At 65.6% G+C, this 57259-nt stretch carries 50 protein-coding genes and 2 pseudogenes (1 of these 52 cut by a window edge); 19 read left to right on the top strand and 33 right to left on the bottom strand.

The features are described 5' to 3' along the window. Positions 1-353: 353 nt before the first annotated feature. A complete protein-coding gene (locus CXY83_RS09725; protein WP_104197172.1) occupies positions 354-2591 on the top strand; it encodes a S8 family serine peptidase in 2238 nt (745 codons plus the stop codon). A gap of 149 nt (positions 2592-2740) precedes the next feature. Next, positions 2741-3622, top strand: coding sequence for a 2-hydroxyacid dehydrogenase (locus tag CXY83_RS09730; protein WP_369831146.1), 882 nt, complete (start codon positions 2741-2743; stop codon positions 3620-3622). Between the two features lie 17 nt (positions 3623-3639). On the opposite strand, the gene CXY83_RS09735 is transcribed toward CXY83_RS09730, so the two are convergent. Next, complete coding sequence (locus tag CXY83_RS09735; RefSeq protein WP_233200764.1) at positions 3640-4944, bottom strand: sugar ABC transporter substrate-binding protein; 1305 nt, start codon at positions 4942-4944, stop codon at positions 3640-3642. A 384-nt stretch (positions 4945-5328) separates the two neighbouring features. Here CXY83_RS09735 and CXY83_RS09745 point away from each other — a divergent pair, with 384 nt between their 5' ends. Both CXY83_RS09745 and CXY83_RS09750 read left to right on the top strand, forming a co-directional pair. Further along, entirely contained in the window at positions 5329-6045 is a 717-nt protein-coding gene (locus CXY83_RS09745; RefSeq protein ID WP_104197174.1) for a FadR/GntR family transcriptional regulator, read from the top strand. A gap of 12 nt (positions 6046-6057) precedes the next feature. Continuing rightward, complete coding sequence (locus tag CXY83_RS09750; protein WP_104197175.1) at positions 6058-7437, top strand: alpha-hydroxy acid oxidase; 1380 nt, start codon at positions 6058-6060, stop codon at positions 7435-7437. 104 nt (positions 7438-7541) lie between these two features. Here CXY83_RS09750 and CXY83_RS09755 read toward each other — a convergent pair whose 3' ends face one another. From CXY83_RS09755 to ddaH, 3 genes are all read right to left on the bottom strand, one after another. Then, positions 7542-8504 (bottom strand): alpha/beta fold hydrolase, encoded by a 963-nt coding sequence (locus tag CXY83_RS09755; RefSeq protein ID WP_104197176.1) that lies wholly within the window; start codon positions 8502-8504, stop codon positions 7542-7544. 112 nt (positions 8505-8616) lie between these two features. Continuing rightward, positions 8617-9882: an ornithine--oxo-acid transaminase gene (gene rocD, locus CXY83_RS09760; RefSeq protein WP_104197177.1), complete on the bottom strand. Its 1266-nt coding sequence runs from the start codon at positions 9880-9882 to the stop codon at positions 8617-8619. Between the two features lie 46 nt (positions 9883-9928). Then, positions 9929-10783: a dimethylargininase gene (gene ddaH / locus CXY83_RS09765; RefSeq protein ID WP_104197178.1), complete on the bottom strand. Its 855-nt coding sequence runs from the start codon at positions 10781-10783 to the stop codon at positions 9929-9931. A 224-nt stretch (positions 10784-11007) separates the two neighbouring features. On the opposite strand from ddaH, the gene CXY83_RS09770 reads away from it, so the two are divergent. Then, entirely contained in the window at positions 11008-11445 is a 438-nt protein-coding gene (locus tag CXY83_RS09770; protein WP_092106650.1) for an Lrp/AsnC family transcriptional regulator, read from the top strand. Between the two features lie 7 nt (positions 11446-11452). Here the strand turns inward: CXY83_RS09770 and CXY83_RS09775 are convergent, their stop codons facing one another. Then, positions 11453-12220: an ABC transporter permease gene (locus CXY83_RS09775; RefSeq protein WP_104197179.1), complete on the bottom strand. Its 768-nt coding sequence runs from the start codon at positions 12218-12220 to the stop codon at positions 11453-11455. A gap of 171 nt (positions 12221-12391) precedes the next feature. On the opposite strand from CXY83_RS09775, the gene CXY83_RS09780 reads away from it, so the two are divergent. The 3 genes from CXY83_RS09780 to CXY83_RS09790 all read left to right on the top strand — a co-directional run bounded on the left by CXY83_RS09780 (position 12392) and on the right by CXY83_RS09790 (position 14243). Beyond that, complete coding sequence (locus CXY83_RS09780; protein ID WP_104197180.1) at positions 12392-12769, top strand: GntR family transcriptional regulator; 378 nt, start codon at positions 12392-12394, stop codon at positions 12767-12769. 68 nt (positions 12770-12837) lie between these two features. Beyond that, positions 12838-13884 carry a hypothetical protein gene (locus CXY83_RS09785; RefSeq protein WP_146069900.1) on the top strand — a complete coding sequence of 349 codons (1047 nt, stop codon included), beginning with the start codon at positions 12838-12840 and terminating at the stop codon, positions 13882-13884. Continuing rightward, the gene (locus tag CXY83_RS09790) at positions 13881-14243 is read left to right on the top strand and encodes a GntR family transcriptional regulator (RefSeq protein WP_369831147.1); all 363 of its coding nucleotides are present in this window, start codon (positions 13881-13883) and stop codon (positions 14241-14243) included. Before CXY83_RS09785 ends, CXY83_RS09790 begins: the two co-directional genes overlap by 4 nt. 125 nt (positions 14244-14368) lie before the next feature. Here CXY83_RS09790 and CXY83_RS09795 read toward each other — a convergent pair whose 3' ends face one another. From CXY83_RS09795 to CXY83_RS09810, 4 genes are all read right to left on the bottom strand, one after another. Continuing rightward, positions 14369-15358: an NAD(P)-dependent oxidoreductase gene (locus CXY83_RS09795; protein ID WP_104197182.1), complete on the bottom strand. Its 990-nt coding sequence runs from the start codon at positions 15356-15358 to the stop codon at positions 14369-14371. Further along, positions 15355-18180, bottom strand: coding sequence for an alpha/beta fold hydrolase (locus CXY83_RS09800; protein WP_104197183.1), 2826 nt, complete (start codon positions 18178-18180; stop codon positions 15355-15357). Before CXY83_RS09800 ends, CXY83_RS09795 begins: the two co-directional genes overlap by 4 nt. Positions 18181-18182: 2 nt before the next feature. Continuing rightward, positions 18183-19145, bottom strand: a complete 963-nt coding sequence (locus CXY83_RS09805; RefSeq protein WP_233193205.1) for a 3-oxoacyl-ACP synthase III — start codon at positions 19143-19145, stop codon at positions 18183-18185. A gap of 181 nt (positions 19146-19326) precedes the next feature. After that, a complete protein-coding gene (locus tag CXY83_RS09810) occupies positions 19327-22908 on the bottom strand; it encodes a bifunctional proline dehydrogenase/L-glutamate gamma-semialdehyde dehydrogenase (protein ID WP_104197447.1) in 3582 nt (1193 codons plus the stop codon). 157 nt (positions 22909-23065) lie between these two features. Here CXY83_RS09810 and CXY83_RS09815 point away from each other — a divergent pair, with 157 nt between their 5' ends. Continuing rightward, positions 23066-24025, top strand: coding sequence for a LysR family transcriptional regulator (locus tag CXY83_RS09815; RefSeq protein WP_104197184.1), 960 nt, complete (start codon positions 23066-23068; stop codon positions 24023-24025). Between the two features lie 432 nt (positions 24026-24457). Here the strand turns inward: CXY83_RS09815 and CXY83_RS18590 are convergent. Both CXY83_RS18590 and CXY83_RS18595 read right to left on the bottom strand, forming a co-directional pair. Then, a pseudogene (locus tag CXY83_RS18590) lies at positions 24458-24544 on the bottom strand (hypothetical protein); the annotation flags it as partial. Beyond that, positions 24524-25349, bottom strand: a pseudogene (locus tag CXY83_RS18595) (hypothetical protein); the annotation flags it as partial. The pseudogenes CXY83_RS18590 and CXY83_RS18595, both read right to left, overlap by 21 nt. Between CXY83_RS18595 and CXY83_RS18130 the strand changes: the two are divergent. Together CXY83_RS18130 and CXY83_RS09835 are read left to right on the top strand one after the other, a co-directional pair. Further along, on the top strand, positions 25278-25646 hold the full coding sequence (locus CXY83_RS18130) for a hypothetical protein (RefSeq protein ID WP_146069902.1): 369 nt from the start codon (positions 25278-25280) through the stop codon (positions 25644-25646). The pseudogene CXY83_RS18595 and the gene CXY83_RS18130 sit on opposite strands and share 72 nt — an antisense overlap. Before the next feature lie 334 nt (positions 25647-25980). After that, positions 25981-26487: an SRPBCC domain-containing protein gene (locus CXY83_RS09835; protein WP_104197187.1), complete on the top strand. Its 507-nt coding sequence runs from the start codon at positions 25981-25983 to the stop codon at positions 26485-26487. Between the two features lie 124 nt (positions 26488-26611). Here CXY83_RS09835 and CXY83_RS09840 read toward each other — a convergent pair whose 3' ends face one another. Next, positions 26612-27034 carry a YkvA family protein gene (locus CXY83_RS09840; RefSeq protein ID WP_104197188.1) on the bottom strand — a complete coding sequence of 141 codons (423 nt, stop codon included), beginning with the start codon at positions 27032-27034 and terminating at the stop codon, positions 26612-26614. After that, positions 27031-27342 (bottom strand): hypothetical protein, encoded by a 312-nt coding sequence (locus CXY83_RS09845; protein ID WP_104197189.1) that lies wholly within the window; start codon positions 27340-27342, stop codon positions 27031-27033. The genes CXY83_RS09840 and CXY83_RS09845 overlap by 4 nt, the downstream gene beginning before the upstream one ends. A 214-nt stretch (positions 27343-27556) precedes the next feature. Here CXY83_RS09845 and CXY83_RS17860 point away from each other — a divergent pair, with 214 nt between their 5' ends. Next, a complete protein-coding gene (locus tag CXY83_RS17860) occupies positions 27557-27820 on the top strand; it encodes an SDR family oxidoreductase (RefSeq protein WP_199184943.1) in 264 nt (87 codons plus the stop codon). A 66-nt stretch (positions 27821-27886) separates the two neighbouring features. On the opposite strand, the gene cynR is transcribed toward CXY83_RS17860, so the two are convergent. Beyond that, positions 27887-28759: a transcriptional regulator CynR gene (cynR, locus tag CXY83_RS09855; RefSeq protein ID WP_233200766.1), complete on the bottom strand. Its 873-nt coding sequence runs from the start codon at positions 28757-28759 to the stop codon at positions 27887-27889. A gap of 113 nt (positions 28760-28872) precedes the next feature. Here cynR and CXY83_RS09860 point away from each other — a divergent pair, with 113 nt between their 5' ends. Together CXY83_RS09860 and cynS are read left to right on the top strand one after the other, a co-directional pair. Beyond that, positions 28873-29532 (top strand): carbonic anhydrase, encoded by a 660-nt coding sequence (locus CXY83_RS09860; protein WP_104197191.1) that lies wholly within the window; start codon positions 28873-28875, stop codon positions 29530-29532. 34 nt (positions 29533-29566) lie between these two features. Next, positions 29567-30037, top strand: coding sequence for a cyanase (gene cynS, locus CXY83_RS09865; RefSeq protein WP_104197192.1), 471 nt, complete (start codon positions 29567-29569; stop codon positions 30035-30037). Between the two features lie 343 nt (positions 30038-30380). Here the strand turns inward: cynS and CXY83_RS09870 are convergent, their stop codons facing one another. The 3 genes from CXY83_RS09870 to CXY83_RS09880 all read right to left on the bottom strand — a co-directional run bounded on the left by CXY83_RS09870 (position 30381) and on the right by CXY83_RS09880 (position 32815). Next, positions 30381-30938 carry a thioesterase family protein gene (locus CXY83_RS09870; protein ID WP_104197193.1) on the bottom strand — a complete coding sequence of 186 codons (558 nt, stop codon included), beginning with the start codon at positions 30936-30938 and terminating at the stop codon, positions 30381-30383. A 116-nt stretch (positions 30939-31054) separates the two neighbouring features. Continuing rightward, positions 31055-32197: an alpha/beta hydrolase gene (locus CXY83_RS09875; protein ID WP_233200768.1), complete on the bottom strand. Its 1143-nt coding sequence runs from the start codon at positions 32195-32197 to the stop codon at positions 31055-31057. Between the two features lie 93 nt (positions 32198-32290). Next, the gene (locus CXY83_RS09880) at positions 32291-32815 is read right to left on the bottom strand and encodes a YbhB/YbcL family Raf kinase inhibitor-like protein (RefSeq protein WP_104197449.1); all 525 of its coding nucleotides are present in this window, start codon (positions 32813-32815) and stop codon (positions 32291-32293) included. 199 nt (positions 32816-33014) lie between these two features. On the opposite strand from CXY83_RS09880, the gene CXY83_RS09885 reads away from it, so the two are divergent. Continuing rightward, positions 33015-33926: a rhodanese-related sulfurtransferase gene (locus tag CXY83_RS09885; protein WP_104197194.1), complete on the top strand. Its 912-nt coding sequence runs from the start codon at positions 33015-33017 to the stop codon at positions 33924-33926. A gap of 293 nt (positions 33927-34219) precedes the next feature. Continuing rightward, positions 34220-38125, top strand: coding sequence for a LamG-like jellyroll fold domain-containing protein (locus CXY83_RS09890; protein ID WP_104197195.1), 3906 nt, complete (start codon positions 34220-34222; stop codon positions 38123-38125). Positions 38126-38145: 20 nt separating this feature from the next. On the opposite strand, the gene CXY83_RS09895 is transcribed toward CXY83_RS09890, so the two are convergent. From CXY83_RS09895 to hemE, 12 genes are all read right to left on the bottom strand, one after another. Beyond that, on the bottom strand, positions 38146-38496 hold the full coding sequence (locus CXY83_RS09895; protein ID WP_104197196.1) for a hypothetical protein: 351 nt from the start codon (positions 38494-38496) through the stop codon (positions 38146-38148). 129 nt (positions 38497-38625) lie between these two features. Continuing rightward, the gene (gene hemL / locus CXY83_RS09900; RefSeq protein ID WP_233200770.1) at positions 38626-39999 is read right to left on the bottom strand and encodes a glutamate-1-semialdehyde 2,1-aminomutase; all 1374 of its coding nucleotides are present in this window, start codon (positions 39997-39999) and stop codon (positions 38626-38628) included. After that, entirely contained in the window at positions 39996-40979 is a 984-nt protein-coding gene (gene hemB / locus CXY83_RS09905) for a porphobilinogen synthase (protein ID WP_104197197.1), read from the bottom strand. The genes hemL and hemB overlap by 4 nt, the downstream gene beginning before the upstream one ends. A gap of 57 nt (positions 40980-41036) precedes the next feature. Next, positions 41037-41825: a uroporphyrinogen-III synthase gene (locus CXY83_RS09910; protein WP_104197198.1), complete on the bottom strand. Its 789-nt coding sequence runs from the start codon at positions 41823-41825 to the stop codon at positions 41037-41039. 4 nt (positions 41826-41829) lie between these two features. Next, positions 41830-42783 carry a hydroxymethylbilane synthase gene (hemC, locus tag CXY83_RS09915; protein WP_104197199.1) on the bottom strand — a complete coding sequence of 318 codons (954 nt, stop codon included), beginning with the start codon at positions 42781-42783 and terminating at the stop codon, positions 41830-41832. Further along, positions 42780-43904: a ferrochelatase gene (locus tag CXY83_RS09920; protein WP_104197200.1), complete on the bottom strand. Its 1125-nt coding sequence runs from the start codon at positions 43902-43904 to the stop codon at positions 42780-42782. The genes hemC and CXY83_RS09920 overlap by 4 nt, the downstream gene beginning before the upstream one ends. Then, complete coding sequence (hemQ, locus tag CXY83_RS09925) at positions 43904-44656, bottom strand: hydrogen peroxide-dependent heme synthase (RefSeq protein ID WP_104197201.1); 753 nt, start codon at positions 44654-44656, stop codon at positions 43904-43906. Before hemQ ends, CXY83_RS09920 begins: the two co-directional genes overlap by 1 nt. 84 nt (positions 44657-44740) lie before the next feature. After that, positions 44741-45034, bottom strand: a complete 294-nt coding sequence (locus CXY83_RS09930) for a DUF3618 domain-containing protein (RefSeq protein WP_233200773.1) — start codon at positions 45032-45034, stop codon at positions 44741-44743. Beyond that, on the bottom strand, positions 45021-45440 hold the full coding sequence (locus CXY83_RS09935) for a phage holin family protein (RefSeq protein WP_104197202.1): 420 nt from the start codon (positions 45438-45440) through the stop codon (positions 45021-45023). The genes CXY83_RS09930 and CXY83_RS09935 overlap by 14 nt, the downstream gene beginning before the upstream one ends. A 66-nt stretch (positions 45441-45506) precedes the next feature. Beyond that, positions 45507-45881 carry a hypothetical protein gene (locus tag CXY83_RS09940; RefSeq protein WP_104197203.1) on the bottom strand — a complete coding sequence of 125 codons (375 nt, stop codon included), beginning with the start codon at positions 45879-45881 and terminating at the stop codon, positions 45507-45509. Positions 45882-45995: 114 nt separating this feature from the next. After that, positions 45996-47540 carry an NAD(P)/FAD-dependent oxidoreductase gene (locus CXY83_RS09945; protein WP_104197204.1) on the bottom strand — a complete coding sequence of 515 codons (1545 nt, stop codon included), beginning with the start codon at positions 47538-47540 and terminating at the stop codon, positions 45996-45998. Positions 47541-47550: 10 nt separating this feature from the next. Beyond that, the gene (gene hemE, locus CXY83_RS09950) at positions 47551-48672 is read right to left on the bottom strand and encodes a uroporphyrinogen decarboxylase (RefSeq protein ID WP_104197452.1); all 1122 of its coding nucleotides are present in this window, start codon (positions 48670-48672) and stop codon (positions 47551-47553) included. 72 nt (positions 48673-48744) lie between these two features. On the opposite strand from hemE, the gene CXY83_RS09955 reads away from it, so the two are divergent. Continuing rightward, on the top strand, positions 48745-50118 hold the full coding sequence (locus CXY83_RS09955) for a glutamyl-tRNA reductase (protein WP_104197205.1): 1374 nt from the start codon (positions 48745-48747) through the stop codon (positions 50116-50118). Here the strand turns inward: CXY83_RS09955 and CXY83_RS09960 are convergent. Next, positions 50115-51155 carry an alcohol dehydrogenase catalytic domain-containing protein gene (locus tag CXY83_RS09960; RefSeq protein ID WP_104197453.1) on the bottom strand — a complete coding sequence of 347 codons (1041 nt, stop codon included), beginning with the start codon at positions 51153-51155 and terminating at the stop codon, positions 50115-50117. The two genes, CXY83_RS09955 and CXY83_RS09960, sit on opposite strands and share 4 nt — an antisense overlap. A 46-nt stretch (positions 51156-51201) precedes the next feature. After that, positions 51202-52587, bottom strand: coding sequence for a glycine--tRNA ligase (locus CXY83_RS09965; protein WP_104197206.1), 1386 nt, complete (start codon positions 52585-52587; stop codon positions 51202-51204). A 163-nt stretch (positions 52588-52750) separates the two neighbouring features. Here CXY83_RS09965 and CXY83_RS09970 point away from each other — a divergent pair, with 163 nt between their 5' ends. Beyond that, positions 52751-55036 carry a carbon starvation CstA family protein gene (locus CXY83_RS09970; protein WP_233200775.1) on the top strand — a complete coding sequence of 762 codons (2286 nt, stop codon included), beginning with the start codon at positions 52751-52753 and terminating at the stop codon, positions 55034-55036. After that, on the top strand, positions 55036-55263 hold the full coding sequence (locus tag CXY83_RS09975; RefSeq protein ID WP_104197207.1) for a YbdD/YjiX family protein: 228 nt from the start codon (positions 55036-55038) through the stop codon (positions 55261-55263). The genes CXY83_RS09970 and CXY83_RS09975 overlap by 1 nt, the downstream gene beginning before the upstream one ends. A gap of 285 nt (positions 55264-55548) precedes the next feature. Here the strand turns inward: CXY83_RS09975 and xylB are convergent, their stop codons facing one another. Both xylB and CXY83_RS09985 read right to left on the bottom strand, forming a co-directional pair. Further along, positions 55549-56952: a xylulokinase gene (xylB, locus tag CXY83_RS09980; protein WP_104197455.1), complete on the bottom strand. Its 1404-nt coding sequence runs from the start codon at positions 56950-56952 to the stop codon at positions 55549-55551. A 199-nt stretch (positions 56953-57151) separates the two neighbouring features. Continuing rightward, positions 57152-57259, bottom strand: partial view of a PadR family transcriptional regulator gene (locus CXY83_RS09985; RefSeq protein WP_104197208.1) — the 3' portion only. The gene runs 237 nt beyond the window's last position; only the last 108 of its 345 coding nucleotides appear in the window; the start codon falls outside the window, past its right edge — the gene reads right to left on this strand; the stop codon is at positions 57152-57154.

Raw genomic sequence — 57259 nt, forward strand, 5'->3', positions numbered from 1 at the left:
ATCCATTGCTGGTCAGCCTGCCCGATTCCCTCCTGCGCAAGGCGGTCGGTGAACTGCCTGCCGGCGTCGAAGTCGTCGAATAGGTTCTACCCGCCGAGCACGTCTTCGCCAATGCTGCGAGCGTGCACGAAACCTCCACCGCCGAGCTCATCCTCGCCCTCATCCTGGCCTCCCAGCGCAGTATCCCCCCATTTTGTGCGCACCGCGGCGCCTGCACGGCGCCATTGGCGAGCACGTCAATGGAGGCATTCACGTTGGTCTCTGATGGTTTTGAAAGCCGGTCGGTAGACTGCTCAGGCGCTGTGTCGCGGCGTTGGCCTTCCTTTGAGTACCCCTGAGCAGTCGGAGTTCCCATGTTCCACCGAATTCAACCGATGCTCTTGGCGATTCTGTTGTGCACCGGCGTTATCGTGGCGGGCGTCGGCGCCCCCGCAGCTGCGACCTCGGAGCTCGAGCGCTATCTCGTAGACGCAACGTCGCTGGTTGTTCTCAAGGAGGCTCTTGCCACCGTGCCGGCCGCCGACGCCGAGGTGCTGAGCGAAGTGGTGAGTGCCATTGTGGAACTCACGCCTGATCAGGCGGCCCTGCTCGGCGCGGAACCAGGGGTGGTCGTCGCCAAAGATGTGACGTTGTCGATCAGCGATATACAAAGCGACGCTCCGTGGCAACTCGACCGCCTCGATCAATATTTGGCAACGACACACGCCGCGAGCACAAATCAGGAGTACTGGTATCCGGCCTCCGCAGGAGTGGGCGTTCGCATTTACGTCGTCGACACCGGGGTGCAACGGAATATAACTGACCTTTCCGGACGCGTGACGTCGGGATTCGACGCGATCGCGGGCATCAGCGGCACGGACTGCAACGGCCATGGCACCGCCGTCGCCACCACGGCCGCCGGCACCGTGTACGGAGCGGCCAAGCGAGCAACGGTCGTTCCCGTTCGGGTAATGGACTGCAACGGAGTCGGTGCCGGCTCTGACATCATCGCAGGCCTCAACTGGATCATGTCGACTCATCCAGCTGGCACCCCCGGCGTCATCAACCTCAGCCTCGGCGCCCTCGACACAGCGAAGGATCCCGACTTCCTGCCGCTGGACAGTGCCGTTGAGAATGCCGTCGCGGCGGGGTTCTTTGTGGCGATCGCAGCAGGCAACGATGCCGTCGTCCCAGACGATGCCTATAACGCAGACGCCTCCGATGGACCAAACGTTACCGATGGTGCAGACGTTCCCGACGCCTGCCAAGTTGTACCGGCCCGTGTACCGACGGCGTTCACGGTCGGCGCCCTTGACCCAGCGGTCGGTGGCATTGGCCTCGAAGGGCGGGCATACTTCTCCAACGCGGGTTCCTGCGTCGATCTGTTTGCGCCGGGCTTGGGCGTGCTAACGTCGGCCACTGATTCCCGCGAGACCGTAGTGAGCGGCACCTCGTTTGCAGCCCCGGTGGCCGCCGGTACGGCCGCGGTTTACCTGGCTGAGCACCCCACGGCCACTCCCGCGCAGACGACTTCGGCGCTGCTGTCATCCGCTCAGAGGGGCGCTCTCGTGTCGACCCGCGACCAGCCGCTGAATTCAACAATTCGCTTTGGGTCGGGATACGCGACCGCAGCCAGCTCAACGTCAGCCAACCTCGTATTGCGGACGCCGTTCCTGCCGAGCGCGCCGGGCGGGCTGGCGGCGTCCGCTGCCGGACTGGTGAAGTGGAACACCACAGACGGTACCGGCAACGCAGTTTTGGGCTATCGCCTGCAGGCGTCAACCGATGGGACGACATGGTCCACGGTGCTAGACGAAAGATCCGGCGTGCGACTGTCTCACCAGATGGCATCGGTGACGGCAAACACAACGTACTACTATCGGGTCGCCGCCGTGAATCGCATTGGCGCCGGCACGTGGGGCGGGCCCCTCGCTGTCGCGACGACTCCCGTCGCGACGCCCCCAACCGCGTCTGACAGCGCCACGGCGCTCATCTACGCGGTGTACGATGACGTGCTGGGGCGCACCCCCGATGCTGGCGGTTTGCAAGCTTGGCGGTACTCACTTCTGGAGCAGGGCTGGCCGGTAGTGCAGGTCGCCAATTCCGTGCTGAACAGCGATGAATATCTCGTCAGCCAGATCAAGCTGGCGTATCGAACCGTCTTGCACCGCGAGTACGATCAGGCTGGCCTCAACGATTGGCTCAATCGCATCCATATCGGAACCGCGACCGTCGACGAAGTGCAGATGACGTTCATGAAAAGCCTCGAATACTACGAACGCGCCGGTTCAACCCCTTCCGGCTTCACGAATGTGCTCTACCAGGATCTCCTGGTGCGGGCGGCTGGCCCCAGCGAGTTGACTTACTGGGCTGAACAGGTGCGGCTGTTCGGAACGGCCAGGGCCGTCAACGGTATCTGGAATTCCGAAGAGTCAGCGGCCGAACGCATCGCGATTGTCTACGAGCTGTTTCTCAACCGCGGCAGTGATCCCGCAGGTATCCGCAGTTGGACACCCCTGGTGATCGCCCACGGCAATCAGGCAGTTCGCTCGGCCGTGCTGAGCAGTGCGGAATACCTGACAAAGGCGCAGACGCGTTTTCCTCAAGCCTGATCCCGCACGACTTCGGTGGGGAGACCTACGGCACCGGTCCGGCTGGCGGTTCGCCCGGACCTTTAGCCGGCGCGCACGGGCGAAGTAGGCTCGGGGGATGAATCCATTGCTGGTCAGCCTGCCCGATTCCCTCCTGCGCAAGGCGGTCGGTGAACTGCCTGCCGGCGTCGAAGTCGTCGAATGGGCGCTCGACGNGGGCGCTCGACGGCCCCGCTCCCCGGCCGCGGTTCGACATCGTCGTCACGCCGTATATGGGCGGGACCGACCGACTCGCGCACCTCGCCGGTGTCGAGACCCGATTAGTACAGAGCCAGTCCATCGGCTACGACGGTGTCGATCAGGTCATCCCTGCCGGGCACGTCTTCGCCAATGCTGCAAGCGTGCACGAAGCCTCCACCGCCGAGCTCACCCTCGCCCTCATCCTGGCTTCCCAGCGCGGCATCCCCGATTTTGTGCGCGCCGCCGACGCCGGCGAATGGGCGCCGGCCCATCACCCGAGCCTCGCCGACCGCACGGTGTTACTACTCGGCTACGGCGGTGTCGGTCAGGCCATCGAGAGCCGGCTGCTCGCCTTCGAGACCACGGTCATCCGCGTTGCGCGCACGGCCCGCAACGATGAGCGCGGCGCGATCTACGGCTTCGATTCCCTCTCCGAGATGCTGCCACAGGCCGACATCGTCGTCGTCGGCGTTCCACTGACTGCAGAGACCACCCACCTGGTCGACGACGCGTTCCTGACCCAGATGCGTGACGATAGCCTGCTCGTGAACATTGCCCGCGGCCCGGTCGCCGATACCGCCGCGCTGCTCGCGCACGCGACGAGCGGCCGCCTCAGGCTCGCACTCGACGTGACCGAGCCGGAACCGTTGCCGGCGGGGCATCCGCTCTTCGCCCTGCCGAATGTGCTCATCTCACCACACGTCGGCGGCGCCTCGAGCGCCATGCTGCCTCGCATGGCTCGGCTGGTGCGCGAGCAGATAGACCGGATGCTGCGCGACGAGACCCCGCTCAACGTCGTGTTGAAGAGTTAGTCGCTGCATCAACCTGTTCAGCCGTCGATGGCCGCGTTCGCACTGGCTTGCGCGGTGCGCAGGGCCTGGTCGACTGGAATACGACCCAGGAACATTTCGGCGAAGATCGACTCGAACGCGTCGGAGGCCTCGGCCCATCTCGCGCCCTGCGGCGCCTGCACGGTGCCGTTCTCGAGCACATCGATGAACGCGGTCACGTCGATGCCCCGCTGCTGCCACGCCTCGACATAACTGGCCTGCGCACCGATGACGGCCGGCGATGCCGACCCGTCTTCGCCGATAGCCGCGCTGCCCGCGGTGCTGCCGAGCCACTCGAGTAGTTTGCGGGTCTGTCCCGGATGCTTCGAGTCGGCGTTGCCAGCGGCGATGACGCCGTTGGTGACGCTGATCGCGCCGGCCGGACCCGACGGAATCGCCGCGACACCCCACGTGAAGCCGGCGCCATCGCTCACGTTACTGAGGTTGTAGACGCCGCTCTGGAACATAGCCATCTTGCCCTGCAGAAACTGGTCGAGCGCGAAGTCGCCGTTGAGGTTGGTGTCGGCGGCCGACGGGGCCACGTGATATTTATTCATCAGGTCGATCACGTACTGGAACGACTCCTGCCCCTCAGCCGTGTCGAAGACGAACTCGTCGCCGTCTTGTAGGGCTGCACCGTTCGATCCGAGGTAGTTGAGGTAGATGGCATTGAGGTCGTTGGCGGCGTTGTAGCCGTACTGCACGATTTGCGAAGGGTCGAACGCTGGACTGTCGGCGGTGTTGCCGTTGGTGTCGACGGTGAGCTTTTGCAGCACGGGCAGCAGGGTGTCTTCGCCGGTGGCCGGATTCCAGTGCAGGTCACCAACGCTGCTCGGGTCGATACCGGCTGCCGCGAGGAGTTCCTCGTTGTAATACAGTCCGATCCCGGGGTCAGCCAGCTGGGGTACTCCCCAGAGCGCACCATCGAGGGTGTACTGGTCGATGACGCTGGTTTGCCAGTTGACCTGAGCGTCGGAGCCGAGGGCATCCGTTATGTTCATCAGGCTGCCGTTGACGGCATAGTCGGCGAAGTTGCCGGCGTTCACCCAGAACACATCGTCGGCGGTCTCGCCCGCCACGTCGACGCGTAGTTTGGTGAAGTAGTCGGCCCACGGTACAACGTTGACGGCGACATCGATGCCCGGATTGGCTTCCTCGAACGCCGTGAACGACTTTTCGTAGGATTGCGCGACCTGTTCGTCCCAGACCCGCACGGTCAGCGTCGTGTCGGAGCCGGTTTGCGGAGTCAGCGCCAGCGCAGTGGCCGCACCTCCGATGGCGACAACGGATGCGACGGTGACCATGGCGATAATGGTTGAGCGTTTGGCGATGGTGTCCCCTGTTCTTGTTGGAGGCTACCAGTTGCAACCCGCTTCCAACACTATTGAGACGCCGCAAGGTGCTCGCCGAAAAACGCTTCGATGCGCCTCCAAGCGTCGGCGGCGGCCACCGGGTCGGGGCCGGCGCCGAGGATGTGCGCGAGCCCCGGGCCACGGGCCGTCACCTGAGGGAATCGCCAGCACGGCTTTTAGGCGGCGCTGCCACCCGATCCGTCGGGCAGTCTCAGGTCGATGAGCTGGGACGCAGCGGTCATGGTCTCTCCCGGGTTGGCTGAAACTGTATCCCGCAAACCCCGCGAAGTCGTATAGTTTGTGGTCAGACCACAGCTCGTCGACCGAGAGGACCCCATGACCGCGATCAGCCTTCGCGCCTGGCAGGTCGTGCTCGATGCCGTCGAACTCGACCTGCTCGAGGGACGCCTCAGCCCAGGCGACCACCTGCCGCCCGAACGCACCCTCGCGGCCGACCTGGGTGTCGGTCGATCGAGCGTGCGGGAAGCACTGCGGGTGCTCGAGGTCTTGGGTCTCATTCGCACCGCCGTCGGCTCCGGACCCTCGGCCGGCGCGATCATCGTCGCTCGCCCCGGCGGCGGCATGTCGTCGCTCATGCGCCTGCAGGTCGCAGCCCAGGGGTTTCCGGTAGCCGACGTGGTGAAGACCCGTCTCGTGCTGGAAGGTTCCATCGTCGCCGAGCTGGCCGAGGCGTGCCGCACCAGCTCTCCTGATCTGACCAGCTCCGCGCAAATCCTCACCGCCATGGAAGACCATTCCCTTACCGAAGCCGAATTCCTCGCCCTCGACGCCCAGTTTCACCTCTCTCTCGCCGAAGCGAGCGGCAACCTGGTCATCACCGCGACCATGGCCGGCCTCCGCAGCGCCATCGAGGGGTACGCACGGGCGGGCGCGCTGGGTCTGGCGAGCTGGCCGAAAACATCCGCTCGTCTCATGCTCGAGCATCGCGGCATTCTCCGCGCCATCCTGACCGGTCAAGCCGATGCCGCCCGCCTCGCCGTCCAGTCCCACATTTCGGGGTACTACGCCGAGACCCAGCTCACCGCACACTAGATAAGGACGACCATGATTCAACGACGCATCCCCAAGATCACAGACCTCGCCCCGCTGATGAGGTTCAAGACCCCCGAGCTCAACGCGAAGAAGCGCCGCCTCGATGCGGCGCTCACGATCGCCGACCTGCGGGCCATCGCCAGGAAGCGCACGCCAAAGGCTGCGTTCGACTACACCGAGGGCGCAGCCGAAGCCGAGATCTCGCTGGGCCGGGCTCGCCAGGCCTTCGAAGACATCGAGTTTCACCCGTCGATTCTGCGCGACGTATCGAGCGTGTCGACCGGCTGGGACGTGCTCGGTGCCCCGGTTTCCCAGCCCTTTGGTATCGCACCCACCGGCTTCACCCGAATGATGCAGACCGAGGGAGAAATTGCCGGGGCGCATGCCGCGGCCCGGGCCGGCATCCCCTTCGCCCTGTCGACCATGGGCACGACCTCGATCGAAGACGTCAAAGCCGCCAACCCGAACGGGCGCAACTGGTTTCAGTTGTATATGTGGAAGGACCGCGACCGCTCGATGGCGCTCGTCGACCGGGCCGCCAAGGCCGGGTACGACACGCTTCTGGTGACCGTTGACGTGCCCGTCGCCGGCGCCCGCCTACGCGACAAGCGCAACGGCTTCTCGATTCCGCCAGCGCTCACCCTCGGTACCGTTGTCAACGCGTTACCGCGCCCGGAGTGGTGGATCAACTTTCTGACCACCGAGCCGCTCTCCTTTGCGAGCCTTGATCGCTGGAGCGGCACCGTCGCCGACCTGCTCGATTCGATGTTCGACCCGACCGTCGACTTTGAAGACCTCGCCTGGATCAAGGCGCAGTGGCCCGGTAAGGTCGTCGTCAAGGGTGTGCAGAACATCGACGACGCCAAGCGCCTCGTCGACCTCGGCGTTGATGGCATGATCCTTTCCAACCACGGCGGTCGCCAGCTCGACCGTGCGCCGATCCCGTTCCACTTGCTACCGCGGGTCGCGCGCGAGGTCGGCGCACACACCGAGGTGCACCTCGACACGGGCATCATGTCGGGGGCCGATATTGTCGCGTCGATCGCCCTCGGCGCCCGCTTCACGATGATCGGCCGCGCCTACCTCTACGGCCTCATGGCCGGCGGTGAGGCCGGAGTGGACCGCACGATTGCGATTCTGTCGGAGCAGGTGGCCCGCACCATGCGTCTGCTCGGCGTGAACGCGCTCGAAGAACTGAACCCCGGCCACGTGACCCAGCTCTCCCGGCTCCAGCCGGTGGCCGCGCCCCTGGTCGATGCCGCCCTGGCGGTTCCGGCGCGCAGAGCTCCCGTGCGCACGGGCGCTCTGCCCAAGCAGACGGTCAGCGCATCCGCTGTCGTCACGAGCGCTCCGGTGAAGCGTGCGCCGAAGAAGGCGGCTCCGACAGAGTAGGCGAGACGGAGTGCATACGCCAGCAGGCCGGCATCTCGTACATGGAACGCGCACCGCACGGTCACCTGACGTGCGTGGTCGTCCTCCAGGTACTGGCGCACGCGTCAGGCGAGGCGCTCACTGAAGGCCCGCAGGGCGAGAGCGTCGTCTTCCCAGGCGCCGCCCTCGTGCCCGTTGTACGGCCAGACCGTGATCTGCTTCGGTCCGGCGTAATTGTTGTAGGCAGCGAACACTGTTGACGGCGGGCAGATCGGGTCCATCAGCGCCGCCGTCATCGTCACCGGCGCGGTGGCGCGCTTGGCAAAGTTGACACCGTCGAAGTAGGCCAGTACGTCGTGTACCTGTGTCGCCCTCAGCCGATTGGTCGCGAGGTACTGGCCGAGCTCACGATACGGCAGCGCATCGGTGATGACGGATGCCCTCGGAAAGTCACAGAGAAACGGGACGCGCGCGACCACGGCGGCCAGGTCGGGCACGAGCCCAGCCACAGCGAGCGCAATACCGCCGCCCTGACTGCGGCCCACGACGCCCACTCGCGCGGAGTCGACCAGCTCGAGGCTGCGGGCCGCCGCGACGGCGCGCACCGCATCGGTGAACAACCGACGGTAATAGTAGGTTTCGCGGGACTCAATGCCGCGAGTCATAAAACCGGGTACCTGCGGTCCGCTGCCCGCATCGTCACCCGTGTCCCCGGTGCTGCCGCTGAATCCCTGACCGCGCAGGTCCATCTCGAAGTGCGCGTACCCGGCGGATGCCCACAGCAGGTTCTCGAACGCCTGCCCGCGCCCCCGGCCGTAGCCGTGAAACTGCACGACGGTCGGCAACGGAGCGCCAGTGCCAGCAGGAACGCGCAACCAGGCTTTGATCGGCTGCCCGGCAAACCCCGCGAACGTCACGTCGAACACGTCGAGCGTGCTCAGCCCGCAATCGACCCGCGTGGCGATGGCATTGAGCGGATGCCGGTCGGCCTCGGCGAGCGTGTCGGCCCAAAACGCGTCGAAATCAGCGGGGTCGACTTGACCGCTGCGATAGGCGCGGAGTTCGGTTTCGGGCAGGTCGGTGTACATGATTGCCAGCCTAGAGTGCCTGGCCGCCGCGCCCCGGCCAGTCGTCACATGCCGACACTCCCTGTCGGCCCCCCGCCGCGTGGCCGGGCAGCAGCTGGCGCGGGGTGGGGGCCTACTTCGCGGCGGCGAGGTCAGCGAGCACGAGGCGCAGCTGCTCGACGGCCCAGTCCACGTCCTCAGCAGACACCACGATCGGCGGCGCGAGTCGAATGGTCGACCCGTGCGTGTCCTTGGCGAGCACGCCGCGGGCAAGAAGGGCCTCGCACACCACCCGGCCCGCGGCCAGCGACGGGTCGATGTCGATGCCGGCCCAGAGCCCCACACCGCGCACGGCGATCACGCCGTGGCCGATCAGCACGCTGAGCCCTGCGTGCAGGCGCGCACCGAGTTCGGTCGCACGCTGTTGGTAGTCGCCGGTGGCCAGCAGGTTCACAACGGCCAGGCCGACGGCCGCGGCGAGTGGATTGCCGCCGAAGGTCGAACCATGCTCGCCCGGGTGCAGCACTCCGAGAACGTCGGTGTTGCCGACCACGGCCGAGACGGGAACGATGCCGCCGCCGAGGGCCTTGCCGAGCAGGTACAGGTCGGGCACGACGCCCACGAGGTCGCAGGCAAAGGTCGATCCGGTGCGACCGAGGCCCGACTGAATCTCATCGGCGATGAACAGCACACCCAGGCGTTTGGTGATCTCGCGCACGGCCGGCAGATACGACGCTGGCGGCACAACGATGCCGGCCTCACCCTGGATGGGTTCGAGCAGCACGGCCACCGTGTTCTCGTCGATCGCGGCCTCAAGGGCCACGGCATCGCCGTAGGGCACGGTGCGAAAACCGGGCGTGAACGGGCCAAAATCGGCGCGGGCAGACTCGTCATCGGAGAAACTGATGATGGTGGTGGTGCGGCCGTGAAAGTTGCCGGCGGCCACGATGATGTTGGCCAGGTCGGGCGCGACGCCCTTCACCCGGTAGCCCCAGGCGCGGGCCACCTTGATGCCGGATTCAACGGCTTCGGCGCCGGTGTTCATCGGCAGCACCATGTCCTTACCGGCGAGTTTGGCAAGCGCGGTCACGAACGGGCCGAGCTGATCGTTGTAGAAGGCCCGGCTGGTCAGGGTGATGCGGCCCAGCTGAGTGCGGGCGGCGTCGAGCAGTACCGGGTTGGAGTGCCCGAAGTTCACGGCGGAGTACGCGGCCAGGCAGTCCAGGTAGCGGCGACCAGCGACATCCGTTACCCAGGCGCCGTCCCCCGAGGCAACGACGACCTCGAGTGGGTGGTAATTATGCGCGGCGTGCGCGCTCTCCTCTCTGATCAGGGCAGCGGCAGCTGGCGAAACGGATGCGGCGGCTTCAGTCTTCGCGTCGGTCAGGTTCGGGGTCATAACGTGCTCCTTCAGATTGACGTTTGCAGTGTTGAGGGGCGCAGTGTCATCGGCGCAGCTCGAGCGTGCAGCACTTGACGCCGCCGCCACCGAGCAGCAGCTCGGACAGGTCGACGCCGATCGGGTTGTAACCGCGCGCGCGCAGCTGGCGTTCGAAGTCCTTGGCGCGGGCCGCGATGACGACGTTGTAGCCGTCGGAATACGAGTTGAGGCCCAAAATGGCGGCATCTTCTTCGGTGACGATGACCGCGTCGGGGTAACGCTCCTGCAGAATCGCGAGGCTCGGCGCGTCGAAGGCGCTCGGCAGGTAGGCGATGTTGGTGTCGTCGAGCACGGCGACGGCGGTGTCGAGGTGGTAGAAACTCGGATTGATCAGGCGCAGGGTGACGACCGGGCGCCCGGCGATGGCCGAGAGTTCGGCGTGGCTGTTGGAATCGCTGCGAAAGCCGGTGCCGGCCAGGATGACGTCGCCGACCAACAGAAAGTCGCCCTCGCCCTCATTGGTCTCGACCGGTACGCGCACGTCGAAGCCGTTGGCGGCGAACCAGCCCATGTAGGCGGGGCCCTCGGGCTGGCGCTCGACGTGCGTGAATTTGGCGCCGTAGGCCTGATTGTCGATGACGAAGCCACCGTTGGCCGCGTAGACCATGTCGGGCAGGCCGTCGATCGGATCGATCAGCTGCACGTCGAAGCCGAGACCGACATAGGTGTCGTACAGGGTCTGCCACTGGGCGACGGCGAGCGAGGTGTCGGTGGGCAGGGCCGGGTCCATCCAGGGGTTGATGCGATACACCACGGTGAAGAACTGCGGCTTGCACATCAGCACGGTGCGCTTGGTGGCGATACGCACGGGAACGGCCAGGTCTTCGGCAAGGACGGGGATGACTGAGTTGATCGACATGGGGCTCCTTCGGGGATCCGCGGGCCTGTCGACCCTCGGAACTCGGGTGAATGGCGGACCAGGTCGCTCACGTGAGCCCGGCACGAACAACAGCGATCGTTCCGGGACGCCGCTCTTAGTCTCACACAGCATGATTCGACGTTTCACGCTGATCTGCGCAAGAAATCTTCGAGATATACGGTATTGACGCAATTTTACGTATAACCGCCCCCTAGACTCGCCCCATGGACAACCTTGATCACAGTATTCTCGACCTGCTGCGCCAGAACGCGCGCGCGGGCTATGGTGACATCGGCTCGGTGGTGGGGCTGTCGGCATCCGCTGTGAAACGTCGCGTCGACCGCCTGGTGGCCGACAAGGTGATTCGCAGCTTTACCATCCAGGTCGACCCGGCGGTCGACGGCATGAGCACGGAAGCCTACGTCGAGCTGTTCTGCCGCGGCACGGTGGCTCCCGACGAATTGCTGCGTATTCTCTCGGGGGTGCCCGAGGTTGTCGATGCGGGAACCGTCACCGGCAGCGCCGACGCCATGGTGCACATTCGCGCCCGCGACATTCCCGGCCTGGAAGCGGCCCTTGAAAAGGTGCGCCTCGCCCCCAACGTCGACCACACCCGCAGCGCGATCGTGCTCTCCCGCCTGATCCATCGCTCAATCGAGTAGCCGGCTTTTATCCGGGCAGCGGCTTCTGCTGCACCGGAGAGATCAGGTGAAGCAGGGTGACCGCGGCGATCGATCCGGCACAGAGGATTCCGGCGAGCACGACGATCTGAAACCGACCAGCCTCGAGCGGTGAGGCTCCCCCGAAGATCGCTCCGACGAACGCTCCCGGCAGTGTCACCAGCCCCGTGGTCTTGGTCTGGTCGGTGGACGGAATGATCGCGAAGTAGACCGCCCGCCTGGCCAGGTCGCGGGTGGACTGCCGTGGTGTGGCCCCGAGCGCAAGCCAGCCCTCAACTTCGTCCCAGTGATCACCGACCGCCTCCGAGAAGCGGCGCCCGCTGAGCGTCGCGATCGACATGGCGTTGCCGATGATGATCCCGCCGATCGCGAGCACGTAGCGCGGCGAGAACTCGATCGCCCCGGTAGTGAACACGATGGTCAGCGTGATGCCCACGCCGAGCGCCATCGCCGCAGCCACGCGCACCAGATGCGGGCGGCTGAAGCCGATGCGGCGAGTGACGGTCACGACGGCCGCTGCGAACATAACGAGCAGTCCGACGCCAACCCAGAGCGGATCGTTGATGATGCCGCTGAGAATGAGGCTGATCGCGGCCAGTTGCAGGGTTCCGCGCAGCAGTGCGAGTGCCGGGGCAAACGGATGCTGCGTGCGATAAACACGCAGCACCGTCACGACCACCGCGAGAAGCAGCACGACACCGACCAGGGTCGGCAGTAGCCCGGCCAATTCTGCGGGGAGGTCGGCCGGAAAAGTCATGGTTCGAGCCTACGCGGCCACGCGAGAGCGCAGAGATGGTTGTTCCACTGATGCTGAAGCAACTCGTTACCCGATTCTGCGAAACATCTCGGGAGAACGTACCGTGGGTATGCTGTTGCAGCTTTCGTTGTAGCGAGGCAAAATTGCTCATGACGTCGAACGGAGGGTCCCATGCCCACATCCTTTATTGCCATCGATTCCCGATCGAGCACGCCGCCGTTTGAGCAGTTGCGCAGCCAGGTCGTTGCGGCCGTGCGCTCCGGCGAATTGGCCCACGATACCCGCCTGCCCACTGTGCGCGCCCTGGCCGCCGAGCTTGGCCTGGCCACGAACACCGTCGCGCGTGCCTATCGCGAGCTGGAGCGGGACAGTGTGATTGAAACGCGGGGCAGATTCGGATCTTTCGTCGCCCCCAATGTTGATTCGGCAGAACGACACGCGCAGGCTGCTGCCGACGCGTTCGCGGCACGGATCGAGCAGCTCGGCCTGAGCCCGGCCGCGGCGCTCGCCCTGGTCACCGATGCACTGAACCGCCGTTCCGACGCCTGACCAGCGGCCTTGTATCGCGCATTTTGTATTGCTACTCTGGTACAGAATTCACACAAAAGGGAGGTTTTGTGGACACGGTCGTACTGATCCTGGCGGCGCTGGTACTGGCGGGTCTTGGCATCCGCATAATTCATAGCGCACGAGCCGAACCACGCAGGCGGATGCTGCAGGCGTACTCACGGCAGGTCGGGCTCGCGTTGGTTCCTGAGATCGTTCCCGAGCTGTCGGGCCGAATCCATCGCCGCGAACGCGCAGGGGTGCTCGGGTCGATGGTCGGACTCGTTTTGAGCGTCGCGGCGCTCGTCGTGACGGACGGCAACCAGAACTTGGGGAACGGGTTCCTGATCGTTGTAGCAATGACGGTCGGATCGACGGTCGCCCTCATCGGTGACGATTCCCGCTCGGCGTTCGCCCCTGTCGCTGAGGCGCCACGACTGGCGCGCAGCGCCTTTCCCGGGCTGACCGACTACGTCACCCGGCTGCACCGCGCGTTCTCACTGGGCCTGCTGGGCCTCGCCACCCTGAGCTACATCGCCGTGCTTGGGGTCATTGCGATCAACCCGGATCGGGTGTTCGACGACGTCTCGGTGCGCACGATTCTCTGGCCGGCCGGGCTGCTGTTAGCTCTCGCAACCGCTGCGAGCCTGGTGACCTGGGCGGCGGCGAACGCTCTGCTCGGCCGCGGCCAACCGGCCGACACGTACATCCAACTTGCCTGGAGTGATGCTTTTCGCAGCACCACCCTGCGCAGCCTCATCGAGATTCCCGGGATCATCGCCGCCACGAGCTCCTGCGTGTTGTTTCTCTCCTTGAGCGAGGCGATCAGCCTGCCGGTGCCCGGCTCGATCGACGAGATTCTGGCCGGCTCGTTCACGATTATGGGCCCGGTACTCATCGTCGTGCTGGTCAGCTGGAGCCTGACGAGCATGCGCAACCGCAGCACAATGCACTTTCTGCGCAGGCTGTGGCCCCAGACGGCCATCGAACTCGACCGTCGCCGCACGCGCGCCGCTGCCGGTGGTGGTGATCGGCCCGATGATAGGGCCGACAATCAGGCCGATGATCAGGCCGACGATCAGGCCGATCCGGGCAACCGAACCCAGGCTTCCGCATGATGCTGCTGGTCGATCCGCGGTCTGCAACTCCGCCCTACGAACAGTTACGGGTGCAGGTGCTCGCCGCGGTGCGCTCGGGTGATCTGGCCCCCGGTGACAAGCTGCCAACGGTGCGCAGGCTTGCCGAAGATTTGGGGCTCGCCGCCAACACGGTAGCCCGCGCCTACCGTGAACTCGAGCGTGACGAGGTCATCGAGACGCGGGGCCGGAACGGATCCTTCATCGCCGCGAGCGGAAATGCCGCCCAGCAACAGGTCCAGGTTGCCGCCGCCACCTTCGCCGGCAAGGCGCGACAGCTCGGCGTGGAGCCCGAGGAAGCGCTCGGGTTTGCGCGCGCAGCCCTCGGCATCCGTTTGTAGCGTGAGCCCCCCCCCTTCGCGCGCACGAGACGCGCTAACCGGACGGGGCCTGGGCCCGAGCCCTGGGCCTAGTTTATAAACTGGGCCCAGGGACGGGGCCCGGGCCCCGTCCGCAGTGGTGGGGGCTAGGGAGCCGGGCGGTAGTGGGCGGCCAGGCGGGCGAAGCCCTCGTCGAGCGACACCTCGGGGGCCCAGGCCAGGTCGGCGCGGGTGCGACGCTGGTCGAACCAGTGTGCGGTCGAAAGCTGCTCGGCCAGAAACCGAGTCATCGGGGGCTCATCCGTTCCCGGGCGAGCGCGCCAGATGGCCTCGATGAACGAGCCGGCGGCGCGGGCAGCGGATGCCGGCACCCGCCAGGCTGGCGCGGGTACGTTGGCCGCGCCGCAGATTCCCGCGAGGAGTTCCGCAATCGGGCGTGGTTCACCATTGGTGATCACATAGGACTGCCCGTGCACCCGCTCGGCGGCATCGAGCGCTGCGTGGATCGCGGAGGCTGCATTGTCGACGTAGGTCGTGTCGATGAGCGCCGCACCGTGTCCGAGCAGCGGCAGCCGCCCGTGGCGGGCACGATCGACGATCCGGTCGATCAGCTGGGTATCCCCGGGGCCCCAGACCAGGTGCGGACGCACGGCGACCACGCTGAATTCGGGAGCGTCGGCGGCGAGCGCGAGCAGTTCGGCGCGTGCCTTGGTGCGGGCATAGTCGCCGCGAGCCTGCCCGGGCGCGGCCGGCAGGGCGTCAGAACCCATGATCGAACGGCCGGCATGGGCAACGGACGGTGAGGAGACGTAGACGAAACGGGAGACGCCGGCATCCGCTGCGGCCTGCACGACGGTGCGCGTTCCTCCAACGTTCACCGCCTCGAACGCGGCCGGGTCGCCGGTGAGCGATACCTTTGCCGCGAGGTGCACGACCGCGTGCATACCGCTCACGGCGTAGGCGAGGCCGGCATAGGGAGTGTCGGCGGGCGTCGTGATCGAACCGTGCACATCTTCGACGCCGGGCACGCCGGATGGCCGGCGTTGAAAGGTGCGTACCTCGTGCCCGGCCGCGCTGATACGGGCAGCGACGGCACGGCCGAGAAATCCGCTGGCACCCGTGACGAGCACTCTCATGGCTTGACCCAGCGACCGCCAGAGAGGATTCCGGTGGCCCAGCGCGACAATCGGCTGCGGTCGATCTTGGAGTTGTGCCGAATGTCGGTCGGCAGGCCCGGAACCACGAGCACTGCAGCGACCGGTGTGCCGACCATCGAGCGCACGGCAGCGGCGAGCGCCTCGGGTGCCCGGTGAGCGCGGCGGGCAGGCGGCACGGTTTCGAGCACGGCGACCTGCTGTTGGGTGCCGAGAGGGCCGACGCCGACGAACGCCGCACGAGAAACGTCGGGCAGGGTTTCGATCCGCTGCTCCGGACCGACCGGGGTGACCACGCCGTCGGCCGTCACGATGACGTGCGGCAGGCGGCCCTCGACCCAGAGGCGGCCTGCGCTGTCGAGGTGGCCGACGTCGCCGGTGCGGTGCCAACGTTCGCCCGGCACTCCGCCACGCCGCGAGCCGCGCTCGGTGAGCCAGAGGCGGTCGTAGTGGTCCTTCACGTGCGGCGCCGAGACCACGATCTCACCGGTCACGTCGGGTTCCTCCGAGAGGTCACCGACGGATGCCCCACTCGCGTCGAGCGCGCTGATACGGATGCGAGTGGTCGCGGTCGACCCGCCGACACAGACTCCCCCGGCCGGGTTCGCCGGGTCTGGCGGTGCCGGGACCGACTCGCCGTCGTGCGCTACGGCCTGCACCGACTTCGATTGTGCGACACTCGCAGCCGCGGCGCGGATGCCTTCGAGCGTGATGTCGGCCATGAGCAGGCCCTCGGTCATGCCGTATGGCGTGTGCGCGGTCGCTTCCGGCATGAGCGCCGCGGCCTGGGCGAGCAGGCTCTCAGAGATCGGCGCACCGGCCGAGAGAAAACGCTGCACCCCGGCGAGGGCAGCATGGTCGGCCGGCGTGAGCGCAGCGGCGGTCGCGACGACGTTCACGAGGGCCGCGGGCGAGAGAAAGACGACCGTCGCGTCGATCGCGGCGACGGCGGACGCGACGGCAGACGCGGTGAGGGTCTTCGGCGCGGTGACGTCCATGTCGGGGGTGACCGAGCGGGCACCGAGGGCCGGACCGAGCAGCGCGAACGGGGCGAATCCGGCGACGAGGCCGGTGCCGACACCGACGCCGTACTGCAGAAAGAGCGCGCGGCTCACGGCCGAGAGCTGGCCGTGCGTATAGACGACCCCCTTGGCCGGGCCGGTCGAACCCGACGTGAACAGCACGGCGGCCGCATCGCTCGGCGCGGGTTCGGGCGGAAGCCCGTCACCGGCACTGAGGCGGGCCTGGCCCAGGCTGATCAGTTCGGCGAGGGTGTGCTCGACGCCGATCAGCCGGGCCATCGGGGCCGGAAAGCCTGCGACCGAAATTTTACGTCCGGGCCAACCGAGCGCCCGGGCGGCCAGGAGGCCGGGAGCGGCCCCGATGACGAAGTCGGGGCGGGCGCCGCGCACGGCGCGAGTGAGGCCCGCCAGGCCGAGGCCGGCATCCGCTACGACGACGATGGCGCCGATGCGTACGCAGGCATAGAGCACCGCGGTGAGGTCGGCGCTTGGCGGCACGAGCAACGAGACTCGGTCGCCGGGTTTGACGCCGATGTGCACGAGTCCGGCGGCAATCTGCCGCACGCGCAGCGAGAGCAGTCGCCAGCTGACGGCGCGAGGGGCCGGCTGCATGTCAACGAGGGCGGTGTCGTCGGAGGCCTGTAATTCGTCGAGGTAATGCCAGAGCGGATGCGTGCCCGCTGCCGCCCACGCGGCAAGGCTCCCCGAGACGGCCGTCTCGCTCGGCTCGACCGAGCCCGAGCCCGATACCGCGCCCGATACCGAGCCCGCGCCCGCGCCCGAGACCTCGAGGGGAGCGCTCACGAGCGCATCGCCCAGCCAGAGCAGCGCGGCGGCGGCGTAGTCCGCATCTTCGGCGAGCAGGTGGCCAGCGCCCTCGAACCGGTGCACGCGGGCGTGCGGCATCCGTTCGACCAGGTCGTCGAGGTAGCGGTCGCTGAAGATCGGGTCGCGCGGACCCCACAGCAGCAGCGTGGGCACCGTGAGCGAGCGCACGCCCTCGGCGATGCGGTCGAGTTCAACCCGGCTCTCGTGCCCGAGGGCTACCGGGATATCGGCGACGAAACCGCCGATACCGCCCCGGCGAGCGCTCGTTCGGTACGGCGCGCGGTAGCCGCGCTTCACCGCGGCAGACAGCGGCGGATGCGCCAGGGCCAGCGTCGTAGCGAGGAAGGCGGGCGTGGTCACGGTTGCCGGGCCGAGGATGCCGCGCCCGAGCGCGAGCCGCAGCGGCGACGGAATCGGATCGCCGGCCGGCTGGTGCACCGCGGTGTTCAGTAGCATGACGCCGGCCAGCAGCTCGGGATGGTCGACGGCCCAGCCGAGGGACACCACTCCGCCCCAGTCGTGGCCGAGAGTGATCACCGGACCAGCCAGTTCGAGGGCGTCTGTCAGGTCGGCGAGGTCCTGCACCCGGCGAGCGAGCGGGCGAAACCTCCCGGTGCGTGCCGAGAAGCCCATATCGAGCTGGTCGACGGCGATCACGCGCCAGGCTGGCGCGCCCGACGCCGCGGCCTCCGTTGCCGAGGCCAGCAGACCGCGCCAGAGGTAGGACCAGGTCGGGTTGCCGTGCACACACAGAATTGTGCCGACCGGAATCACGCCGAGCGCGTCAAGCTCTGGGCCGTTGTCGAGCAGGTGCCAGCCGTGGGTCACACCGCCAGCACTGCCGCTCTCCGTGACCTCGATCAGTCGCGACCACACCGGGTTCAGCCCGGGCAGGCCTGCCGGTGGCAATGCGGCCGGGTCCGAGGTGGCGACGGGAAGGCGCCGGGGGCCCACCCTCACCAAACGAGTTCCATCATGGCGGTGTTCAGGCCAGAGCCGACGCCCATGAGCAGCACCCGGTTGCCCGATTTCAGCGTCGAGGCCTCCTGCGCGAGCGTGATCGGAATCGACGCCGGGCCGACGTTGCCGAGGGTGGGAAAGGTCAGCGGAATCTTGGTCTTGTCCATGCCGGTGGCCTTGATGATGGCGTTGGTGTGCACGCTTGAGACCTGATGCAGGATGTAGCGATCCATATTCGACCAGCTCCAGTCCCGTTTGGCTTCGGTCCACGCCGAAACGACGAGTTCCATACCGCCCCTGAGCAACGCTTTCGCGTCGGTGAACATGCCGTCGACACTGCCGACGCACAGGTCATTGAATTGGGTTGCCGCGCGGGTGACACCGCCGAGGATGCGGTGCCCGCCGGGGTGCGCGTCCGCCGGGCCGAGCACTGCGGCGGCTGCGCCGGAGCCGAGGGTGAGGCTCGCGAACTCGCTCATGAAGTCTTTGCGCTTGATGCCCGGGCGGCCGAGGCGTTCGATCGTGTTGGACTGGATCTCGTCGGCGTCTTCGCCGTCGATGATCACTGCGTACTTGATCTGGCCGGAGTCGATGAGCTGCGCTGCGAGGGTCATGCCGTTGACGAAACCGAGGCAGGCGTTTGCAATGTCAAAGTTGATCGCCGACGACGGCAGGCCGAGTCCGTGGTGGATCCGCACGGCGACCGAGGGCTCGAGGTGTTTGCGAGTGACCGAAGTGTTGATCAGCAGGCCAACGTCGCTGGGCTTGATGCCGGCCTCCCGCAACGCGATCTCGCCGGCCTTGACCGCGGCGTCGTCGAAGGTCTCGTTCGGGCCCCAGTTGCGTCGCTCGTAGACTCCGGCCACACGCTGCAGCAGCCCGGTGGGCAGCTTGAGGCGCGTCAGAACAGGCTTCAACCGTCGGTCGATTTCTTCGGACGTCGTGATGAGGGGCGCCATGAGACTGGCTACCGACAACAAAGCGACGTTTCGATGCGTCGTCGTCGCATTTCCGTTCAAGCGTCAACCCCTGTCGAATTGTGGACAGCGGTAATTATACGTCCCCTACCAGTTTGCCCCACTAATCACTATGCCAATAGCTCGTAGCCGGTGCGCCCACGCGAGCCGCACCGGCCGTTTTTCAGATCACGCCCTGCGAGAGCGTGCTCGGGTTGCCGAACCGATGCGCGGTGATCGAGATAGCCTGTTCGCGCAGGAACGGCAGCACTTCGATGCGACCGGCCTGGGTGACAGCGTTGGAATACACGGCAATGTCCGGGCTGCCGTTCGTGGCCTCAGCAAGAGCGGATGCCGCCTCCGCCGCGCCCAGCACCGGGTCGCTGCCGATGAGACGCACGCGGCTGGCCGTGATTTTGCCCGAGCGGGCCCGGTCGAGCCACTCCTCGTCACTCTCGATGACCACCAGGGTCTCGCGCTCAGCGAGGATATTGCGCACGGCGGGTGGTACCGGAATGGCGCTGGACACGTCGAAGCTCGATCGTGACAGGGTCGCGGCGGCGATCACGCGCAGCAGCTGGGCGAGCGTGCCGGTTTCCGTCAGGCGCACGGTGACCGGCAGCGCGCGGTAGCGGAACAGGTTACGCTCCACGCCGAGGTCGGTCGCGTCGCGCACGACGTTGAACTCTTCGCGCCAGGCCAGAGCGTCACTCACCGCCGAGCGGCGCAATACGTCGAAGTCGGTGTAGTCGAGAAAAGGCTGGCTGGCCTCGATGATGTCGGTGACGCGCTGCTCGAGGCCGCGCAAGTGCAGCGTCGAGCTGTTGCGGCCCGGTTCGCTGACCCAGCTGCCGAGGCCGAGCAGGTAGTTCGGTCCGCCGGCCTTGGTTCCGGCCCCCACCGCGGAGCGCTTCCACCCGCCGAACGGCTGGCGCTGCACGATGGCGCCGGTGATGCCGCGGTTGACGTAGAGGTTGCCGGCCTCAACAGAATCAAGCCAGAGGGCCAGTTCGTCGGCGTCGAGCGAGTGCAGCCCGGTGGTCAGCCCATAGTCGACGGCGTTTTGAAAGCGGATGGCTTCTTCCAGATTGCGCGCGTGCATCACGCCGAGAACCGGGCCAAAGAACTCGGTGAGGTGAAAGTACGATCCGGGCGCGACGCCGGTGCGGATGCCGGGTGACCAGAGTTTGCCGGTCTCATCGAGCTGCTTCGGCTCGACCAGCCATTTTTCTTCAGCGCCCAGGGTGGTCAGCGCGTGCAGCAGTTTGCCGTCGGCCGGCGACATGATCGGGCCCATCTGGGTGACCGGATCGCTGGCCGGTCCCACCTGGATCGAGGTCGCGGCGTCGACCAGCTGGCCGAGGAACCTCTCCGATTTCGCGACCGATCCGACCAGGATCACCAGGCTCGCGGCCGAGCACTTCTGGCCGGCGTGGCCGAAAGCACTCTTGACGACGTCAGCGGCGGCCAGGTCGAAGTCAGCCGAGGGGGTGACGATGATGGCGTTCTTGCCGCTGGTTTCGGCGAGCAGCGGGAGGTCGTGGCGGAACGAGCGAAACAGCTCGGCCGTCTCGTAGCCGCCGGTGAGAATGACCCGGTCGACCGCGGGGTGCGCGATGAGCTTGGCGCCGAGTTCCCGGTCAGGCAGGTTGACGAGCGCGAGAAGTTCGCGCGGAATGCCTGCCTCCCACAGCGCCTCGACGACGACGGCACCGGTGCGTTGGGCTATCGTGGCGGGCTTGACGACGACGCCAGCACCGGAGGCGAGGGCGGCGAGCATGCCACCGGCCGGGATAGCGGTCGGAAAGTTCCACGGCGGGGTGACCACGATGAGTTTGGAGGGCACGAAGATGGCGCCCTGTACGCGGTCGAGGTCCTTGGCACGTTCGGCATAATAGTTGGCGAAGTCGATGGCTTCGCTCACCTCGGCGTCACCCTCGGTGATCGTCTTGCCGCACTCGCTCGCCATGACCTCGATCAGGCGGTCGCGCCTGGAAGCGAGCGCCAGTCCGGCGCGATGCAGCACGGCGGCGCGCTCGGCGCCGGTCTTCTGGCCCCACGCTGCCCCGGCGGCCAGCACGCCGTCGATGATGGAATTGAGGGTGGCCTCATCGGGAACTGCAGCGGCCTCAATGGTGGCGGTGCCGAGAACGGATGCCTCGGCGCGGGCCAGGATGCCTCGGCCCCAGGCCCGGTTGGCCGGCAGTGACGGGTCGGTGTCGGGCTCATTGCGAAAGCTCGAGGGTGCTGGCACCGATCCGCGGGTGATGCCGAGCAGGGCTTCGGTCAGCTGCGGGTCGGAATCGGAGGCGGTCTCGCTGCTCTGGCGGCGAGCATCCGGGAGGGCGGCGGCGAGGCGATCGAGGTCATAGCTGCTCGAGCGGTCCTGTACGCGCCTGGGGGCAGGAACCTGGTCCTCGAGCGCGTCGAGGGAGGCCTGAAAACGGGCCTTCTCGCGGTTGAACAGCTCCGGGCTGCTGGTCAGCTCGAACACGGCCGACATGAAGTTCTCCTGGCTCGCGTTTTCTTCGAGGCGGCGAATGAGGTAGCTGATCGCCACGTCGAAGTGCGCGGGGTCGACGACGGGGGTATAGAGCAGCAGTTGCCCGACGTCCTGCCGCACGGCCTGGGCCTGGGCGGTGGCCATGCCCAGCAGCATCTCGAAATCGACCCGGTCATCGACGCCACGGGCGACGCTGAGCAGGTGCGCCCAGGCCACGTCGAACAGGTTGTGGCCAGCGATGCCGAGCTTGACGGCGTCGGTATTCTGCGGGGTGAGCGCCCAGTTGAGCACCCGCTTGTAGTTGGTGTCGCTGTCCTGCTTGGTCGAGAACGTGGCGAGCGGCCAATCGTGCACGGCGGCGTCGACATGCTCCATGGCGAGGTTGGCGCCCTTGACGAGGCGCACTTTGATCGCAGCTCCCCCGGCCGCGCGGCGGTTCTGGGCCCAGTGGGTCAGGCCCTGGATGGCACTGAAGGCGTCGGGCAGGTACGCCTGCAGCACGATACCGGCCTCAAGCTGGGCGAGTTGCGGCTGGTCGAGCAGCCCCTCGAACACCGCGATGGTGAGGTCGAGGTCGCGATATTCTTCCATGTCGAGGTTGATGAATTTCGGAGTAGCGGATGCCGCGGCGAACTCATACAGCGGCGTCAGCCGTTCGACCACCCGGGTGACGGTCTCATCAAAGGCCCACATCGACAGCTGGCTGGCGATCGACGACACCTTGATCGAGACGTAGTCGACGTCTGGGCGTTCGAGGATGCGCTTGGTGCCCTCGAGCCGTTCGCGCGCTTCCTTCTCGCCGAGCACCGATTCACCGAGCAGGTTGATGTTGAGGCGGTTGCCTCCTTCTTTCAGATGAGCCAGTGCGGGCCCCAGCTTGTCGGGGGTGGCGTCGACGACGAGGTGGCCGACCATCTGGCGAAGCACCGTGCGGGCTGCCGGAATGACTACCCAAGGCAGTACCGGACCGAGAATGCCGCCGAGTCCGATGGCGGCGCGCATGGGCACCGGCAGAAAGCCGGGTGCCTTCTTGGCGACCCGCGCGAGGCTGTAACCGGCAACCATCTTGTCTTCGGGGCGCATGACGCCGTCCACGAAGCCGACAGTGAAGTCCAGGCCGTTGGGGTCCTTCAGCACGCCGGCGAGCCGCTCGGCCGCGGCATCCGCTGGGATGGTGGCGCTTTCGTCGAGCCATTTCTTGACGAGCGCGATGACCTCCGCACTGAAATCCTCGTTGGCGGGGCGGGTGGAGGCGTTGGTCATGGTCACGAGACTAGTCTTTCGTTCGCGGATGGGGTGCTCTGGTGTGTCAAGTCTGGGACCAGCCTATATTTAGCAAAAGCAATTGTTTATGCAGGGTATTCGTTATAATTTCTAATGGTTTGGTTTTTGGTGGGGTGATGGGTGTTCGGAGTAGCACATGCTGGATGTCAGGCGGTTGCGGCTGCTGCGTGAACTGAAGATTCGCGGCACCCTGGCCGGGGTCGCCACGGCCCTCGCGTACAGCCCGTCCGCGGTGTCGCAACAGCTCGCGCTGCTCGAAAAAGAGGCCGGCGTCGTATTGCTCAAGAAAGTCGGTCGCCGGGTGCAGCTCACCCCGCAAGCCGAGATTCTGGTCGAGCACACCACGCACCTGCTGGAGCGGCTCGAGCTCGCTGAGGCCGACCTGCGTGCCAGCACGACGACCGTGTCTGGCACCGTGCGGGTGGCTGTGTTCCAGTCGGCAGCCCTGGCCGTGATTCCGCGGGCGCTCACCTTTCTCGCCGAGGAATTCCCAGCGCTGCGGGTCGAAGTGACCGAGCGTGAGCCCGAGCGTGGCCTGTTCGACGTCGCGGCACGGGACTTCGACCTCGTGCTGGCCGAACAATATCCCGGCCACACCCGAGCGCACTGGCCCGACCTCGACCGGGTGAACCTCGCGACGGACGCATTACGACTCGCGGTGCCGCCCGCGGAGAACTCGCGCGTTGGCGCCGACAGGCTCGAGGACACCGCCGGCCTGCCCTGGGTGATGGAACCGGTCGGCACCGCCTCGCGCCAGTGGGCCACGCAGCTATGCCGTTCGGCCGGATTCGAACCCGACGTTCGGTTCGAGACCGCCGACCTGATCGCGCACATCCGCTTGATTGAATCAGGCAATGCCGTGGGCATTCTGCCCGATTTGGTCTGGGCCGGTCGTATGCCGGCCGTGCAGCTGCACGATCTGCCGGGCACACCACATCGCACCCTGTTTTCGGCCGCGCGTCGTTCGAGTGCCGGGCGTCCCGGCGTCGTCGCGGTGCGCGGCGCCCTCGACCGGGCGGTAAGCAAGGTGGCCAAGCCCACCGAGTCCGACCCGCTCGAGCCGCCACGCCCGTTCGAGCCGCTCGCGCCGGTGTGACACGCCCCCGCGATCACAGACGGATGCCCCGGGCACGACAGCCGGGGCATCGTGCGCCCCGACCGGGGTGTTGATCGGGATCACCGCCGAGAACGTGGCAATTCCAGCGGCGTTGGCCGCGAAGGTGCCGAGGTTCACCGGTGTGGAGTAGAGCGTGCCGGTGATCTTTTGCCCGGGGTTCAGCCCGGAGACCGTGACGGTGACCCGCTCGCCCGGGGTGAACCCGGCGTCGCCGACCGTGACACTGGCCCAGTCGGTGCCGGCCAGCACGGCGCGGCCAAGCGGTGCCGGGTCGACGAGCGCGTGCTGCTCGAAGTACGAGACAGTGGCGGTGAGGTCGGCCTGGCCAGTATCCGTAGCGTTGATTCCGGCGGCGAAGGTCGTGAATTTATCACCGCCCGCGGCCAGGAACGAGTTCGTCGTGACGCGAAAGACTGCGGCCAGGGAGATCGCCACACCGTTCAGGGACAGGCCGACGATGTGCTCGCCCTGTGCGGCGTCGGGCTCGTGGTTTCCCACAACGGATGCGTCCAGCCCGGCCGCGAGGAGGGCGTCGATGGTCGGTTCGTCCTGCTGCGAGAACGACGTGAAGGTGGAGGCGCCGATGTTGTCTCCCGCGGAGACGAACAGGGTGTTCGGGTTTTCGGTCTTCGGCTGCGCGACGGCTCCAGCGAGCACGGCAGCGCCGGCCTCCTGGTCCTGGCGTTGACTTCGAGGCGACCGTGAAAGTCGTTGATGCCGGGCACCTGGATCTCGGTGGTGACCGGAGCGACGATGGTATTGATCGAGAAGATCGTCGTGGTTCCGGATACCTCGTTGCCGACGGCGAGCATTGGCTCACCGGTGGGAGACTTCTCTGCGGAGATGAACGTGACACCTTCCGGGCCGAGGTCACCAGCCGCCGACAGGTCGGTGATGGCATCGCTGTGGGTGGAGTTGAAGTACGCGGGGTTCGCCGCGGCGGGGATGCGTTCGAAGTCGTCTCCGGAGCCGAAGGCCTGCGTGCCGTTCGTGTTCCAGATGGAGAACGAGCGCGAGCCGAAGGAGTAGAGCTCGTCCTAACAGCTTTTGGTGTGGCAAGGTCGACGATGGCGACGGCGTTGGCTTCCTGCAGGGCAACGTAGGCGGTGATTTCGTCAATCGCTACATATTCGGGTTCGAGGTTGGCCGAGATCGGGAACGCCGTATTGACCGTCGGGCCGAAGACGCGCACGTCCTCGTGCAACGTCCTGCCGCCATTGGCTTCGTAGGCGTGAAAATCAGCCGTCGTAACGGCAGACTGCGCCGGTGCGGCCAGCGTGCCGGGCAGTGTGACGACGCCCACGGAACCCTCGGGGTCGATCGTGTAGGCGTCGTTCGGCTCACCCTCGTTGGCCACGACGGCGTAGCTGCCGTCGGCCGAGATGCTGACCATGTCGGGCAGGGCTCCAACCGTGACGGCACCGAGAATTGTGGGCGCCGCGGCGGTGGCGTCGAAGAAGACGAGCCAGCCGGTATCCGTTTTGCTGGGCGATTCGATGGCCATCGCGCCGAGGCCATCGGCACCGCCGACACGAGGGGCGCGGCCGCGAGCGCGGCGCAGGCGACGACGGCCGCCATGGTGACTATGGGAACTCGGTGACTATGGGAACTCGGCGTCGGGCTGGGCGTCTCAAGGCGCTCATGCGGTGATCCTCCTGGGAACAGACATTGGATGCCTCTGCGTAGCGGTCCCAGGTGTCTGGCAGGCGAATACAAGGTGACTTCTCGCCCTCGATAGGATCTGGGCATGACGGATGCCGACGGTCACCCTCGCATCGAAACCCAAACCGGTGGGGCCGCTGCGGCGGGGTCAGCGGAGCGGGCGGCCACAACGCCGCCGTGTCCGTTCTGGAGGGCCTCTGACATATAGCAGAGGGGCGCAAAGTGGCCTAGCCTGAGGTAAGACTCGCGTTTCACTCACAGTGGAGGTCACCATGTCAGCCAAGCCCACCGGACGCCTCGTTCAGCGCGAGGACGGCCTGTATCTCATGCTGAATCGGTTGTTCAACGCGCCGATCGAAAAAGTGTGGGCGAGCCTGACCCGCCCGGCCGAACTCGAGAAGTGGATCGGCACCTACACCGGTTCGCCGGCCACCGGGGCCGTCAAATTCAGGATGACGGCGGAGCCGGACGCCAAGTGGGAGTATGTGAGCATTCGGCAGTGCCAGGCTCCGCACCGCTTCAGCGGCGATTTCGGCGAGGGCGAGGATTCTTGGCGCGCGCTGTTCCACCTGGTCGAGGGCGACGGCATGACCAACCTCACGTTCGGGCAACGTTTGCGTTCCCCCTCGGAGGTCGCCACGATGGGGCCGGGCTGGGACTTTTACCTCGATCGACTGGTCGCCTCCCGAGCCGGCCTGCCATTGCCCGAGTGGGAGCATTACTATCCAGCGCACGCGCAGTTCTACAAGGACCTCATCGTTCCGGTGCGCACCGCCTAATCGGTCACTTCGTGCTGCGGTAGCTCTTGGCAGTGGCGAGAAGCGCTCCGCAGAAGTTCCATACGACGAACCCTCGCTGGGACGCCTGCTCGACGGGTTTCGGATCGTTTAGCGAACGCGAGCATTAGGCCGAGGGTTTCAAGCCAGCCAGTCGGAGCACGGCTGAGAGCCCTTCGGGTGTTCCCGGCCAATGCCGCTTGACCGCATCGCTGCCCGCCCGGCGAGTCGCGAATCGTAGAGCGATCGCGACAACGATGGCGTCGTCGGCGTAACCGAGAACGGGTATGAAATCCGGAATCAAATCGATCGGCGACAGCAGGTAGAGCAAAAGAACCGCGAGCCAGATTCGAACCCCGATCGACACGGTTCGATCGGCGGCGAGGCGTTTGAGTAGCCGGGCGACGTCGGGCGCGAGGCGCAGCAGATCACGAAGTGATGCTCCGCCAGGCTGCCGGCGTTGCTCGATCCAGAGAACGAGAACAAGAACCAGCCACAGCACCAGCAATCCGCCGAGCACGCTCAGGACAACGGTCCACCAGGTCGTCATGAGCTGCCCCCGTTCGAACAAAAGATTCTGAGACCCTCGCGAGCCACGTAATAGACGATGACGTAACCCGCGAGCGGGTCGGCCCACCACCATCCGAGTGCCAGATCGAGTACCAAGCCGAGGAGCACCGCGCTGGCAAGGAGACCGTCGATGAACGCCACCCGTCTTTCGATAACCAGGACTACCACAGCCGCCACTGTCGCGAGGAGAGCCAGCACGATGACACCAATGAAGTTCCACCCCAGCGTGATCCATTCGAGGGCTTTCCCCCGCCCAACGAGTATCGCCGCACGATCGGTGGAAGTCATGCATCGATTCTCGCAGTCCGCGATCGGATTCGCCTGCTGACAAGACAGCCGCGGTCGCGCTGCAGCGAGGCATCACGGCCGTCAGAAAAACGACCGCGAGTGGAACCTTCTATCGAACTCGTAGGAATTGGGAGATCACCTAGACATCGACACCCCGACTTGCGGACGAATGATTTTGTGGGTCGACAGAAACCAAGTCGGACTCAGCCTCGCAATGGTCGTGCTCTGGTTGGCAAACGCAGTGATCCGGATAATCGTGATCGCCAACGCAGACGCGGGAACCAACGAACGGCATGTTTTTAACCTCGTTCTCGCATTATCGAAAGAGACCATGAACTTTTACAGTCGCTCTCTCGCCGCCGAAGTCGGGCCGAAAGGCGTGCGGGTGGTCAACGTCTTGCCCGGCTTGATCGCCACTGTCGGCGCCATCGCGCACCACAGTGCGATGGCCGCCGAGCGCTGCATTGGTTTTCTGTAAAACGAATCGGTGGTGTTGGACAGGTCCTTTGACGGTGACTTCGTTGGTCGTGGCGGGGTCAGGCGGCTAGCTCCACATCGATATCAGCTCGGTGAAGGCCCTGCTGGCTGCGCTCATGTACGCACCCTGCCTTCTGAGCAGGGCTGCGGTGCGGTGTGGAATAGCAGGCAGCACGGCAACCGGGTTGAGCCCGTGCTGTTCGCGGGCAATGGCTTCGGGCAGCACGGTGGCGAGCTGGCCACGACGAATGATTTCCATGATCGCGCTGACGGAGTTGACTTCGATCGCGATGCGGGGGGCAACACCGTGGTCCCGAAAATGCAGGTCGATGTGGCGCCGGGTAGCAAAGTCATTACTGAGCAGCACAAGCTCCTCCTGTTCCAACTCCCGCAGGGTCATGGGTGCCTGCTGTCCGACGCGGGGATGGTTGTTGCCGACAACCAGGCTGAGAGTTTCGACGAACAAGGCCTGGGTCTCAATCTCGGACGAACGCACCTCGGCAAATGCGATGCCTAGGTCGAGGGTGTCCTCGGCCAGTGCCACCTCGATGCGGTCTTGGGTCATCTCCTGCAGGCTCAAGGTGATGCCGGGATAGCGGGTGCGGAAGCGTTCGACCAGTGGACCGATCAGGTACGCGGTGAACGTAGGCGTCATCGCCAACCGGAGCGATCCACGGCTCAGGTCCTGCACGTCGTGGATGGCCCGGGTTCCGGCGTCAAGTTCGCGCAGGGCGCGGCGGGTGTAGCGCAGGAAGGTCTCGCCAGCGTCTGTCAGCCGCACGGTCCGTCCGGACCGGTCCAAGAGCTGAACGTTTAACGAGTTCTCCAGTTGCTTGATCTGTTGCGACAGCGTCGGTTGGGAGACGTGGAGCGACTCGGCCGCGCGCGTGAAGTTCTGGTGTTCCGCCACTGCGGTCAGATAACGAATGTGGCGCAACATTACAATTCTCCAACTATAGAAATTACTTATTGATTCCATCATAAATAGGTCTTGGACACTATAGATAGTTTCCGTCATCATTGAATATCCCCCCAAACATCGAGAGGACAGCCATGCAAAACATCATTGAAGGCTTTCTGAAATTCCAACGGGAGGCCTTTCCGGCGCGTTCGGAACTCTTCAAGGAGCTGGCCACCGCCCAGAGCCCTGAGGCCCTGTTCATTGCCTGCTCGGACAGCCGGGTCGTGCCAGAGCTGCTGACCCAGCAGGAACCGGGTGACCTGTTCGTCATGCGCAACGCCGGCAACATCGTGCCCGCCTACGGCCCGGAGCCCGGCGGTGTCTCCGCGACAGTCGAGTACGCGGTCGCCGTCCTGGGCGTCACGGACATCATCATCTGTGGCCATTCCGACTGCGGAGCGATGACTGCCATCTCGACCGACATGAACCTGGACCACTTGCCGGCCGTGGCCAATTGGCTTGCCCACGCCGACGCGGCGAAGGCCGTCAATGCCGCCCGCACCCACGCATCGGCCCAGGAGTCGTTGAAGGCCATGGTCCGCGGGAACGTCATCGCCCAGCTGACCAACATCAGGACCCATCCCTCCGTCGCCTTGGCCCTGGATCAGAACCGGCTAAACCTCCACGGCTGGGTCTACGACATCGAAACCGGCTCCATTGACACCCTGGACGGTGTCACCGGCCATTTTGTCCCACTCGCGGGCAATGCGCCGGACCATGCCACGCCGGCCGTATCCGGCTTGGCCGCCTAACCACCTCGTATCACCAAAAGAAAAGGAAAACACCATGATTCATTCCCAGAACACCCCAGCTCCGCGCGAGGAACTGACCGCCGCCATCATCGACGCCAAGATGCGCAAGGACCTCTCCTGGCAGGAACTGACCGATGGCACCGGTTTGAGCCTAGTTTTCGTCACCGCCGCCCTGCTTGGTCAGCATCCGTTGCCCGAAGCCGCTGCGGAACTCGTCGCTGAGCGGCTGGGTCTAGGCAAGGACGCCGCAATGCTGCTGCAGACCATTCCGATGCGCGGCAGCATCCCCGGCGGTATCCCGACCGACCCCACCGTTTACCGGTTTTACGAAATGATGCAGGTCTACGGCTCCACTTTGAAGGCCCTGGTCCACGAACAGTTCGGCGACGGCATCATCAGCGCCATCAATTTCAAGCTAGACATCAAGAAAGTTGAAGACCCCGACGGCGGTTCACGTGCCGTGATCACCCTCGACGGAAAATACCTGCCCACCAAACCCTTCTGAACCCGGCCTCGCGGCGGCGCGATCGGGGCGCCTGCTGCCCCATGAAAAAACCCTCCAGGCACGGACAAATCATGGACTTCATCACTCGGTCAGAATGTCGCGTTTGTACTTGGCGGTATAGGTCCGCCGCCGAACACCCGCACACATCGGCTCGAAGGCTGTACACGTGCCCGCAAGCCGAACCCCTTAGAGCGGCACCTTCCTCCCGATAGCGCTCAAACTCAACTGACGTGCGGCTGAAGAACGACGCAGCAGTGGGGGCCCCCTCTGCCAACACCGCCAGCCTCGAACCACTTTGGCGCAGCTGACGCTGCGCGTGGCGCGGTTGGCGCAACCCGTTCAGCTAGTTCCAGATGCTCGGCGCGGGGGCTCGCGTGGCGGGAGCCGCGGCATTGCGGCTCCACTCAAGCAGCCACTCGGGCACCGTCACATCGTCGGGGGCGACACCGATCGCCTCGAGCAGCTCGTCGATCGTCACCACGCCGCCGGTGCGCTTGAGAAAGCGGCCGCGAATGTAGCCGTGGGAGTAGATTTCGGGTGAGCCATCGGCATCCGGTCGCACGAAACGCTGCTCGACGTATACGGCTTTCTCGTCGAAGCCGAGGATGCGCGACTCCACCGTGAACTTCTGGCCGACCGTGAGCGACTTGCGAAAGCTGATCGTCTCAGAAACCACAACCGGGTACCAGCCGCGCTCCTGGAAAATGGCCCAGACGCCGGTTCGGTGCAACATATCGAAGCGGGCCACGTCCATGATCGACAGGTAGACCCCGTTATTCATGTGCCGCAAAATATCCAGGTCGGTCGGCATTGTCACGAAGTTGGTGCGAGCGACGTCGAAGTGACCGAGCCGAGGGCCGAACTTCGACAGCAGGGCATGAAGGAGGGTTCTGAAGAACATATGCACGACTCGATGCTAACGACACCGGCGCTCAGGCACGGTGACTATTGTGGGTGAGCACCAGCATCCGATGCCCCAGCAGGGGGTGATCGCGGCGACCCATGCGTGGTCCTGACCTAGAGTGCAGCGACCGCGCGCGGCGCGACAGCACGCACGAATGCTCCGAGGCGACGGTAGACCTCCTGCGATTCCGGATGCGTGTCGTCTTGCTGCCAGGTGTGCTTGGTATTGACGCTCTGTCGGCCATAAATCAAGGTATCGACGCGAATCTTGCGCGCCCGCAGCGCCTCGATGAAGTTGAGGTTGGCGCGGTAAAAGTAATCGCGCTCCGATGTCGTGACAAAGACCGGCGGAAACCCGCGGTTGAGCCACTCGATCGGCGACATAAAACGTGCGGCCGTGCGCAGGTGCAGTCCCCGCCCCCGATCGGGCAACAGCATCCTGACGAAATTGAGGCTCAGTACAAACCCGCGGTCGAACAGCACCGAGAAATCGGCGATGCTGCAGTGCTGCACCAGGCCGCGCAGGTTTCGCGGGGCGACCGGCGGTGCGATGTCATAGTGTGTGGCGAGTTCTGGCTCGAACGCCGCAGCGGTGAGCAGCGCCGCAATGTGGCCGCCGGCGGAATCACCACCGAGCACGATGCGTGTCGGGTCTCCCCCGTAGGCGGCGATGTTGCGGGCCACCCAGTCGAGCACGGCGTTGCCATCCTGCAACATGTGCTTGAGCTGAAACCGCGTCGCCATTCGATAGTTGGCATTGACGACGATCATGCCTTCGGCGGCCTGGCTCGCGCAGTACTTGGTGAGCGGATCTTTGTCACCCGAGGTCCAGCCACCGCCGTGAAAGTACACGTAGACGGGCAGCGGTTCCGCACCATCCGCGCGTTTGGGAGCGAGTACGTCGAGCCGGTGAATCTTCTGGCCGTCGCCGATGTAATCCAGATCGAGGTCGTACTCAACGGAATCGATCGGGTGCAGGTTGAATTTATGCACCGGAGCCGCCCGTCGCAGCATGAGCGCGCGCCACGCCCAGACCGGCAGGCGGCGAATCCCGGTCTCTCGATGAGCCGACCGGTCGACAGTGACGCCATCAGTGTGTAGACGGATACCGTGCAGCCAGGCCGGTACCGGCGCGGCACTTTCTGGTGTGGTGCGGTTTGGCGTGCTGCGGTTCGGCGTGGTGCGTTCTAGCAATGATGGGGAACGGTGCGGGGGGATGCGACTATCCCTGTCGAACGTGGTGGTGACTTGACTCATTGATTGAGGATAAGTCGACTCCCCCGAATCCTCGCTGGGAACAATCCCATTTGGGGTTGATTTCCGGTTTCACGTGGGTCGAACGCCGGGCGTTCAGGCAGCGGATGCCCCACCCGCGACCCCGGTCGCCTCCAATACTGCACGCGCAAGCGTGTGAAAGTGCAGGTTGAAGCCCAGGACGCCCGGTGTGGACTGCGGGTCGAGGTCAAGCGTTGCCACGTCGAGCGCGTGAACGATGAACTGGTAGCGGTGGGTACCGGTTTCCGGCGGCGGTGCGGCGCCGGAAAATGAGGTGAGTCGCAGCTCATTAGGCAGTACGAGCGAGCCGGCCGGCAACGATTGAACTCCAGCGGAAAGCGCGGTGACGGAGACCGGCAGGTTGGCTACAGCCCAGTGCCAAAACCCGGAACCGGTCGGCGCGTCGGGGTCGAACACGGTGAGCGCGAAACTCTGGGTCTCGGCTGGAAAACCCCGCCAGGAGAGCTGGGGGGAAACATCCGCTCCCCCGGCATCGGCACCGTACTGCGCTGACCGCAACGGACTGCCATCGGTCATGTCGCTGCTGGTGAGTGAAAACTGGGGCACCTCGCCGAAGCGGGCGAGCGGGTCGTTGGTCACAATGGCCTCCTGAATGCGCGTCTGGTTGTGGCGCTCCGTCAGCCTACGCCGCCGGTTCCCGTGCACGCTCAAGAATGCCGCTAGCGAGGGGCATGAAACCGTGGTAGCTTCCGAGCAGTCACCGTTGGAAACGACTTCAGCGAGGGGTGGCGCTTTGCCGTGCGCTCGAACAATGCGCGCACTCTCGTAAAATGAGCCCATGGCCATTCCGAAGATTCTGCTCTTTTACATCTTCACCCCACTGGCCGACCCCGACGCGGTGCGTCTCTGGCAACGCGACCTGTGTGCCGGGCTCGGCCTGCGCGGGCGCATCCTCATTTCGAAGGATGGACTGAACGGTACGGTCGGCGGTGACCTGCCGGCGATCAAGAAGTACATCCGTAAGACGCGCGGCTACCCCGCGTTCAAGAACATCGATTTCAAGTGGAGCGAGGGCACCGGCCTCGACGAGGACGGCCAGAGTCTGGACTTTCCAAAACTCGTGGTCAAGGTGCGCGACGAGATCGTGAGCTTTGGCGCGCCCGGCGAATTGCGCGTCGACAAAACGGGAGTCGTCGGGGGCGGCACCAAGCTGCAGCCGGCCGAACTGAACGCCCTGGTTGCCGAGCGCGGCGACGAGGTGGTCTTCTTCGACGGGCGTAACCGGTTCGAGGCGGAAATCGGCCACTTTCGCGATGCGGTCGTACCCGACGTGGTGAACACGCGCGAGTTCGTGGCCGAACTCGACAGCGGCAAGTACGACCATCTCAAGGGCAAGCCGGTGGTGACCTACTGCACCGGTGGCATCCGGTGTGAGGTACTCAGCGGCCTGATGAAATCGCGCGGGTTCGACGAGGTCTACCAACTCGATGGCGGCATTGTGCGCTACGGGGAGGCCTTCGGCAACGAAGGCCTGTGGTCTGGTTCGCTCTACGTCTTCGATCAGCGGATGTCCATCGACTTCGCTCCCGGCGCTGCCGTGCTGGGCGTCTGCCAAATCTGTGCCGCGCCGACCACGAACATGCCTAATTGTGGGGATCCTTCCTGCCGGGAACAACTCGTAATCTGCTCCGAGTGTGTAGCCCAGGCGTTGCCGGCCTGCGACGCACACGCCGGGTTGCGCCGGGTATAGAGGGTCGCCGCGGTGAACGAGCTTTCCTTCACCGTTCTGCCGGGTCGGGTCTCTGGGTTTCTCTAGGCCTTGGTCCGACCCCGATCGGCTCTGCCGTGAGCTGCAAAAAAGACGTCACCCAGCCAGACTCCCCCATGAGGGGGGCGTTCCACCCCCCGCATGGGGGAGTTTGCCCCTGAGAATCTCTCACTAAGCTCCGATCTGTGCGGTGGTTATCCGGCGGCTGCGAAGAAAGTCAAAGTGAGGCCTCTCTGGTGCGCGCAATAACGAATACCCGCAATTGGCTCTTGGCCATGGTTGCTTCTACGGCGCTCGTTGTGGGCGCTCTCGCAGTGCCACTGGCCGCCGTCGCTGACAGTCGCCCCACGGATGCCACTACTCCCGTGACAGTATCGGCCGACTCGCTCCCCACCGCGCAGATCAATGGGGTCGTCTGGGCACAACTCATTGTGGGCGACACCGTTTACGTCGGGGGGGAATTCACCCGCTCGCGACCCGCCGGCTCAGCCGACGGCGTGAACGAGGTCGTGCGCAACAACCTGTTGGCCTACAACCTCACCACCGGCGTTCTTGTGGCCTCCTTCAATCCCGATGTCAACGGCGCTGTCCGCGCCCTGACCGTCTCTAATGACGGGTCGCGGCTGTTCGCCGGAGGCTATTTCACGAACATCGGCGGCGTCAACCGGTATCGCGTTGCCGCTTTCGACGTACAGAGTGGCGCTCTTATTCCCGACTGGGCGCCGGTTCTCAACGCGGGCGTCAAGGCACTCACCTTCGCGGGCGATAGCGTATACGTCGGCGGCACGTTCACGTCGGCTAGCGGTCAGTCTCGCGCCAGGATGGCAGCCTTCAACGGCTCCACCGGCGCTCTGCTGCCCTGGTCGGGCACGCCGGCCGGTGGCACCGTCAACGCCCTCGTCGCCTCACCCGACGGCAGCAAGGTCGTCATTGGCGGATCCTTCACGACCTATAACGATAGTTCCAACCCTGGATACGGCATGGCCGCAACGGATGCTACAACCGGCGCGTCACTGCCGTGGAAAGTCAACGGCCTGATTCGAAACGCCGGCAGCCAGGCGGCCATCCTCAGCCTGACCGGATCGGCCGAAGGGGTGTTCGGCACCGGCTACGTGTTCGGGGACGGCGGCAACCTCGAAGGAACATTCCGTGCCAGCTGGGAGGACGGCAGTCTGATTTGGGTCGAAGACTGCCATGGGGACACCTATTCTGCGGTGCCGGCTGGCGACAAAGTCTACACGACCGAGCATGCGCACTACTGCGGCAACATCGACGGCTTCGAACAAACTTCACCGTGGACCTACCATCGCACCCTTGCCTTCAGCATGGATGTCGGCGGCGTCATCACTGCCGACACACACGGCTACTACAACTTCGAGGGCACACCTCGACCCGATCTGCTGGCGTTTTATCCCGACATCAACACCGGTAGCTTCACCGGGCAAGGCCAGGGTCCGTGGCACGTGACGGCTGATACCCAGTATCTGCTCTACGGCGGAGAGTTCACGATGGTGAATAACAAACGTCAACAGGGCCTGGCCCGATTCGCCGTGCCGAGCATAGCCCCGAATAACGAAGGACCGCGTGTTGCCAACGCCTCGTTCGATCCATCGGCGTTCCTGCCGTCGGTCATGTCGTTCGCGAGCGGAACAGCGCGTCTGAGCTGGAAGTCGGCTTTCGATCGCGACAACGAGAGCCTCACCTATGAGGTGCTGCGCGACGGCGTCTCCGTCACCAGCGTTCAGGGGCTCTCCTCCGACTGGAACCGGCCGGCACTGTCCTTTACCGACACTGGACTCACCCCGGGTCAGAGCTACTCCTATCGAATTCGGGTCACCGACCCGTTCGGCAATACGCAAACGGGTGGTTCGGCCAGTGTCACCATCACATCCGACACCCTCAGCGACTATTCCGCGAGTGTTTTTGCAGACTCCCCCGAGTCGTATTGGCCACTGAATGAGGCATCCGGTGCCCCGGCTTTCGACTGGACCGGCGGCGCAGACCTGACCCGGAACGCCGGGGTCAGCCCCGGCGTTCCGGGAGCAATCGTGGACGCTGCCATCACGGCAAGCCGTTTCGACGGCACGGCGACCGGATTCGCCACGACCAACGACGCCCAGAGCTCCTCAAATTCGTTCAGTGTCGAGACCTGGGTGAAAACCGAGACCACACAGGGCGGCAAGATTATCGGGTTCGGCAACAGTGATAGCGGCCAAAGCACCGATTATGACCGGCATGTGTACATGGACACGGGCGGTCGTGTCTGGTTCGGTGTCCACCCCGGCGGAGTGCAGACGATAGCATCGTCCGCTTCGTACAACGATGGCCAGTGGCATCACATAGTGGCCAGTCTCGGCAGCTCCGGCATGTCGCTGTTGATCGACGGCAAGAAGGTCGCGCAGCGCGCCAGCATCACCTCGGGTCAGGACTACCAGGGCTTCTGGCGCGTAGGAGGAGACAACGTCACTGGCTGGCCCAGCCAGCCCACGAGCGCATTCATCGCCGCCGACATCGCCCAGGTCGCCGTCTACTCCGCCCCCCTCACGCAGAAGCAGATCGTGGCACACTTTGTCGCCTCCGGCCGGACGAGTCCCGTCCCTTCGGCTCCTACCGACGCCTACGGCGCGGCCGTCTACAGCGCTGAACCTGATCTGTATTGGCGTCTGGGTGAAGACACTGGAACGAAAGCGAACGACTCATCGGCCTCCGACCAGCCTGGAACCTATTCCGACCCGGTCACCCTGGGCGCTGCCGGACTGCTGAGCGGCACGAGCAACACGGCCGCGTCGTTTAGCGGCGGAATCGTCAGCAGTGACACCCTGATTGAGGCTCCCGGCATCTATGCGCTGGAGGCCTGGTTCAGCACGACGACAACGCAGGGTGGAAAGATCATCGGCTTCGGCAGCGCTTCGACTGGATTGTCGGACAGTTATGACCGGCACGTCTACCTGCAAGACGACGGTCGCCTGGTATTTGGCACCTGGACCGGGCAGGCCAACACCATCGTGACCGGGCTCTCCTATAACGATGGAGCCGCGCACCATGTGCTCGCGCAGCAGTCAGCTGATGGACTGGCGCTCTACGTTGATGGCGCTCTCATCGGCACGAATCCGCAAGCGGGCGCCCAGGCGTATTCCGGCTACTGGCGCATTGGCGGGGACAACACGTGGAACTCGTCGAGCCCGTGGTTCGTCGGCACGATCGACGATGTCGCCGTTTATCCGCGTCCACTCAGCGGCGACGTGATCTCGCAGCACTACTCACTGGGCTCCGCCACAAGCGTCCCGCAGAACGCAGCACCGACCGCTGCATTCACTGTCGCCACCGATCAGCTGGCGGTCTCAGCGGATGCTTCGCCATCGGCAGATTCCGATGGGACCGTCACCGGATTCGCCTGGTCGTGGGGTGACGATAGCGTCAGTGACGGCGTCACCGGGCAGCACACCTATGCCGAAGCCGGAACCTATTCGATCAGCTTGACCGTCACCGACAACGACGGCGCCACCGACACGACTACTCGATCCGTCACCGTCTCAGCGCCGATGCCGGTGCCAACGGGCATCGCGACGGATGCCTTCACTCGCGACGTCAGTTCAGGACTCGGCTCAGCCGATGTCGGAGGCGCGTGGACCACGACCGGCAGAGTCAGCAACTATGCGGTGACCGCTGGCGCCGCTCACATGAGCGTGGCCGCCGGAGGGACGGCGAACGGCTATCTGGTCGGCGTCTCGTCGGAGAGCACCGATGTCACGGTCACCACGTCACTGCAACAGGCGACGACGGGAGCCGGCACCTACGTTTCACTGATCGGCCGACGCGTTGGCACCGACGACTACCGGGCGCGGGTCAAAGTTCTCGCAACGGGCGCCGTGCAGCTGCAGCTCATGCGCGGCGGCACCACTCTGCAAGCGAGCACTATCGACGGGCTGAGCTACGCCACCAATGATCAGTTGCACGTGCGATTGCAGGTTTTCGGGACGGCACCGACGACGATTCGGGCCAAAGTGTGGGCAGCGGGCACCACGGAACCCACGACCTGGCCGCTGAGCCGCACAGACGCAACAGCCACCCTGCAGCAGGCCGGATCGATTGGGCTCGCCGCGTATACCAGCGGATCAGCCACGACACCCATGACGGTCTCCTTCGATGATCTCTCTGCGATCGCGGTGACGGAACCGTAACCGCAGCGTCGGCTGCCGAATCAGGCCGACAGCTTGAGCGAGTCGATGAGGTCGGTCGCGTGCTGGCTGGTGAGAATGACGCGGGCGAATTCTTCGTCGACGAGGTCAATCACCACGGCGGGGCGGTGACGTTTGATCGACACGAAATCCTTGCCGCCATGAAATTTCCAGGTTCCCGCGGCAAGGACGAGCGGAACGATCGAACCGAGGGCACGAATTCCGCGCAACCAGATCCAGGGATCTTCGGTGATGATCACCGAACGGATATTCTCCCGCTGCACCACGATCGACTCCCTTCGCAGTGCGAGGGTTCTTTCTGCGCGCGTCAGGTGGATCTCGAGCCGGTCAGAATGCACGCTCAGGGAAGCCATTGTTCCAGTCTGCCCGGTTAGGGCCGCAAATCTGTTGTTTGAATCTCACAAAGCAATAACGTCCCAGCGCAGGATCTCTCCAACGGCAGCGGATGTGCCCAGTCGGCCACGCTCATCCGCTCGCCCGGGTCAGCCCCGCGGTGTCGCGGCAGCGGCGGCCTTCGCCGCCGCGGGCAGTGCCTCGAAGATGCGTCCGATGGCGCTCTGGTCGTGCGCGTCGGAAACGAACCAGGCCTCGAACACACTCGGCGGCAGCGACACGCCACCATCGAGCATGGCGTGGAAGAACGGTGCGTAGCGAAAAGCCTCCTGGCGTTGCACGTCGGCGTAGGTGCGCGGGGCCGACCCCTGTGCCTCGTCGCCGAAGACGAAGCTGAACAGGTTGCCGGCTCGTTGCACCCGGTGGGCGACGCCCTCAGCGGTGAGCGAGGCGGAAACGGCCTCCGAGAGGATTATGGCGGTGGCGTTGAGACGGTCATACACGCCCGCGTCGAGCAGGTTGAGGGTTGCGATGCCCGCCGCGACGGCGACCGGGTTTCCCGACAGAGTGCCGGCCTGGTACACCGGGCCGGTCGGTGCGAGAAAGTCCATCACGTCGGCGCGGCCGCCGAGCGCGGCGACGGGCAGTCCGCCACCGATGATCTTGCCGAAGGTGAGCAGGTCGGGCGTGTAGAACTCTTCACCGGCCGACTCCAGGCTTCTGGTTTCCAGCCCCCAGAAACCCGCGCGGCTCACCCGAAAACCGGTAAGCACCTCGTCGAGGATGAGCAGGGCGCCGTTCGCGTGCGCGATCGAGGCTAAGGCCGCGTTGAAGCCGGCATCCGGGGCGACAACTCCCATGTTGGCGGCCGCGGCCTCGGTGATAATGGCGGCGATACGGCCAGGATGAGCCTCGAAGGCGGCCCGCACGGCCTCCAGATCGTTATAGGGCAGCACGAGGGTTTGCGCGGCGGTAGCCGCGGTAACGCCGGCCGAACCGGGCAAGGCGAGCGTGGCGAGCCCGGAGCCAGCCTGGGCGAGCAGGCCGTCGGAGTGGCCGTGGTAGTGCCCGGCGAACTTGATCAGCAGGTCACGATTGGTGAAGCCGCGGGCCAGGCGAATGGCAGTCATGGTCGCCTCTGTACCGGTCGACACGAGGCGCAGCTTTTCAACCGCGCCGACCCGTTCGGCGACGAGTTCGGCCAGTTCGGTCTCGGCGGGAGTCGAGGCGCCAAAGGACAGGCCGAGCGCGGCAGCATCCTGCACGGCCTTCACGACCTCGGGATGAGCGTGGCCCAGAATTGCCGGGCCCCAGGAATTGACGAGGTCGACATACTCTCGGCCGTCGGAGTCCGTGACATAGGCGCCAGCAGCCTTGACGAGAAACAGCGGAGTGCCGCCGACTGAGCCGAAGGCACGCACCGGCGAGTTGACGCCCCCGGGAATCACCCGGCGGGCACGGTCGAAGAGTTCGTCATTGTGGGTGGCGACGTTCTCCACCGAAGTTGACATCGTGCCGGTCATGCGCGCTCCTCCTTGAGCCAGGTGGCCAGTTCAACGGCCCAGTAGGTAAGTACGGCATCGGCGCCGGCCCGGCGGATGCTCAACACCGACTCTTCGACGGCACGGCGACGGTCAATCCAGCCCTGAGCGGCGGCGGCTTCGATCATGGCATATTCGCCGGATACTTGATATGCCCAAACGGGAATATCACTCATGGCGGCAACTTCGGCGAGCACGTCGAGGTAGCCGCCAGCCGGCTTGACCATGACGATGTCAGCGCCCTCGTCGATATCGAGCTGCGCTTCACGCACGCCCTCACGCCGGTTGGCCGGGTCGAGCTGGTAGGTGCGGCGGTCGCCGACCAGGGTTGAGGCGACGGCCTCACGGAACGGACCGTAGAACGCGGACGCGTACTTGGCCGAGTAGGCGAGCACGGCGGTGTCTTCGAAACCGTTGACGTCGAGGGTTTCGCGCACGGCAGCGACCTGGCCGTCCATCATGCCTGAAAGACCAAGCAGCGCAGAACCGGCCGTGGCTTGGGCGAGGGCCATATCGCGGTAGCGTTCGAGGGTGGCGTCATTGTCGACATGGCCATCGGCCGCGAGCACGCCGCAGTGGCCATGGTCGGTGAATTCGTCGAGGCACAGGTCGGTCTGCACGACGAGCGCGTCGCCGATCTCGTCGACGAGAGCGCGAGTGGCGACGTTGAGAATGCCCGCGGGATCGGTCGCTCCGGTTCCGATCGCATCACGCACCTCGGGTACCCCGAACAGCATGATGCCTCCGATGCCGGCCTCCGCCGCCTCCACGACGGCCCGGCGTGCACTGTCGATGCTGTGCTGCACAACGCCGGGCATCGACGTAATCGGGCGGGCATCATCGCCTTCGCGCACGAACATGGGGAGCACGAGCTCGGCCGGGTGGACACGAATTTCACTGGCCAGACGACGGAGCGCGCCGCTGGTGCGCAAGCGTCGTGGGCGAATAACGGGGTTGGTCACTCCTGTACCCTACGCCGCTCGGCTGTGCGTTTCGTTATCCGGTCGTGACCTGCATGATCAGAGCGCCGGTGCCGCTCCGGCCAGTGCTGTATCGACGAGCGCCTCGATGAGGGACTCGGCGCTGCGCTCGGAGGCGACCACGTCAACGCGCAGTCCGAGAGCCCGGGAGTCCTTGGCGGTCTGCGGGCCGATGCACGCCACCAGGGTGCGTTCGGGAATGTCTCCAAACTGTTCGCGCACCTGACGTGCAACGCTGCCGCTGGTCACGAGTACGGCGTGCACGAGACCGGCTTTGACGTCGGCGACAACCTGGTCGCTGACCGGAACCCCGATGGTGCGGTAGGCGACGACCGACTCCACATCGTGGCCAATGCGGCGCAGTCCCTCACTCAGCAATGGCTTGGCGATCTCACTGCGTAGTGTGAGTACGCGCAGCGGGATGACGCCAGCGGTCGCCGTCTCCCATTCCTCCAGCAGGCCGCGGGCTGAATTGTCTTCGGAGGGAATGATGTCTACGTGGTAGCCGGCCGCGACCAGCGCGGCAGCGGTGGTTTCACCGACCGCTGCGATGCGGGTTCCCGGCGCCACCACAGCGCGGTGCGACGACAAAACGTCGACGGTCGTCGCGCTCGTGATGGTCATCCAGTCGAAATCGCCGGCGGCGAGACGGGCCAGCGCCGCGTCGAGGGCCGGGGCGTCGTCGGTTGCGGCGAAGTTGATCATGGGGGCGACGATTGGATGCGCGCCCTTGGCGCGCAGGTTGGCTGCCACCTGGTCACCCCAGGGTCCGCCGCGCGGAACGAGAACTCGCCAGCCCGCGAGGGGCTTGGTCAGTCGATTGATCACGTGGTCACTCAGTCACTTTCAGGGGAGCGAACTCGGCCGCGCCACCGGCCAGAAGATCTATGGATACTCGTTCGGCCACGTCGAGCGCAGCTTGGGTGAGGTGGAGGGCAGAGTGGGAATCGGGCGTTGCCGCGTGCGAGCTGGTGATCCTGCGCGAGCCGTCCGGGCTGTACACGGTAGCGGTGAGAAACAGCAAGCCATCGTCGACGACCGCGGTCGCACCGATCGGTGCGGCGCAGCCGGCCTCGAGGCGGGCCAATACCGTGCGTTCGGCGGTGGTCGTCGCCTCGGTCGAGGAATGGTTCATGGTCGCCAGCGCCACGCCGAGCAGACGATCGGGTTTGCCATCGCGCACTTCGATCGCGAGCGCGCCCTGGGCGGGTGCGGTCGGCCAGCCGGACAGATCGAGAAATTCGGGCGCCAGGGAATCGAGCCGGCCGAGGCGTCCGAGGCCGGCAGCAGCCAGAACGACGGCGTCGAGGTCCCCTTCGGCGACGCGCCCGACTCGGGTGTCGATGTTGCCCCGAATGTCAACGATCGTGAGGTCGGGCCGACGCTCACGCAGCTGCGCGACCCGACGAGGCGAACCGGTGCCGACTCGGGCGCCCTCGGGCAGGGTGTCCAGAGTGAAGCCGGCTCGTGCCACCAGCACGTCCCGGGCATCCGCTCTCTTGGGCGTTGCACCGATGCGCAAGCCAGGGTGAGGCGCGGTAGGGAGGTCCTTGAAGGAGTGCACGATGACGTCGCACTCGTCGTTCAGCAGGGCTTCGCGCAGGGCGCTCGCGAAGACACCGGTACCGCCGAGGCTCGAGAGCGGCTCGGTCGAGGTGTCGCCGTGCGTGGTGACGCGCACAATTTCCACCTCGACGCCAGCCGAGGCCGCGATGCGGTTGACGATCGTCTGGGTCTGCGCGAGCGCAAGGGCGCTCGCGCGGGTACCCACGCGGATCACGGTCATGGCGCCATTCCCGCGACGGCCGGCTTGAAGCCCAGGCGCACGTTTTCGCAGCAGCCGGGGCGGCACACGTCGTACCAGGGGCCGAGCGTGGTCTTCGCCGGGCGATCTTCAACCGGGGTATCGTTCAGGCGTTCCTCGATCAGGTCGACGAGGCCGTTCACGAAATCGGGCGAGACCCCGGGGGTCGGCACCCGCACGGCGTGGATCCCGAACTTCTCGCTGGTCTCCATCGCCTCGTTGTCGAGGTCCCACATGACCTCCATGTGATCGCTCACGAAACCGAGCGGCACGATGATGACGGCACGGATGCCGCGGGCTGGCAGCAGGGCGATCGCATCGTTGATGTCAGGCTCGAGCCACGGCATGGTGGGTGGGCCGCTGCGGGACTGGTAGACGAGCTGCCACTGGGTCTTCAGCGGCGCCTCGGTAGCGTCCGGTTCCACGAGGGAATCCATGATGACCTGGGCGACGGCGCGGTGCTGCGCCTCATAGGCGCCACCCTCGCCGAAACCACGCTCTGCCGGGCCACTCTTGTTGGCATCCGTCATGGGGATCGAGTGGGTTGAGAACAGAATCTCGACCTCGGTGTCTATATCGATGCCGGGAATGGCTCGTTGAACGTCTTGCAGGCCCTTGGTCACACCGGTGATGAAGGGGGTGACGAAGCCGGGGTGGTCGAAGAACTGGCGAATCTTGTCGATGTGCACCGTGTCGTTCAGGCCGGTGGCGGTCAGCGCCGCAGCGAAGTCCTCACGGTACTGGCGGCATCCGCTATAGGAACTGTAGGCGCTTGTCGCGATCGCGAGCAGACGATTCTGGCCGGCGTCATGAGCGTCCGAAATTGTATCTTTCAGGTACGGTGCCCAGTTGCGGTTGCCCCAGATCACGGGCAGGTCGATGCCGCGACGGGTGAGTTCGACCTGAAGCGCAGCTTTCAGTACGCGGTTCTGGTCGTTGATCGGGCTGACGCCGCCGAAGTGGCGATAGTGGGTCGCGACCTCTTCGAGGCGTTCCTCGGGGATTCCGCGGCCTCCGGTCACGTTGCGCAGAAACGGAATCACGTCGTCCTGGCCCTCTGGTCCGCCGAAACCGGCCAACAGAACGGCGTCGTACTGTGCCATTACTGCAGCACCTCGACGACCTCGGCGGTCGAGATACGGCGTCCGGTGTAGAACGGGATCTCCTCGCGCACGTGGCGGCGCGCTTCGGTTTCACGCAGGCCCCGCATCAGGTCGACCAACTCGGTGAGTTCGTCACTCTCGATCGGCAGCAGCCACTCGTAGTCGCCGAGGGCGAAGGCCGAGACGGTGTTGGCGAGGGCTCCGCGGAAGGCGGCACCCTTGCGGCCGTGGTCGGCAAGCATCTTGCTGCGCTCGTCGTCGGGCAGCAAGTACCACTCAAAGCTGCGCACGAAGGGGTAAATCGTGAGCCAGGCCTTGGGGTCGACGCCGCGGAGGAATCCGGGCACGTGGCTCTTGTTGAACTCGGCGTCGCGGTGCACGCCCATGGCATTCCAAGTGGGCAGCAGGCTTTTGAGCAGGCGACTGCGGCGCAATTCACGGTTGGCCCATTGCAGGGTCTCGGCCTCGTCGGCGTGGGTCCAGATCATGACATCGGCGTCAGCCTTCAGGCCGGAGACATCGTAGAAACCGCGCACGGTGACGCCCTCGGCTTCGATCAAGACCACTACGTCGTCGAGCTCATTGACCGCGTGCGGAACATCGCGGCCATCGAGGTCATCTGGGTTGTGCGGATCTTTTCGCAGAACGGTAAAGAGAGTGAAACCTTGCGGCGAGGCAGCGGGTACCTCGGGATCGGTGGGAGTGGTGGGCTGAACGCTGGGTACTGCCTCTCCGGCAGCCGGGTGAGTCATGGCTCTAGTGTGCTCTTTATTGCGCCCGGCACCAAAATGAACCCTGTGGTTCCTGTGAACCGACCCGGCTCGGTTTGATCGGAACTAGCGGTTCTTAACCACCGCGGAAGCACCGAACCAGACGATAACGCCGACAACCGTCGCCGCACCCAGCGCAATTCCCACGAGGGCGGACGGGCTATCCTCGCCGAGCTGGCGCAGGGCATGGGTCAGGCGACGGCGATTGATGCGCAACTGCTTGGGCACATTGAACTTGTACTCGATAGCATCGAGGGTCGAAGCGAGCTCGGCGCGCGCGTGCCGCGCTTCGGCCCGCAGATCACCGATGCCGCGCTTGTCGCCGCCAGCCCCGGTGAGCTCGAGGTTATTTGTGGTCATATTCGCCAACTCCCTTGAACGCATCAACGTCGTGACGGATGCTCGCGTGCACACCCTCCGGATCGGGTTTCGTAGCCGCCTTCACCCGGTTGACTCCGATGAGCAGAAGGATGACGGCGATGAGCACCAGCGCGACCGCCACGATGAGTGTGGCGAGCCACAGCGGCAGCACCAGGGCCAGGGCGATCACGGCCAGGGCGACGAATACCCCGAGGGCAAAAAAGAGGATAGCAGCGGCCACGATGAAGAGGGCCGCACCGACCCCGAAGTTCTTGGCCTTGGCGGCGAACTCGGCCTTGAAGGCGTCCAGTTCGGCTTTGACGAGGGCGCTGATCTGACCGGGCAGCTCCCCGATCAGTGCGAGCAATGGGCGCTTGCTCTTCGGGTTGAATCCACTGCTAGTCACGGATTGCCTTCCCTGTGCTCGGGTATCGGTGTTTCAGATGTCTGAATTCTACGAGCTGTTGTGTGCTTACTGCGCCGTGAAATCATCGCCCGCCGCGGGGGTCGGCTTGGGCTTGGGCTGCGCTGCACTAGTGCGGCTCGTGGTGGTGCTGGCCTTCGCGGCCGGCGTCGCGGCGGCGGTATCCGTTTTGGTGGCGGCCTGCCTCTTCTTCGCCGCAGCCTGCGAGACAGCTTTTTTACCGACCTTGTACAGGTTGGCGGGAATGTCGCCGACCAGTTCGAGGGCGGCATCGCGCACCTGCGTCACCCGGCGCTGCACGGGCTTGGCGTTCCAGAGATCATTGGCAGCGGCGGCGATCTGGTCATAGCGTTTACGGCCAGCGCGTGCACCGAGCACATAGCCGACGAGTCCGCCCGTGATGAACAGAAGCTTTCCGCGCATTGAGTCTCCACTTTCGTAAGGTTCCCCCAGAGTAACCCGGTTCGCCGTTTCGGTATCAGGCGCTCCGGCATGTCCCCGTGCGATCGTACCAATACAGGAAGTGCACAGTTTGGGTTAGAGGTCGGGAGCGGTGATGGTGAGGCCGAGGGCGGCGTGCCGAATACGGTCGCCGGCCTGGAGTGCATGCGGGATGACGGAGGCAAGGCCGGTTCCGGCCAACCAGGCTCCGGTGATCTCCAGCCCGGGGGTTGCGGCGACGGCCTCGCGCACCCGCCGCGTGCGTTCGGGCGCACCGAGAGTGGCAGGCGACAGCGCGTCGCGCCACTCGGTGCGGGCAAAGGCTCGCACGCAGCCGGCCGGCAGAGGAACGCCGAGCAGCGCAGATGCGTCGTGCAGCGCAAGGGCCTGAAGTTCATCGTCGGTCAGGTCGTCGGTCGGGTTAGGCGCTCCTGCCCGCCCGTAAGAGAGGCGCACGACATGGCGGCCGGGGCCGGCGGCTTCGGCGACCCAGGCCCATTTCGCTGTGACGTGGGTGAGTGCCTTCGCGGTGACGTCGGGAGCATCAATCGACACGAGCACCCCGGTGCCGCGCGGGTTCACATCGAGTGCGGGTGCGTCGAGCACGAGCGAGGTGAGGGTGACGGCGGTCGGGGCCGGCCAGTCGAGTTCGGCGAGCGCGTCGAACTGGGTGCCGAGCGAATTGACCAGTCGTAGGGCCTGCGCCCCCTGGGTCGCGACGATGACATACCGGGCGGTGAAGGTGTCGGTCGCGGACTCAGCCTGTGCAGCGTCTCGGCGGGCGGGGTCGGCATCCGCTCGCCGGGTGACGGTGACGGCCCAGGTGGGCTCGTTGTCGGTGCCGGAACGAGCCAGGCTCCGGGCCGTGGTGCCGGTGACAATGGTCACGTTGTGGTGTTCGAGGGCGGCAACGATGGCGGCGGGCAGGCTGGCCATGCCGCCGAGCAGTCCGCCCACGTTGGAACCGGCGGGTGCGCCGGATCGCAGGGCCGAGACCGCACCGGAGAGCGAGCCGGCCGTGGTGAGGGCTCGGTTGAGTCCGGGGGCGACAACGTCGATTTCGAGGTCGACGGCGCTCGTCGTGTAGACGCCGGAGGCGACGGGTTCGACGAGGCGGTCCAGCACACGCTGACCCATGCGCTTCTTCACGAGGTCGCCGAGGCTGTGCTCTCGGCCGATCGTGAGGACGGGCATGAGCCGGTCGAGGTAGGCGCGCAGCGCCCCCTTCCAGCCGATGACGCGGCGCACGTCGTCGGCGAGCGGGGAGCCGGGAATTCCGAGCACGCCGGCCTTGGGCAGCGGAACGCTGACCGAGGCATCCGCTTTGCTGTGGGACTGCACTGGGGAACCCGGTTTGAGAGCGGGAAGGTGCAACCAGGCGCCGGCGACGTTCGGAGCGACGACCTGGTCGGTGAGGCCGAGGTCCTCGATGAATGAGGCCACGGTGCCGCCGCGCACGGCGAAGCTTTCGGCTCCGCTGTCGAGGCTGAGTCCGTCGAGAACGTGGCCGGCTACCGGGCCGCCGACAGCGTCGGTGGCCTCAATGATGGTGACACTCAGCCCCACCTGCGCGCATTCGCGGGCGGCGACCAGGCCGGCCACTCCGGCGCCAATCACGAGTACGTCGATCGGTGTGGTCATGTTGCTGCTCCTACTCGGCCGCGCTCACGTCGTGCACGAGGCTGACCAGCCGGGTCAACACATCGGGGTTGGTGTCGGGCGGAACGCCGTGGCCAAGGTTGAGTACGTGCGACGGCGCGGTGCGTCCACGTTCGAGCACGTCGCGCACGTGCGCTTCGAGCACCGGCCACGGCGCCGCGAGCAGCGCGGGGTCGACGTTGCCTTGCAGCGGGACTGCACCGCCCAGCCGGCGGTTGGCCTCGTCGAGCGGCACCCGGTAGTCCACGCCCACGACGTCGGCGCCGATGTTGTGCATTTCTTTGAGCAGTTCGCCGGTTCCCACGCCGAAGTGCACGATGGGCACGTTACGGTCGGTCAGTTCTTCTCCTTGGCCCGGCACGGTGTAGGTCAGGTCGCGCACGTGGGCGATCGCCGCGATCGACGCCGGGGCAACGGATGCCGCATAGTCGACTAATGAGAGAGCTCCGGCCCACGAGTCGAACAGTTGGGCAGCACTCGCCCCGGCGAGCACCTGGGCGCGCAGGAATCGGCCGGTGACGTCGGCGGTCCAGGCCATGAGCTTGGCCCAAGCTTCCGGTTCGGCATGCATGAGGGTACGGGCGTGGATGTGATCCTTCGACGGACCGCCCTCGACCAGGTATGCGGCGAGCGTAAAAGGAGCACCGGCGAAGCCGATCAGCGGGGTCGATCCCAGCTGGGAAACCGCCAGCCCCACGGCCGCGCTGATCGGTGCGAGGGCCGTATCGAGCAGGGCGGGATCGAGGGCGGTGAGTTCATCGACATCCGCTGGCGTGCGCACGGCCTTGCCGAGAACGGGGCCCTTACCGGCCACGATCGACACGTCGACCCCGACGAGCTTTAACGGCACGACGATGTCGCTGAAGAAGATTCCGGCATCGACCTGGTGCCGACGCACCGGCTGCAGCGAGATTTCGCTCGCTAATTCGGGGTCGAGACACACGTCGAGCATGCGCGTTCCGACGCGTAACTCGCGGTATTCGGGTAGCGATCGGCCGGCCTGACGCATGAACCACACCGGCGTCACGGCGGGCCGGGTGCCCTGATAGGCCTGGATCAGGCGGGAGTCGGCGGTGAGGCCGGAGGAGAGTGGATGCTGCGCGTCGAGGATCATCTCGATCATTCTCTCAAACATCTCTGGCGTCGCGCGCCGGAAGCGTACAGCATTGAGTCGTAGAATTGCGTAGTGCTAATTCTTTTGTCCGCAAGTCATAAAAACTCCACCTTCGATGTGTTGGAGAAGTTGTCTGTGGGCGGGGGCTCTTCGGCTACCCGCATGGTGGCACAGCACGGACCGCTCAGCGGTGCCGTCGTCGTTGCGACCTGCAACCGATTCGAGGCCTACCTTGACCTCAATGAGCCCTACGGCGTGTCGCCTCTTCCCGCCGTCTACGCCGCCATTGAGGCCGTGAGCGCCAGCAGCGGTCTCGACGCAGACCTCCTGCGCGACAATCTCACCCTCGTGCACGGCAACGGCGTCGCCGAACACCTGTTCGCCGTGACGAGCGGCCTCGAATCCGTCGTCGTCGGTGAGGTCGAAATTGCCGGCCAGGTGCGCCGCGCACTCGAGCAGGCTCGCTCCAACGGCACCACGAGCCCCGAGCTCGAGCGCCTCTTTCAGCGGGCTTCCCAGACATCGCGCGGTGTGAAGAACCGCACCGGAATCGGCTCGGCCGGTCGCTCGATCGTGCGCCTTGCCCTCGAACTGGCCGAAAGCCGGGTCAGTGACTGGTCGACCGCCCGCGTGCTTTTGGTCGGCACTGGCCGTTATGCCGGGGCCTCCCTCGCCGCCCTGCGTGACCGCGGAGCCGAGAACGTGCGGGTCTACTCGCCCTCCGGTCGCGCCGTCGGATTCGCAACGTCACACGGTATCGAAGCTGTTCCCACCGAGGATTTCGCCGCCGAGGTCGCCCGCGCCGACGTGGTCGTCACCTGCACCCTGCGCGATGACCACGTCATCGATGCAGCCCTGATCACCCGCGGGCGCACCGAAATTGGTATAAACCCGTTCGAGATTTCCGGCGCTACCGCCGATGCCCCGGCCCGCCTGTGCCCGGCCGATGCCGGCCCCGCAGCGCCACCACAGCTCATCATCGACCTGGGCCTGCCCCGCAACGTGGCACCCGATGTCACCCTGGTACCCGGTGTCGAACTGCTCGACCTCGAGACGATCAGCATCCATGCGCCGCTCGAAGAGCTCAATGCCACATCCGATGCCCGCGAGATCGTGGGCAAGGCCGCCCGCAAGTTCTCCGACGTCGCCGAAGAGCAAAGCCTCACCCCGGCCGTCGTCGCTCTGCGCAGCTATGTGTTTGAGCTGCGCGACGCCGAGATCGCCCGGGCTCGCAGCCGCGGCGACTCGAGCGAAGCCACCGAGGCAGCCCTGCGTCACCTGGCCGGTGTACTGCTGCACGCCCCCATGGTCCGTGCCCGCGAACTGGCCCGCGCCGGCGAGCAGGATGCCTACCTCACCGGGCTGGACGCCCTGTTCGGTATCGATGTGACGCTGCCCGCTGCTGGCGCGGCGGATGCCGCCGGCACCGGTGCGATCGCCTCTTAGCCCAGCTCGATCAGGGTGACGCCGGCGGGTGCACCGGAAGTCGACATAGCGGCAAGGGCGGCGGGCGCTTCGGCCAGGGTGATGCGGCGGCTGATCAGGTCTTGCGGGCGCAGTCGACCGCTCAGCACCAGGTCGAGCAGGGCCGGATAGTCGTGAGCGGGCATGCCGTGGCTGCCGAGTACGGTCAGTTCCCGCGCGATCACCGTGCCCAGCGGCACCCGCGGGTCGTCGGCCAGCAAGCCGATCTGCACGTGTCGCCCACGGGTAGCCAGCGAGCGAATGCCGATGGCCACCGTGTTCTCCCGGCCGAGCGCCTCGAGACTCACCTGGGCGCCGTCGGTTGTCAGGGCCCGAATGTGTCCGACCACCTCGTCGTCGCCGAGCCCGGCTGAGTTGACCACGTGCGCCGCCCCGACGCGGGTCGCCGCATCGAGCGCGTCCGCGCTGATATCGACGGCGATGACCGTGGCGCCGAGCGCCCGCCCGATCATCACCGCGCTGAGGCCTACTCCACCGCAGCCGACGACCACGAGCGTTTCGCCTGCCTGAAGGCCGGCCTGGTGTACGAGCCCGCGATACGAGGTCGCGAAACGACAGCCGAGTAGCGCCGCGGCGCCCGCGTCGAGGGCGTCGCCGATGGCGATGAGGTTCACGTCGGCGTTGTGCAACGCCACCCGTTCGGCGTAGGAGCCCCAGTGGGTGAAGCCGGGCTGGGTCTGGTTGCGGCAGACCTGTCCGTTGCCGGCGTCACATTCCGCACAGTCGCCACAGGCGCAGACAAACGGCACGGTCACCCGCTGGCCCACCCGAAACCGGCGAACCAGCGGCCCGACCGCATCAATCACGCCGACCAATTCGTGACCGGGAACGTGTGGCAGGGCGATGTCGGTGTCATGGCCCTGCCAACCGTGCCAGTCGCTGCGGCAGAGACCGGTGGCCTCCACCCGCACGATCACACCGGCCGCGCTGAGCTGCGGCTCGGGCACCTCGCGCAGCACCGGAAGAACACCGAACTCTTCGAAATAGACCGCTTTCATGGTCACAGTCTGCACGACGAGCGCCCGGGCAGGCGTTTTTCTGCCGTTAGGCCCCGCGCAAGCGCACCGCGAGGTAGGCCTCGAGGTCGACGAGCGGCACACGCTCCTGCGCCATCGTGTCGCGGTCGCGCACGGTGACAGCCTGATCGTCGAGGGAGTCGAAGTCGACTGTGATGCAGAACGGGGTACCGATTTCGTCCTGGCGGCGGTAACGACGGCCGATGGCTCCGGCGTCGTCGAAGTCGACGTTCCACAGCTGGCGCAGGGTCGCAGCAAGCTCGCGCGCCATCGGGGACAACTTCTCGTTGCGCGAGAGGGGCAGGATCGCGGCCTTCACCGGTGACAGGCGCGGGTCGAGCTTGAGCACGGTGCGCTTGTCGACACCGCCCTTGGCGTTCGGAACTTCTTCTTCGACGTAGGCGTCGACCAAGAAGGCCATGAGTGAACGGGTCAGGCCGGCGGCGGGCTCGATCACCCAGGGCGTCCAGCGCTCGTTCTTGGTCTGGTCGAAGTACGTCAGGTCTTTACCGGATGCCTTGGCGTGCGTTGACAGGTCGAAGTCACCACGGTTCGCCACACCCTCGAGCTCACCGAACTCGGTGCCGGTGAAGCCGAAGCGGTATTCGATGTCGACGGTGCGCTTGGAATAGTGCGAGAGCTTTTCGGCCGGGTGCTCGAACAGGCGCAGGTTCTCGGGGTTGATGCCGAGGTCGGTGTACCACTTCATGCGGGTGTCGATCCAGTACTGGTGCCAGGTCTCATCGGTGCCGGGTTCGACGAAGAATTCCATCTCCATCTGCTCGAACTCGCGCGTGCGAAAGATGAAATTGCCCGGTGTGATCTCGTTGCGAAAACTCTTGCCGATCTGGCCGATACCGAACGGCGGCTTCGAGCGCGACGCCTGCAGCACGTTGGCGAAGTTGACGAAGATGCCCTGGGCGGTTTCAGGGCGCAGGTAATGCATGCCGGCCTCGTCATCGACCGGGCCGAGGTAGGTCTTGAGCAGGCCGGAGAAGGCGCGCGGCTCGGTCCAGATGTGGCGGTTACCACAGTTGGGGCACGCGATGTCATCGAGCCCGTTCTCGGGCGGGCGGCCCTTCTTCTCCTCATACTGCTCTTCGAGGTGGTCGGCGCGAAAACGCTTGTGGCAGCTCGTGCACTCGATCAGCGGGTCGCTGAAGACCTCGACGTGACCAGATGCCTCCCAGACCTGGCGCGGCAGAATCACGGACGAGTCAAGGCCCACGACGTCGTCGCGGCTCGTGACCATGGAACGCCACCACTGCTTCTTGATGTTCTCTTTGAGCTCGACGCCGAGGGGGCCGTAGTCCCAGGCGGAGCGGGAGCCGCCGTAGATCTCACCGGCCTGAAAGACGAAGCCGCGATGACGGGCGAGGGCGATGACGGAATCAAGATGAGTGGGCGTCGCCACGGTGGCTCCAATGGTCGAGGGCGCAAAATTTGGGCGAGTGCCCAATTGTCTATTTTACGTGCTCGATCCATGCCCAGTTCCCGCTCGGGGTTTGAGCCATTCTCGCGTCGCGGTAACGTACAGAAGCAGGTTCATAGCATCTGCCTTGGCTCAAGGAGGAGAAATGGGCGCAGCGTCCACCATGTCAGAAGGCACGACCCAAGAACCGACCGCTCTGAAACGGATTCCGCACGACCTCGCGGTCGCCCTGGATCCCCAGGAGCTCGACGCCCACGATCGCCAGTGGACACCCCTCAAAATTATCATCTGGTCTGCTATTTCGCTGCTCGGTGGCCTCAGCTGGGTCATGCTCGCCGTGGTGCGCGGCGAGACCGTCAACGCCATCTGGTTCGTCTTCGCTGCGATTTGCACCTACCTCATCGGCTACCGCTTCTACTCAAAGTTCATCGAGAAGCACATCGTTCGCCCCGACGACCGCCGGGCCACGCCGGCCGAGTACAAGGCAGACGGCAAGGACTTTGCCGCCACCGATCGCCGCGTCTTGTTCGGCCACCACTTCGCCGCCATTGCCGGCGCCGGGCCACTGGTCGGCCCCGTACTGGCCGCCCAGCTGGGCTACCTGCCCGGCACCATTTGGATCATCGTCGGTGTCGTACTCGCCGGCGCCGTGCAGGACTACCTCATTCTGCACTTCTCCATGCGACGTGGGGGCCGCTCGCTCGGCCAGATGGCCCGCGACGAACTCGGCGTGATCGGTGGCACCGCCGCCCTCATCGCGACCCTCGTGATCATGGTCATCATCGTGGCCATCCTGGCCCTTGTCGTCACGAACGCCCTCGCCGAAAGCCCGTGGGGCGTCTTCTCGGTCGGAATGACCATCCCGATCGCGCTGTTCATGGGCTGCTACCTGCGCTTCTTCCGCCCGGGCAAGATCACCGAGATCTCCATCATCGGCTTCGTGCTGCTCATCGCCGCCATCGTCGGCGGCGGCATGGTCAACGGCACCGAATGGGGCCAGACCTACCTGCTGCTCGACAAGGTCACCATCGCCTGGGGCATCATCATCTACGGCTTCATCGCCGCAATCCTGCCCGTGTGGCTACTGCTGGCACCGCGCGACTACCTGTCGACCTTCATGAAGATCGGCACGATCGGCATGCTCGCCGTGGCGATCGTCATCATCCGTCCCGAGATCAACGTGCCGGCGGTCAGCGGCTTCGCCACCACCGGCACCGGCCCCGTCGTCGCCGGAACGCTGTTTCCGTTCCTGTTCGTCACGATCGCCTGCGGCGCCCTCAGCGGCTTCCACGCCCTCATCGCCTCGGGCACCACGCCCAAGCTCATTCAGAAGGAACGCCAGACCCGGTTCATCGGCTACGGCGGCATGCTCATGGAGTCGCTCGTGGCCATCATGGCCCTCGTCGCCGCGCTGTCGATCGATCGTGGCATCTACTTCGCCATGAACGCCTCCCCCGCCCTCACCGGCGGCACCGTGCAGGGCGCTGTCGCGTTCGTGAACGGCCTCGGCCTCACCGGCGTCAACCTCACCCCGAGCATGTTGACCGACATGGCCACCAACGTCGGCGAAGAGTCGATCGTTTCCCGCACCGGCGGCGCACCCACGCTGGCCGTCGGGCTCTCGCACATCATGCAGCAGCTCATTGGCGGTACATCGATGATGAGTTTCTGGTATCACTTCGCCATCATGTTCGAGGCGCTGTTCATCCTCACCGCAGTGGATGCCGGTACCCGCGTCGCCCGCTTCATGCTGCAGGACAGCCTCGGCAACTTCTTCCCGAAGTTCAAGAACACCTCCTGGCGCCCCGGCGCCTGGGCTGCCACGGCTATCATGGTCGCGGCCTGGGGAGCCGTGCTGCTGATGGGAGTGACCGATCCGCTCGGGGGCATCAACACGCTGTTTCCGCTGTTCGGCATCGCCAACCAGCTGCTCGCGGCCATCGCCCTGGCCGTGTGTATGGCCATTGTCGCCAAACGTGGTTTGTTCAAATACCTCTGGGTGGTGGCGCTGCCGCTGGGTTTCGCATCCGTGGTCACCATTTCGGCTTCGTTCCTGAAGATCTTCTCGACCACGCCCGGCATCGGCTACTTCGCCCAGAACCGTGCGTTCGCCAACGCACTGGCCGCCGGCGAAACGAGCTTCGGCACCGCGCCGAACGTGCTGGCGATGGAGGCGGTCGTGCGCAACACGATGGTGCAGGGTGTGTTGTCGATCATTTTCGTCGTGCTCTCGATCATCGTTATCCTGACCGCGATCCAGGCCACCGTGCGCGCGTACCGCCAGCGCTCGAACGCCACGAGCGAGGATGACGCCGTGCAGTCGCAGACCTATGCCCCGGCCGGGTTCATCATGACCCCGCCCGAAAAGGTGCTGCAGGCGCAGTGGGATGCCCTGCCGGCCGAGAAAAAAATTAAGGTCACGGGCCACTAATGACCCTGTGGGCGGGCGTCCGCGCGGGCGCCCGCGGCGTGACCTGGTACCTCAAAGGCCTTCTCGGCGAGGATGCCTACGAGAAGTACGTGGCGCACCACGCCGCCTCCTGCGAAACGGATGCTGCCGGCCTCGACCGCGCGCCGCATCCGCTACTCACCGAGCGCGAATTCTGGCGGGACCAGACCGACCGCCAGGATAAGAACCCGCAGGGGCGCTGCTGCTAGCTCCGTCACGGGCAGCTCGTCTGGGGCGATGACGAACGCGGCGGGGCGGGACGGTTGAGCGCGCTCCGCTCTCACCTCGACCGCCTGCCGCCGTGGGGCCTGGTGCTGGTGATCTGGGCGGTGTCTCGAGTGCTCGTGGCCACCCTGCTCGGCGCTCTGGCCCCCCTCGCGCTGTACCGCCTGCTGGTATCTCGGGTGGGTGTTCACTCGGCGCTGTGGGCGGCCGCCCTGTTCTGTTTTGGGCCGTCGTCGTTCATTTTGCAGGCGGCCTGTGAAGCGGGTCTCTCAGACCCCGTAGATGAGTGCGCGTTGCTCCGCGTAGCGTGCGCGTACGTCGATGGCCCAGTCTCTCGTGGTCGAGGGCTCGAGTTCAGTGGCGATCTCGCGTTTCCACAGCGGGAAGTCACCGTCGAGCGCCCAGGCTGCCTGCCGGGCAGCCCCGAGGGCCACGTATTCGCCGGGGGCTGGCAGCACGACCGGCACACCGAAAACATCCGCGACAATTTTCTGCACGGCGGGCGATTGCGAGCCACCACCGATCAGAATGACCTGCCGCACGGGCACGCCCTGGCCGCGCAACGAGTCGAGCGCGTCAGCGAGGCTGCAGACCAGACCCAGAACGGATGCCTGGGCCAGGTTTTCGGGGCGCATATTGGCTCGGCGCATTCCGGTGAGCGAACCGGTGGCATCCGGCAGATTCGGGGTGCGTTCGCCATCGAGGTAGGGCAGCAGGAGCAGGCCGTCGGCGTCGATCGGGGCGGCGAGGGCGAGCGCGCCGAACCGCTCGATGTCGACGCCGAGCAGGCCGGCCGTCGCCACGAGGGTGCGGGCACCGTTGATGGTCGCGAGCAGGGGAAGCTGGCCGCCGGCAGCGTCGGCGAACCCGGCGACCGAGCCGGAGGGATCCACTATGCGGGCGGCAGTGCTGGCGAATACGGTGCCGCTCGTACCGATTGATACAACAACGTCGCCCTCCTCGGCGCCAAGGCCGAGGGCTGCGGCTGCGTTGTCGCCGGCGCCGGCCGACACGATGACGCCGCTTTGAGTCAGTCCAGCTCGCTCCGACGGCCCGAGCACGCGCGGTACCCGGGTGGCACGGCCGAGGGCGGCCTCAAGCAGATCGAGACGGTACTCATTGCTCTGCACCGAGAAATACCCGGTGCCGGAGGCGTCGCTGCGGTCGGTCGTGGCTTCGGCGGGCCGCCCGAGAATGTTCCAGGTGAGCCAGTCGTGCGGCAACATCACCTGCTCGACGCGCGCGGCGAGTTCGGGCCGGTGCTCGTGCAGCCAGGCCAGCTTCGTAATGGTGAACGAGGCGACCGGCACGACGCCGACCTCCTCGGCCCACATCGAGGCGCCATACTTTTCGGTGAGCGCTGCAGCCTGCGGGGCGCTGCGCACATCATTCCAGAGCAGGGCGTCATGAACGGGCGTGTCTTCGCGGTCGAGGGCGACCATGCCGTGCTGCTGCGCGCTCACGCCGAGGGCGAGCACATTGCCTGCACCCTCAGCGGCTGCGCCACCGCCGGCTTGCTCGAAAGCCTCCCACCAGCGTTCGGGGTTGATGCTCGTGCCATCGGGGTGGGGTGCGCTGCGCAGCTGTAACAGCTCTCCGGTGTCGGCGTCGACACTGACTACCTTGCAACTTTGGGTCGAGGAATCTACTCCGACAACCACGCGACGATTCAGTGCCAACGTATCTCCTTTGAAACTTAGGTGTGATCAGCCTAATCGCCAGCAGCATCCTCGACCCCCGAGGTCGGCTATCCGTGCAGCTCCGTACAGCTAGCGCCCGCGCGGCTCACCGAACAGACGCTGCCCGCAGTAGCGCCGCCTAAACCGGACAGGCGAAAATCGCTGCTGTCGTGATCATGCGGGTTGCTGGTCATCATGATTCGACCGGGCCTTTCTGTAAGTGGTCGTGCACGGTGGCGGAAAAAAGTTGCCAGTGGGCCGCTTGGTCGGAGAGCTCTTGCTGTCCGTCGTCGGTGAGCGA

The organism is Cryobacterium sp. M15, from assembly GCF_002929675.1.
Classification (GTDB): domain Bacteria; phylum Actinomycetota; class Actinomycetes; order Actinomycetales; family Microbacteriaceae; genus Cryobacterium; species Cryobacterium lyxosi.

Bases quoted from the DNA above. Each gene is read 5' to 3' on its own strand.
- CXY83_RS09920 (WP_104197200.1), bottom strand. From the start codon at position 43,904: ATGGCACAGTACGACGCCGTTCTGTTGGCCGGTTTCGGCGGACCAGAG.
- hemC (WP_104197199.1), bottom strand. From the start codon at position 42,783: ATGACCGTGATCCGCGTGGGTACCCGCGCGAGCGCCCTTGCGCTCGCG.
- CXY83_RS09890 (WP_104197195.1), top strand. From the start codon at position 34,220: ATGGTTGCTTCTACGGCGCTCGTTGTGGGCGCTCTCGCAGTGCCACTG.
- CXY83_RS09745 (WP_104197174.1), top strand. From the start codon at position 5,329: ATGACCGCGATCAGCCTTCGCGCCTGGCAGGTCGTGCTCGATGCCGTC.
- CXY83_RS09930 (WP_233200773.1), bottom strand. From the start codon at position 45,034: ATGACCACAAATAACCTCGAGCTCACCGGGGCTGGCGGCGACAAGCGC.
- CXY83_RS09870 (WP_104197193.1), bottom strand. From the start codon at position 30,938: ATGTTCTTCAGAACCCTCCTTCATGCCCTGCTGTCGAAGTTCGGCCCT.
- CXY83_RS09895 (WP_104197196.1), bottom strand. From the start codon at position 38,496: ATGGCTTCCCTGAGCGTGCATTCTGACCGGCTCGAGATCCACCTGACG.
- CXY83_RS09840 (WP_104197188.1), bottom strand. From the start codon at position 27,034: ATGACGACCTGGTGGACCGTTGTCCTGAGCGTGCTCGGCGGATTGCTG.
- CXY83_RS09875 (WP_233200768.1), bottom strand. From the start codon at position 32,197: ATGAGTCAAGTCACCACCACGTTCGACAGGGATAGTCGCATCCCCCCG.
- CXY83_RS09775 (WP_104197179.1), bottom strand. From the start codon at position 12,220: ATGACTTTTCCGGCCGACCTCCCCGCAGAATTGGCCGGGCTACTGCCG.
- CXY83_RS09790 (WP_369831147.1), top strand. From the start codon at position 13,881: ATGATGCTGCTGGTCGATCCGCGGTCTGCAACTCCGCCCTACGAACAG.
- CXY83_RS09960 (WP_104197453.1), bottom strand. From the start codon at position 51,155: ATGAAAGCGGTCTATTTCGAAGAGTTCGGTGTTCTTCCGGTGCTGCGC.
- CXY83_RS09835 (WP_104197187.1), top strand. From the start codon at position 25,981: ATGTCAGCCAAGCCCACCGGACGCCTCGTTCAGCGCGAGGACGGCCTG.
- CXY83_RS09755 (WP_104197176.1), bottom strand. From the start codon at position 8,504: ATGTACACCGACCTGCCCGAAACCGAACTCCGCGCCTATCGCAGCGGT.
- CXY83_RS09975 (WP_104197207.1), top strand. From the start codon at position 55,036: ATGACCCTGTGGGCGGGCGTCCGCGCGGGCGCCCGCGGCGTGACCTGG.
- CXY83_RS09970 (WP_233200775.1), top strand. From the start codon at position 52,751: ATGGGCGCAGCGTCCACCATGTCAGAAGGCACGACCCAAGAACCGACC.
- CXY83_RS09810 (WP_104197447.1), bottom strand. From the start codon at position 22,908: ATGACCAACGCCTCCACCCGCCCCGCCAACGAGGATTTCAGTGCGGAG.
- hemL (WP_233200770.1), bottom strand. From the start codon at position 39,999: ATGACCGGCACGATGTCAACTTCGGTGGAGAACGTCGCCACCCACAAT.
- CXY83_RS09770 (WP_092106650.1), top strand. From the start codon at position 11,008: ATGGACAACCTTGATCACAGTATTCTCGACCTGCTGCGCCAGAACGCG.
- CXY83_RS17860 (WP_199184943.1), top strand. From the start codon at position 27,557: ATGGTCGTGCTCTGGTTGGCAAACGCAGTGATCCGGATAATCGTGATC.
- hemE (WP_104197452.1), bottom strand. From the start codon at position 48,672: ATGATCCTCGACGCGCAGCATCCACTCTCCTCCGGCCTCACCGCCGAC.
- CXY83_RS09845 (WP_104197189.1), bottom strand. From the start codon at position 27,342: ATGACTTCCACCGATCGTGCGGCGATACTCGTTGGGCGGGGGAAAGCC.
- CXY83_RS09945 (WP_104197204.1), bottom strand. From the start codon at position 47,540: ATGACCACACCGATCGACGTACTCGTGATTGGCGCCGGAGTGGCCGGC.
- CXY83_RS09940 (WP_104197203.1), bottom strand. From the start codon at position 45,881: ATGCGCGGAAAGCTTCTGTTCATCACGGGCGGACTCGTCGGCTATGTG.
- cynS (WP_104197192.1), top strand. From the start codon at position 29,567: ATGATTCATTCCCAGAACACCCCAGCTCCGCGCGAGGAACTGACCGCC.
- CXY83_RS09780 (WP_104197180.1), top strand. From the start codon at position 12,392: ATGCCCACATCCTTTATTGCCATCGATTCCCGATCGAGCACGCCGCCG.
- CXY83_RS09795 (WP_104197182.1), bottom strand. From the start codon at position 15,358: ATGAGAGTGCTCGTCACGGGTGCCAGCGGATTTCTCGGCCGTGCCGTC.
- ddaH (WP_104197178.1), bottom strand. From the start codon at position 10,783: ATGTCGATCAACTCAGTCATCCCCGTCCTTGCCGAAGACCTGGCCGTT.
- CXY83_RS09750 (WP_104197175.1), top strand. From the start codon at position 6,058: ATGATTCAACGACGCATCCCCAAGATCACAGACCTCGCCCCGCTGATG.
- CXY83_RS09805 (WP_233193205.1), bottom strand. From the start codon at position 19,145: ATGGCGCCCCTCATCACGACGTCCGAAGAAATCGACCGACGGTTGAAG.
- cynR (WP_233200766.1), bottom strand. From the start codon at position 28,759: ATGTTGCGCCACATTCGTTATCTGACCGCAGTGGCGGAACACCAGAAC.
- hemQ (WP_104197201.1), bottom strand. From the start codon at position 44,656: ATGACTCACCCGGCTGCCGGAGAGGCAGTACCCAGCGTTCAGCCCACC.
- rocD (WP_104197177.1), bottom strand. From the start codon at position 9,882: ATGACCCCGAACCTGACCGACGCGAAGACTGAAGCCGCCGCATCCGTT.
- CXY83_RS09885 (WP_104197194.1), top strand. From the start codon at position 33,015: ATGGCCATTCCGAAGATTCTGCTCTTTTACATCTTCACCCCACTGGCC.
- CXY83_RS09860 (WP_104197191.1), top strand. From the start codon at position 28,873: ATGCAAAACATCATTGAAGGCTTTCTGAAATTCCAACGGGAGGCCTTT.
- CXY83_RS09815 (WP_104197184.1), top strand. From the start codon at position 23,066: ATGCTGGATGTCAGGCGGTTGCGGCTGCTGCGTGAACTGAAGATTCGC.
- CXY83_RS09735 (WP_233200764.1), bottom strand. From the start codon at position 4,944: ATGGTCACCGTCGCATCCGTTGTCGCCATCGGAGGTGCGGCCACTGCG.
- CXY83_RS09725 (WP_104197172.1), top strand. From the start codon at position 354: ATGTTCCACCGAATTCAACCGATGCTCTTGGCGATTCTGTTGTGCACC.